The organism is Trichodesmium erythraeum IMS101 (assembly GCF_000014265.1).
GTDB classification, from domain to species: Bacteria; Cyanobacteriota; Cyanobacteriia; order Cyanobacteriales; family Microcoleaceae; genus Trichodesmium; species Trichodesmium erythraeum.
Genome location: NC_008312.1, coordinates 5,292,060 through 5,349,730 on the forward strand (window position 1 = coordinate 5,292,060; position 57,671 = coordinate 5,349,730).

Below are 57,671 nucleotides of genomic sequence, written 5' to 3' on the forward strand. Positions count from 1 at the left end.
AGTAGTCGTAGTTGTCGATATCCCCAACCCAATCTGTAATAGTTAGCTTTTGATTAAGATTACCAACCTTTTTTGCATCTTCCTCGGTATCACCAGCCCTATCGGCAATTTCTGTAGCAGAAGCTTCTAATTGATAAGGAGTATTAGTCTGACTATACCAACCGGAAGAATTTGAGATTCTGGCATAATAAGTCCCTGAGTTGAGATTAAAATTCAGAGGTTCATCTGTATCTTCACCAGAAAAATATTGGCTTTTTAATGATTGATTATTCTGGTCATAAATATCAATGTAAGCTGCCTCATCTAACCCAGACAGATTAAAGTTAACGATGCTATTTTCTTGAAGTTTAAATTGATAATAGTCGTAGTTATCTATATCTCCAACCCAATCTGTAAAAGTCTGCTCTTCATTCAGATTACCAATATCTTTTGCATTTTCCTCGGTATCACCAACCCCGTCGGCAATTTTTGTAGCAGAAGCTTCTAATTGATAAGGAGTATTTGTCTGACTATACCAACCGGAAGAATTTGAGATTCTGGCATAATAAGTTCCTGAGTTAAGATTAAAATTCAGAGGTTCATCTGTATCTTCACCAGAAAAATATTGGCTTTTTAATGATTGATTATTCTGGTCATAAATATCAATGTAAGCTGCCTCATCTAACCCAGACAGATTAAAGTTAACGATGCTATTTTCTTGAAGGTTAAATTGATAATAGTCATAGTTATCTATATCTCCAACCCAATCTGTAAAAGTCTGCTCTTCATTCAGATTACCAATATCTTTTGCATTTTCCTCGGTATCACCAACCCCGTCGGCAATTTTTGTAGCAGAAGCTTCTAATTGATAAGGAGTATTTGTCTGACTATACCAACCGGAAGAATTTGAGATTCTGGCATAATAAGTTCCTGAGTTAAGATTAAAATTCAGAGGTTCATCTGTATCTTCACCAGAAAAATATTGGCTTTTTAATGATTGATTATTCTGGTCATAAATATCAATGTAAGCTGCCTCATCTAACCCAGACAGATTAAAGTTAACGATGCTATTTTCTTGAAGGTTAAATTGATAATAGTCATAGTTATCTATATCTCCAACCCAATCTGTAAAAGTCTGCTCTTCATTCAGATTACCAATATCTTTTGCATTTTCCTCGGTATCACCAGCCCTATCGGCAATTTCTGTAGCAGAAGCTTCTAATTGATAAGGAGTATTTGTCACACTATACCAACCGGAAGAATTTGAGATTCTGGCATAATAAGTCCCTGAGTTAAGATTAAAATTCAGAGGTTCATCTGTATCTTGACCAGAAAAATATTGGCTTTTTAATGATTGATTATTCTGGTCATAAATATCAATGTAAGCTGCCTCATCTAACCCAGACAGATTAAAGTTAACGATGCTATTTTCTTGAAGGTTAAATTGATAATAGTCGTAGTTATCTATATCTCCAACCCAATCTGTAAAAATCTGCTCTTCATTCAGATTACCAATATCTTTTGCATCTTCCTCGGTATCACCAACCCCGTCGGCAATTTCCGTAGCAGAAGCTTCTAATTGATAAGGAGTATTTGTCACACTATACCAACCGGAAGAATTTGAGATTCTGGCATAATAAGTCCCTGAGTTAAGATTAAAATTCAGAGGTTCATCTGTATCTTGACCAGAAAAATATTGGCTTTTTAATGATTGATTATTCTGGTCATAAATATCAATGTAAGCTGCCTCATCTAACCCAGACAGATTAAAGTTAACGATGCTATTTTCTTGAAGGTTAAATTGATAATAGTCGTAGTTATCTATATCTCCAACCCAATCTGTAATAGTCTGTTCTTCATTCAGATTACCAATATCTTTTGGATCTTCCTCGGTATCACCAGCCCTATCGGCAATTTCTATAGCAGAAGCTTCTAATTGATAAGGAGTATTTGTCACACTATACCAACCGGAAGAATTTGAGATTCTGGCATAATAAGTCCCTGAGTTAAGATTAAAATTCAGAGGTTCATCTGTATCTTGACCAGAAAAATATTGGCTTCTTAATGATTCATTATTCTGGTCATAAATATCAATGTAAGCTGCCTCATCTAACCCAGAAAGATTAAAGTTAACGATGCTATTTTGCAGCAAATTAAATTGATAATAATCATAGCGATCGCTACTACCAACCCAATCTTCAAAAATTTGAATGGGGCCCAAATTCCCCATACTTTTGGCTGTGTCTTTAGTGTTATCCGACAAAACATGACTATAAGTCGCGATCGCATCCTCTCGAAACGGCAATCTCAAATCAACATTACCAGCATTAACCTCCAACTCCCAGTCACCACCCAAAGCCAAACTACCAGTTAACCCCGCCGTTGCCGCAATATTTGCCCCCGTCAGTCCGTGCAACCTCTCCAAAAACTCCCTACCCCCATCTCCTGCAGCCACATTACAACCATAGAGCAAAAGATTACTAACTGACCAACCTTCCAAGTCAGAAGTATAACTATTATTAATATTATCAAGACTTAATTGGCCATTACCCAAAAATAAACAGCCGGGCCTTCCATGGGAAACAATATGAACAGATGAAAGATGAAGATACTTGCCTATAACCTTAGTAATTTGCTCAACACCATCTTCTATTGAGTTGAGAATAACCACCTTGACCCCAGACAAAGCTCCATTCACTAAACTCTCATAGTCTTCTACTTGAGAATCTATAAAAACTATAGCAATCCTAAGTAGGTTGCGGCAAAATTTCATACTGAAAAAGTTTTGGGAAATTGAATATTTGACCATCCGCAAAAAACTTAAATAGCCACTTAACTACTTTAAAAGAACTGCAAAGATGATAAAAAGTAATACTGAAATTTTTGGTTTGTAACCAAATATCTTCAACAGGATTTTGCTCCGGAGCATTGGGAGCAAATCTTGTACAATTTATCAACAATTCTTCTTCTGATAAGTATTGATTAATTGTCATTAAATATTCTCGAAATTCTTGAGAGTTATGGTAAGTTGCCCCATCCCAAAATATTGCCAATTTGTTGCCCGGTCTTTGCTTCTGCAAATATTTAATAAATTCAATAGTATTTTTAGTATTTCCACTCTCATATTCTTGCACAAGAAATTCCTTGGTTTTATAGTCTAAAGCTCCATAATAAGTCTGTCTTTCTTTTTCATTTTTAATTGCAATTTCTATTCTTTCATCTGTTTTTCCCCAAGCATAACCTAATATGTCTCCCCATAGAAGATGACATTCATCAATCATAAACACTGTAAGCTTTCCAGTTTCTATTTCTGGTTGCCATTTAGCTAAAAATTCCTGTATTTCTTTTCTTTTAACTTCTACTAATTCATCATTTTTAGCAGGATTCTTTTTTTGAGTTTTTTTCCAACTTATGCCCGCTTCTTTAAACAAGTTATAGTAACTTTGATTAGACTCAAAAACCACATCATATTGCTCCTGTAAGTAGTTTTTTAAATCTGATAACCTAAGATAATCTTGTGCTCTCAACCACTCAATTGTTTTCTCTTTTTCGACCGTTTTTAAGTAACCTTGTCTCCCTTGATACTGAAGCCTTAAACTTTCTACACCATGAAATAATGCTTGGTTTTTCCATTCACTAATAAAACTGTGAGAAACATTTAATAATTCTTTGACTTCATGGTAGGATTTTCCTGACAAGGTCATTTTTACGGCCAAGGCCCTTTTAATTTCTTTAGACTCTTTTGTTTGATTAATAAAATCATTTAGTTTATCTATAATATTCATTTTTTGTCTTTTTCTTAGATCTGTTATTCTTACTATTATATCTGTTGCGACCAATATGGGATTGCTATATATCTGTAATAGGATTAACTCCCCACAGTTTTCTTGAATTGTTATTAGTAGAAAAAGAAGTCCTAAGTTCTGGTTCAGAATTAAATAGTTGTAGAGGAGCTGAAACTTTCCAAAAGCCTACTTCCTGTTCCCAGTTTCCTACTAATTTATGATTATTTATAGGATAAGCACTTTTCATTTTTCAATATTGACCCTATTTAATACAACTTGCCTTGGCAGTAAGTAAAAAAAAACTGATGACTAAAATATTATCCTTATTTTTTAATTCAGTCAACACTCAAAACTATAAGTATAGCTACCAAATTTATCCCTTATTTAGCAATAGCTGTAACTAAAAAAAATACCCTGTCAAACTAAGCAGATTTGATATAATTTTAGTATGAAAATTAGTCAGATCTTTCATGGCAAAACTTATGAGTTATACCAAATATGAAAAAGAATATTGTAAATAGTAATAAACTATAATATATATACTTTATATGTAAAATAATTTTCATTATTGAGGGGGATCAAAGCCTTAAGCAAAACAAATCTTAATACATGAACAGGGGACTCCCACTAAAGGAAAGTTAACTTCTCTGAAATAGTATTAGTCCGCTCAAATCTTAAACCTTTGAAAAATACAGTTAAAATAAAAGCATAAAGTCTATACCTCTTCCTGATCAAAAACAGAAAGGGAGAAAGATTGTATAATATAACCTTTGTAAAGTCAAGAAAATAAATTTTAGTGTCATACTCAACCCAGAACAGCCAAGAGCTGGCTCTGAAGACCTTATTTCCATTTCAATTAGATGAATTCCAGAAACAAGCGATCGCTGCCCTAAACGCTGGAAAATCAGTAGTCGTTTGTGCCCCCACAGGTTCAGGCAAAACCCTAATTGGAGAATATGCCATTTACCGGGCCTTAAGTCGTGGACAACGAGTATTCTATACCACACCTCTCAAAGCCCTATCAAACCAGAAATTGCGGGACTTCCGCAAATTATTTGGGCCAGAAAAAGTGGGCTTAGTGACAGGAGATACATCCGTCAACCGGGAAGCATCAGTTCTAGTGATGACTACAGAAATATTCCGCAATATGCTCTATGGTACTCACATTGGAGAAGTAGGCGCATCCTTAGAAAAAGTAGAAGCAGTAGTTTTAGACGAATGCCACTACATGAATGATCGCCAGCGAGGCACGGTCTGGGAAGAATCAATAATTTACTGCCCGCCAGAAATCCAACTATTAGCCCTCTCCGCTACAGTAGCTAATAGCGATCAACTCACAGACTGGATTCTCAGAGTACATGGGCCGACGGAATTAATTTACTCTGATTTTCGACCAGTCCCTCTGAAATTTAATTTCTCCAATAGTAAAGGCTTATTTTCTTTACTCAATAGTAATCAAAAAAGAATCAATCCTCAACTTAAGCCTAAAAGTAGACAACCAAAAACAGACAAAAAAGATAAAAAAGAAGAACCAGCCCTATCAACAGTATTATCTCAGCTCCAAGAGCGAGATATGTTACCAGCCATCTACTTCATATTCAGCCGTAGAGGATGCGCTCGTGCTGTAGCAGAAATAGCACAACTGAGCAATCTCACCTTAGTGAACCCAGAAGAAGCGGCTAAACTACAAAAACTAGTTCAGAAATTTCTCCAGCGCAACCCAGATCTAGGGAAATCTCAACAGTTAGAACCTCTCACTAGAGGAATAGCAGCTCACCATGCCGGAATGTTACCAGTCTGGAAAGGATTAGTTGAGGAATTATTTCAGCAAGGTTTAATCAAAGTAGTATTTGCTACCGAAACCTTGGCTGCAGGAATAAACATGCCAGCTCGTACAACTGTTATCTCCAGTCTCTCAAAACGCACAGATGATGGGCACCGACTCCTAAAACCATCAGAATTTCTGCAAATGGCAGGTAGGGCAGGACGACGAGGGATGGATATTCAAGGTTATGTTGTAACTGTACAAACTAGGTTTGAGGGGGTCAAAGAGGCAGCTTATTTGGCAACTTCAGGAGCTGACCCCCTGGTGAGCCAGTTTACTCCTAGCTATGGTATGGTGCTGAATTTACTACAAACTCATACTTTGCAGGAGGCAAAAGATTTAGTAGAACGTAGTTTTGGTCAGTATTTGTCTACCCTATCTTTATTGCCAGAGAGAAAAGAAATTGAACTCAAGGAAAAGGAGTTGAAAGCTCTAGAAAATAAACTGGGAATTTATGAAGATAATGATTGGATTAATCTTGAACAACTACTGGCTAGTTATGAAAAGTTACGGGGAAAAGTCAAAGAGGAGAAACGACTACTGAGGATTTTGCAAAGGCAGGCAGAGGAAACTCGAATTAGGGAAATGTCTTTGTCTTTGTCTTTTGCAATTTTGGGAACTGTGCTTAGTTTGAAAGGAAAGCATGTTCCTACTGCGAAAAAGTCTACTGCAGAACCTATTCCAGCCGTGTTAGTAGCAAAAGTTCCTGGTTCTGGTCAGTCTTCTTATTCCTTGTGTTTGGGTAAGGATAATCGATGGTATATAGTAGGAGCAATGGATGTAATGACTTTGCAGGCGGACTTCCCTCGGTTGGCTGCTGTGGACTACATGGAAGTCCCTGAAGAGATGGGTTCTCGTTTAGGTCAATGTCGCAAGGGAGATGAAATTTCTCTGGTTTTGGCTCAACAAATTCCAGCGGTACCGCTTCCGGTAGATCCTCCAGAAGTTTTAGCACAAATGCAGAAACTGGCAATATGTGAAGCAGAAGCTGAGGCACACCCTCTGAAGGAGTGGGGGAACCCTCGTACTCTGATCAAGGGTTGGCGACGGGTAGAAATGTTGAGGGCTGAAATAGAGGATCGCCAGAGAGAGTTGGAGGATAAGTTAGCACGTCACTGGCAAGAGTTTCTCCATCTAATTGAAATTTTGCAATATTTTGGCTGTCTCCATGGGGTCGAGCCGACTGAGGTTGGTCAAGCTTGTGCGGCAATTCGGGGTGATAATGAATTATGGCTTGGTTTGGTCTTGATGTCTGGATCTTTTGACGAACTTGACCCACACCATTTGGCTACTGCTTGTGCTGGTCTGGTGACAGAGATTACTAGACCTGATAGTTGGACTCGTTATGAGTTGTCTGTTGAGGTGAAGGAGGCAATGGCAAGTTTGCGCAATTTACGACATCAGTTATTTCAGGTGCAGCATCGGCATCAGGTGGCTTTGCCTGTCTGGTTGGAGCGGGATTTGATTGCTTTGGTTGAACAGTGGGCTTTGGGAGTGGAATGGGAGGAGCTAGTAAACAATGCAAGTCTTGATGAGGGTGATGTTGTCCGGATGTTACGTCGGACTTTGGATTTTTTGTCTCAGATTCCTCATGTGCCTTGTTTGTCGGATGCTTTACGACGGAATGCTCATCGTGCTATGCAGTTGATTGATCGTTTCCCTGTGAATGAAGTGGTTGAACCAGAATAATGATTTGACTTTTCTAGGGTTACAATATCCTAGATTTTTAGCTAATATCATTATTCTAAATATGTTTGATTTTTTATGAGGTTTCTCCTGCAAATTCTCTTTAATTCAATCTTTATACTGTTTTTCCAATTTTGCTGTTTTTGCAGACTTGAATAAAAAGTCATGTCTATGGGCAAGTTATCCCCATTAATTACATAATACCATGGCTTTGAGGGGGATGCAAGAGAAATATCTGTAGTTTTTTGGAGCTTCACAGAATGCAAAAGTAGATTAATCATCCCCAGATGAATTCTTGGTTTAGATAAAAAAAATGGGTGTTTTACCAATTTATGGTGTTTTTTTTGATGAGCGATCGCTTCATCTAAAATCAGAAGTTTTGAGTTAGCCAAAACTTAGCCGAGGAAAGCCCAGTTTAAAATTTATTCTATTTGAATAAAAAGTCATGTCTATGGGCAAGTTATCCCCATTAATTACATAATACCATGGCTTTGAGGGGGATGCAAGAGAAATATCTGTAGTTTTTTGGAGCTTCACAGAATGCAAAAGTAGATTAATCATCCCCAGATGAATTCTTGGTTTAGATAAAAAAAAATGGGTGTTTTACCAATTTATGGTGTTTTTTTTGATGAGCGATCGCTTCATCTAAAATCAGAAGTTTTGAGTTAGCCAAAACTTAGCCGAGGAAAGCCCAGTTTAAAATTTATTCTATTTGAATAAAAAGTCATGTCTATGGGCAAGTTATCCCCATTAATTACATAATACCATGGCTTTAAGGGGGATGCAAGAGAAATATCTGTAGTTTTTTTGGAGCTTCACAGAATGCAAAAGTAGATTAATCATCCCCAGATGAATTCTTGGTTTAGATAAAAAAAATGGGTGTTTTACCAATTTATGGTGTTTTTTTTGATGAGCGATCGCTTCATCTAAAATCAGAAGTTTTGAGTTAGCCAAAACTTAGCCGAGGAAAGCCCAGTTTAAAATTTATTCTATTTGAATAAAAAGTCATGTCTATGGGCAAGTTATCCCCATTAATTACATAATACCATGGCTTTGAGGCGGATGCAAGAGAAATATCTGTAGTTTTTTTGGAGCTTCACAGAATGCAAAAGTAGATTAATCATCCCCAGATGAATTCTTGGTTTAGATAAAAAAAATGGGTGTTTTACCAATTTATGGTGTTTTTTTTGATGAGCGATCGCTTCATCTAAAATCAGAAGTTTTGAGTTAGCCAAAACTTAGCCGAGGAAAGCCCTGTTTAAAATTTATTCTATTTGAATAAAAAGTCATGTTTAGGGGCAAGTTACCCCCATTAATTACACAATATCATGGTTTTGAGGGGGATGCAAGGGGAAGACCTGTAGTTTTTTTTGGAGCTTCACAGAATGAAAAGTAGATTAGATCATTTGATTAGTTTTTTAACCTGACACTTGATATCTGATACCTAATACTTTTACATAGTACATTTCTTCTATTATACTTACAATGTCATGTCAATTTTTTTGTCAACCCCTTTTTCTGTTATCAATTAACAGTAATTAGTTGACATAGAAATTTCACTTCTGACTTCTGATTATGGGAAATATCTTAATGCTAATTCCTCCTTTAAAGACTATGAATCTAATAGGCGATAGCTGACTGCTGTTTGAGCATAATTGCTCAGTAAATGCCGACAAAATTATTATAAATAATCTTTAATTTTTATTTTATAAGTTAGCTAAGTTTTATTGACATCAAGTCATTGAGATTTTACGATTTTTTTTTCTGTACCTATAGATACTAAAAAAAATGATCAAAATTATAATTATCAAATAAATTTGAAATCTCATGAAATATTTCCCCATGGCTAACTACAGAAGTTAAAAACTTGTACATAATTTTACAATATTCTACATAATTAGATATTAATTGTGAGATTATATCAACTGGGAAAACTATGTACAGAAACTAAATTTTTGTTGTGACTAATTGTGAGAGGAGTGAGAATGTTTTAATAGTAATGGCGAGTGCTATATAACCTATTCTTGAATCTGAGAAAAGGTCAGTTAAAGGAGACAACTAGAAATTACGAGAATTATTAATAGTTTTTAATATTTAGTTGTTAATTGAATTTAATATCATAGTGAGGAGTCATGAATCAACAAAAACAAAAAAAAGCTTTGTCTAAAAAAAATTTACTACTTCTACCAAGTTTGTTAGGTGCATTACTAAGTTTAATGGTACTGTTACCAAAAGCTGGTAGAGCTAGTGTTTTATTAGGGATAATTCGAGACTTCCAGAATACAGATGAATGGAATCAAGTTATTAGACGAATAGATGCTCTCGGTATTAGTTATGAACCAATTGATTTAAGACAAATAAAAACAGTAGATGAGCTATCTGGGGTAAGGGTGATCTTTTTACCAAATATTGAAGTTTTAACTGAACCTCAAGTACAAATTATTGAAGAGTGGGTGAAGGGTGGAGGAAAATTAATAGCTAGTGGTCAAATAGGTCAAAAATCTCAGTTAGGAGTAAGGCAAAAGTTGCGATCGCTACTTGGTTCTTACTGGGCTTTTCCTCTAAGTCAACCGACAATACCAGAACCCAAATATCGTTGTTTAGATCTAACTTGTACAAAATCTACAAATTGGGCACCAAAAACCAATAATGTAGGTACAGTCACAGGTGGAATATTAATTCCAGCCGGTTTAAATAGCACAACTGCAGCTACTTGGAAGGGAACTTCTGGTTCTTCAGCAGTAGTAATTACTCCTCAAGTTACTTATTTGGGTTGGCATTGGGGAAATACTGAATCTGCTGCTGTGGATAGTATTTGGTTGCAGGCTATTTTGAATCGTTATCAAGGTCAACCAGAATTTAGTGCCAGAAATAATAATATTTTTTCTTTAGAAAATAATAGACGGAGTGTATCTGATGCTAATAACTCCAACCCGGTAAAAATTCACCCAAGAAGTAACCCTTCGCCGAGTTCAAGGAAGGAAAGTGTGAGTCCAGTTAGAGTTCAACCTAAAAGGAATTCTGTAAATACTGGGGAAAATTCAAATATAAATCCAACTGCTCCTATAGCTGAAAATTCAATTGTAAATGAAGATAATATTTGGCTGAGAAGGCAGGAAAAGAAGAGCGGTACTGAAAACGAACCAGAAAATTTGATTCAAGCAAGGGAAGAATTAGGTAGCCAAAATAGTAATTTAGGATCAAAAATAACAACGGTTCCTGAAAGTGAAATTGTTGGTGGGAAAGATACTGCTGTTAGTGAGTCTGAAAATTCAACTACAGAGACTACTAATAATAGAGGTAGGAATATTTGGCAAAGGCTCCAACAAGAAAAAGAAGAACAAAATCAGGCTAGTGAAGTTGTTGGTGAGAAAGATCAAGTTATTGACTCAAGTACTAACTCTACTCTACAAAATAATAATAGGGGGAGTATTTGGAACCGGACTCAAGAAGAAACAAAAACAAGGGCATCATCTTCTCGCCGTCATCCTATAATGCGCTTACTCAGGTCTCTACCACCAATAGAAGTACCAAGTGCTCAAAGAGACCCTTCATCAGGATCAGCATCTCCTGGTTTAGATATTCGACAAGGAAATTATCCAATTAGCAGGGCGAAAGCTTATGCCATGTTAGAGGAATTAAATAATCTCCTTGGTAGATTTGAAAGCGCATTGATAGCAGCTAAATCTGCAAATGTAAAAGTTGATCTGGCAGCAGATGATGTGAGTTTGTTGGCTGCGAGTACTGGCAATGCTAGGTTTATTGCTCAAAGAAATCAAAAAATTAGGGGTGGTCAACAAGTTATTGTTAAAGTGCGTCAGGTAATTCAAAATTTTCCCCAACAGGTAAAAGCTAAACAATACGCTGCTGCGAGAAACCAATGGCTACAAGCAAGGCAAATGTTGTGGAATAACTACCCGACTGATGGTCAAAGAGCGGGAGCTGAGATTCGAGCTGTTTGGTTAGACCGGGGAACAATTGTGAGGGCGAGGTCTGAAAGAGGTTTGGCTGGGGTATTTAACCGACTTGCTGCTGCTGGTATTAATACTGTTTTCTTTGAAACCATTAATGCTGGTTATACGATTTATCCTAGTAATGTTGCTCCAAGACAAAATCCTTTGACAACTTCTTGGGATCCTCTGAAGGCGGCGGTGAAGTTAGCCCACGAAAGGAATATGGAGTTACACCCTTGGATTTGGGCGTTTGCAGTGGGGAACAAAGCTCATAACCAGGCTCTTGGTCAAGGAGATAGTTATTTGGGTCCGGTAATTTCGGCTCATCCTAGTTGGGTGATGACTGATAAAAGGGGTCGCAAAAGACATCCTTTAGATGGCAAGGTTTATATGGATCCTGCGAATCCTGAGGTGAGGCAATATTTGCTGAATATAATAGATGAAATTGCTAGTCGGTATGAGGTTGATGGGATTCACCTTGACTATATTCGCTATCCTTTTCAAAATCCTGAACGGAATTTTTCTTATGGTTATAGTACAATAGCGCGTAATCAGTTTCGGCAGTTGTATGGGATAGATCCGATGAAGATTTCGTCACGGGATCGCCAGAATTTGTGGAGGTGGACTGAGTTTAAGATTAACCAAGTTAATAGTTTTGTTGCTAATACTTCTAGTTTTCTCAAAAAGAAGTATCCAAGGTTAATTTTTTCGGTAGCGGTGTTTCCTTTTCCTCGTCATCAACGCTTTGATCAAATTCAGCAAGACTGGGAAAGTTGGGTTATGAATGAGGATATTGATTTGTTGACTCCTATGACTTACGCTTTAGATACAAATCGTTTTCAGCGAATAACTCAACCGCTGACAAATACTGGAGTGTTAGGTAGTACTTTGATAACGCCGGCGGTTAAGCTTTTGAATATTCCTGAAATTGTAGCAGTAGACCAAATTCAAGCAGCTCGAGATTTACCTACTGGGGGTTATATTATTTTTGCGGCGGAAAGAATTACTGGTGGTTTCCATGGATTTTTAACTCGTACTCAAGGTGGGGTAGAAATGGATAATACTAGAAGAGCTTCATTAAATACTTTTGGTAAAACAGCTAAAGTTGTGGAGGGTGTAATTCCTTACCGTCAACCATTTATTGCTGCTGCAGATCGTTTTCAAGCTTTGAAAAAAGAATGGAGTTTTTTGTTGGGAAATGAGCAACTTTTCCTGAGGGAGCTTCAGCTTGAGAGTTGGGGTAATGAGGTAGGGGAGTTAGCAACAGCTTTGGAAAATTTGGCTGATAGTCCTGATCATAGTAATTTTAATATTGCTAAGAGAAAGCTGAGGAAATTCCAGTTAAAATTTAGAAGTAATATGAGTGATCATGCTAGGCAAAATGCTTATCAAGTTCAGACTTGGCAAAATCGTTTGACAGCTTTGGAGATGTTGTTAAATTATGGGGAAAGGGTCAAGTTAAATGATCAGAGGTTTTAACTAGAAGGTAAGTCAGGGTGATCGTTATACTAAGGGCGATGATTTTTTTAGATGCTCCTGCTCATGGGAGCATTAGAGGTGAGTCTTATACTGATAAAGTCAGACAAACATTTATTCAATTGGTATAATTTTTCCTGTTTCTGGTTTTTTGTCTATTTGCTTTGCCGGTCTACCTTGTCTTACCCTATTATCCGTGTCAAAACCTATCTTTATGAGGCTCCCTAGTGAATTGGGAGCATCTTGTTCCTTTGAAAAATTATTCTTTCCTGACTTTTTCTGGTATTCCTACTGGAGATAAACCAGCGATCGCTTTTAAGTTTTGATACCTAATTAATTCAGTGAAATTAAAACTATTGCGCCCTTCAAGTTTAGCAACATTTTCCATTCCGTGTAATAAATGATTAGCTGCTAATGGTGCTTCATAACCCCGTCTAGTTGCTACTCGAACTGCCATTTCATCTGCTGCTAGTTCTGTTTTTGTGCTATGGTTTCTTTGCCAAATTCTCATTAAACCAATTGTGGTTAGACTACTAGCAACTAAGAGCCCAAACACGTCTGCTTCTGTTAATTGAGAAAATATTCCTACTAACCCTACTCCAAAAATACCTTGATTTATGTTAGGTTTAAACCATTGAATTTCACATAACCAACTTACAGTTCGTAACATAACTAAATCTCTTTGTGCTTTGGGTAAATTCATCCATAAATCAAAGTTTAAATATATGACCCGATTATTTTTCCAAGGTACGGGAAACGTTGTTTGAATAATTGTAGTTTGCTCTGGTTTTCCGACTATTTTTGTCATCATGCGACCAGAAGCAGGCATTAGATCTAATAAACGACTAGTTTCAAAAAGTTCAGAGTTCATATTTTAATTACCTTTAAAGTATTATATAGCTTTAAGCTTTAAGTATTGAGTTATCAGCTTAAGTTAAGCCAGGTTCAAATTATTGATTATAAGTTATACAGAATTTTAACTATATCAATGTTCTAACACTTTGTTTGTAGTGTCATACAGGATTAATCAAAAATTTGCTATAAATAATTTATTAAATTTGTTCAACAATGTCTGAAGGTAAGTTTAATTATTAACTATTAATTAGTTCTACCGCGCCCATTGTTGAAGAATATAAGTGTAAAATCTCTCTTTATCGACCGTTTCCATTGCCATAATTTTCCGCCCACCATTTTCTACTTTTATCCGGCCTTGACTGAGACCTTTTGTAATAACTACAGTTTCCCATTCTTGAAGTTGATAAAATTCTGGATGTGCTAAGTAAGAAGTTGCTAAAACATCCCAAAAATAATAGTCTTGAGAGATTGCTAATGCATAACATTGTCCGGCAAAATCAGAAATAGGATACTTTCTTTGCTTACTTAATTTGTGAGAAAATTCAGAAGTTAGGGGAACATTATTAGTAATATCTAATGAGCAAAGTACAATAGGAATTTGAGTTTGCCAAACTCTTTCAATAGCAAACGGGTCCCAATAGGCATTCCATTCAGCAGACATATCTTGACCTGGTTCCATGTCTTTACTGACATTTCCTGGTACATTTAATGCACCACCCATCCAGACAATTTCTTGAATTTTTGACTCAATTTCTGGAGCAATATCTAATGCTGTAGCAACAGTTGTTAAAGGACCTGTTACCATTAATGTTACGGGTGCTGGTGCAGATTTTAAAACTTTTACCATAAAATTTTGACCAGGTTCAGAAATTAAAATAGTATTGATATTTTCCTTCTGATTTAAAATGGGAAAATGGTCAACTGCAAAAGAATCTCTTCTAAATAAAACCGGAAAAGGATTAACTCCACGGACTGTACTTTCTGCTACTGGAATATCAGAACGTCCTATTAAATCTAAAATTTTTCGAGTGGCACTAATTGCGGGTTCAATATAACAGTCAGCTGGTGTTACAATTACTCCTAAGGGTTGAATATTTTCCATAGTCATGAGTAAAAGAGTGGAGAGAAAATCATCTACTGCACCGTCATGATCCATTAGTACAAGTTTTTTGGACATAGATATTAAAGTTTAGATTTCAATCAAAATTATATAAGATTTTAAGGAAGAAAGAAGAGGGAGGAGAAAGGAGGGAGTAAATATTTATTGCTTGTTTCTTCTACTAGTTTCTATAGACTTCTTGCCTAAAATTTTTGTGGTATGATTAATTTTTTTTGTCTAAGTTTAGGCAATAATAAGCCAGGATTTTTCATTTTTGTGTTGGGATTAAATTTAAGAGCGATCGCCAAGAATGCCAAATTATTAATTGACCATTAGTAATTATTTATATGTTAAGGTTTACTAGGTTTGGTGGTTTGATGGTTTTAGATTTGCTGGTAGAGGGTAAAGATAGTTAGTAGGTTTAGTGGTTTTAGGTTTGGTGGTAGAGAGCAAAGATAGAAAATGATTGAAGTAAAAAGTCATTGAGATTTAACGGGCCAAAATAAATGTATTTGGTAGTAAGATGTTATCAATTTGTTAATTTTAAGCCTAATACCTAACACCTGATACCTGATACCTTTTCTACTACCTACTTTTTTGAACTATTAATATATATACTTTATATGTACTTTATAACTTGGGAAAATGCTGTTAAGATAAATTATCAAGGTAAAGTATTATCAAATCCTTAGTAAATTCTCAAGTTTAATTATGTACACGGAACCAAAAGTTAACAAAAATCACGATTTTAATGATCATAATATTGTTACTATAGAAAGAGTAAACAAATTACTATTCCAATCAATTGATACTTTAGAAGAAATTCTGAAAAATCAAGAACTTCCTACACAAGAACGAGCAACAGTAGCTCTAAAAATTATAGAAATGACTGGTCTTTTGTCTCAAAAAAATAATTATTCACCAGCTACATTACTATCTGAAGCTCAACAAAAACTGAATGAACTACAGATAAATAGTTTAGGAAGAAATGGCTTTAATCAAGTACCAGAAAAAATAAAATTTAAGCCGCTTTTTTTATCTGCTGATTATGTAGAAATTAAAAATTTTTTATTGCCTGAAAATAATCAAACAGCTATTAAGGAAGCTATCAAAAGAAAAGAGCAATATGTTGAATCGTCTACAACAACTAAAGCAGATAAATATCGCCAATCTTATGTACTATTTTCACAATATTTTCCTGAATTATCAGGACTTATTCAAAGCAAAATATTAGAAATATTGCCAGAAGTATTAACTCAACTAGAGTTTCGTCCTTTTGAGATATCAGAAATTGAAGTGCAACTAACGGCACATAATGATGGATGCTATTACAAAATTCATAATGATGCGGGTAGCGAAAAAACTGCTAGTCGAGAAATTACTTATGTTTATTATTTTTATCAAGAACCTAAGGCTTTTTCTGGAGGTGAATTGAGAATTTATGATACTGAATTGAAAGGTGGTGGAGCAATAAATCATGATAATTATAAGACTATTACACCTGTTAATAATTCAATTGTTTTTTTTAATAGCCGCTGCCGACATGAAGTAATGCCTGTAATTTGTCCTTCTCAAGCATTTGAAAATAGTCGGTTTACTGTTAATGGTTGGATTAGAAGATTAGTTTCTTGAGGAGGGAAAAAAGGAGTAAATTAGGAACAAAAACAAAGGTGATAATTATAGAGATAGCTATAGCAATTTTATCTGAAGAGTGAAAGATTAAGGCTGAATTGAGGAAGAAAAACTTTTAACTTTTGACTTTTAACTTTTAACTTTTAACTTATCTTAACTTCTCTTAAGTCAAAGGTTAAGATGCAGCTAATTACGAAAAAATTATGAGAGGGTAAGTGGTAAAAATTTATGTAGTGTGGGCGTCTTGCGGTCTTAGGGGTACCTTATAACCCTAAATTATATTATATATTACAAGCAGGTATCTTTTTTAATGATCTACTTAAACTTGTCTTAAACATAAGCTGCTAGTATAGTATCGGTCTATAAGCTATCAGGACTTAGGCAAACTTCGTGATGATTACCCTATCTGTAGAAGGCCAATGCTTTATGCCCCTACTATATATATGTGTATATCTATGGTTTGATGACGGCTCTGCCTAAGTCCTGAACTAGATCAAAACTTATGCACAATTACTATATCTTATAACTTAGCATAGGCTAAGGACCGCTAACCTCTAAAGATAGTGTATATTTTTAGATGCGTGGGGACTTAACAGTAAGTCTTGTATATAGAACTAAAGAACTTAGAATATTAATGACTGATCCAAAACTCCAACTATTAAGTACTTATGAAACAGGACTCTTTGATGAGAGTGCTGCGGAAATTATCGCCCATGACCCCAACACACAAAGAGTGTTTGTTGTCAATGCTAACAGTGCTACTATTGATGTATTAGACATTAGCGACCCTAGCAACCCAACTCGTGAAAATCAAATAGATCTTTCCTCTTTCGGTGCAGGTGCTAATAGTGTTGCAGTTAATGAGAGTGGTATTGTAGCAGTAGCAGTTGAAGCTAACACTAAACAGGACCCAGGCACAGTTGTCTTCTTCAATGCTGATGGTGAGACACTTGGACAAGTTAACGTAGGTGCATTACCAGATATGCTGACGTTTACCTCCGATGGAACAAAGGTATTAGTAGCAAATGAAGGAGAACCTAATGATGACTATACTAACGACCCAGAAGGTTCTATTAGTATTATTGATATTTCTGATGGAGTCAATAGTTTAACTCAAGCAAATGTTTCTACTGCTAACTTTTCTGCTTTCATTGGTCGGGAAGAAGAATTACGTTCCCGTGGTGTGCGGATCTTCGGACCTGAAACAAATGCAGCTAAAGATTTAGAACCTGAATATATTGCTGTTTCTCCCGATGACAATACAGCTCTTGTCACTCTGCAAGAAAATAATGCTGTGGCGGTGTTAGATATTAACAATGCCACTATTGTAGATATTTTATCATTAGGAGTCAAAGACTACAGTCGCGGTCTTCCTAACCTAACACAATTTGAATTTTCCAATCTCCCAGTTTTAGGTACAACTGAAGGGAGTCAAGATATTCTCCTGGGTGGTTTATCTGGGCTATGGTTTGAAGGAGAAGACGAAGAGGGCAACTTAAAATTTGTCACCGTACCAGACCGGGGACCTAACGGCGCACCTACAGATGTAGATGATGATGGAGAAAATGAAAGACCATTTGCTCTGCCAGACTATCAAGCAAGAATTGTTCGTTTTACATTAGATGAAAATAGTCGTGATATTGAAATAACTGAACAAATTCTCCTCACCAGGGAAGACGGTACAACTCCCATTACAGGTTTACCTAATATAGCAGGAGTAGATGAAGAACCAGTAGACTTATCTGGCAATTTACTAGGTTATGACCCCTTTGGTGCAGACCTTGAAGGTATTGTGATCAACCCTGCTGACGATACTTTCTGGACTGTAGATGAATATCGCCCTGCTATTTACCACTTTAATACTGATGGTTCACTTATCAACCGTTTTGTACCTGAAGGAACAGCAGCACTAGCAGAAACGGAAGCAGAAGCAGGAACTTTTGGTACAGAAACCCTACCAAAAGAATATTCTAACCGTCGCCGGAACCGTGGCTTTGAAGCTATTGCCCTGGATACAGACGCAGGTATTCTCTATAGCTTTATTCAAACACCTCTACAAAATCCAGATCGCGAAACTTCCGACAATTCCAGTGTTATCCGAATGTTAGGTATTAACCCAAGTACTGGAGAAGCTGTAGCAGAATATGTTTATCTCTTAGAAAAGTCTGATTTAGGTAGCAGTCCCAATGTTGATAAAATTGGAGATGCTGTCTATGGTGGCAATGGTAAATTCTTTGTAGTAGAAAGAGACTCCTCTTTTGATCCTACTGCCAAAAAGTTTATTTTTGAGATTGACCTCAAAGGTGCAACTAATTTGCTTGCTGATGATGCGCCAAGTTTACCAGAGGGTGAAACTCTAGAACAACAAACTGCGGATGATTTAGCAGCAGTGGGTATTCAAGCAGTTAATAAAATTAAAGTAACTAACTTACCTTCCATTGGTTACACTGCTGGAGATAAGGTGGAAGGTTTATCATTACTACCAGATGGACGGTTAGCGGTATTGAATGATAATGACTTCGGTTTGTTAGATGAAGAAATTCCTATAGATGGTACCATTCCTATCAACTCTGCTCCAGTACCAGTAGTTCTAGGTATTGTTGATTTCTCAACACTAAGTAATCAAATTGATCCTAGCGATAAAGATGATGGTTTGAATCTAAGTAACTGGCCTGTGTTTGGGTTATTTCAACCAGATAGTATTGCCTCTTTTGAGAGTAATGGTAAGGCCTATTATTTGACGGCAAATGAAGGAGACTCAAGAGATTATGATAATTTCTCAGAAGAAGTACGGGTAGGAGATGAGGAATATGTACTCGATCCTGAAGTTTTTGAAGTTGATGCCATAAAGGATGAAGCTGCTCTAGGCCGTCTGAAAGTAACAACCACAGAAGGGGATATTGATGGTGATGGGGACTACGACCAAATCTTTGCTTATGGGGGTCGCTCCTTTAGTCTTTGGGATGCCGCTGGCAACTTAGTGTTCGATAGTGGGGATGCTTTTGAACGTATTACTGGCAAAGACTTCCCCAATAACTTCAATTCTGACAACGATGAAAATTCTCTTGATACTCGTAGCGATGATAAGGGAGCTGAACCTGAAGCTATAACTACAGGAGTTCTAGACGATAAAACCTATGCTTTTATTGGTTTAGAACGCATAGGTGGAATTATGGTGTATGATGTTAGCGAACCCACTGAACCTAGTTTTGTACAATATATCAACAACCGTGATTTCACGGCAGATGTTGAGACCAGTGCGGTAGGAGATTTAGGACCAGAAGGACTTAAGTTTATCTCTCCAGAAGATAGCCCCAATGGGGAGGCATTATTAGTAGTTGCTAATGAAGTTAGTGGCACTACTACTATTTATGAGTTTACTGCTAACCAAACTCTTCAGGGAATTCCAGGAGATGATGACCTGATAGGTGGTACGGGTAATGATAAGATTAATGGTCTAGGTGGTAATGACAGTCTCAGTGGTCTCGGTGGTAATGATACTATTAATGGTGCTGATGGCAACGATGATATAAAAGGTAACCGTGGTGATGACCGTCTTATTGGTGGAAAGGGTCGCGATCGCCTCAATGGTGGTTACGAGAATGATACTATTTTCGGTGGTCATGGAGATGATACCTTAATTGGTCGTCTGGGTAATGACCAGATGTTAGGAGGTAAGGGGGAAGATATTCTCCGTGGAGGTCAAGGTCGCGATCGACTCAATGGTGGTGCGGGTAATGATATTCTAACGGGAGACGCAAGTATTGACCGGTTTATTTTTGCTGCTAATAGTAAATTTAGCCAGGCGAACTTAGGAGTAGATGAAATTACAGACTTTAACCCTGATCTAGATTTGATTTTGCTTGACTTGAAAACTTTCACAGAAATTACCACTGCTTCTGGTGAAAATATTGGGGATGAGTTTGCTACTGTAGAAAGTAAGGGTGATGCTGCTACTAGTGACGCTATAATTGTTTATAATTCTAATAATGGTACTTTGTTCTACAATGCTAATGGCACCACAAATGGTTTTGGAGATGGTGGTCAGTTTGCCACTTTAACTGGCGCTCCTGCTCTCACAACAGATGATTTTGTGATTAGATAATATTTCTATCTTGTTAGGACTTATACCGCTACTAATTAGGTCAAAGGTATAAGTTCTACAGGATTTTTTTTTGCATTTCTGAATTATTAGATGAATCTGATTGGAACTGGAACATCCACTGATGACAGAAGTTTTTAGGCAAGATAGACTCACTTCATTACTGTAGCTTCTGTAATGCTTAGGGTTTACTACAAGCTGATGAGAATAATTAACTATGATTTTGTTTACCTTGTCTCATGCTATTTTTGCAAATATGGTGGGAATGGCATTCTAAACATTACATAGGGGAACCGGGAACCTTGCATACTCTAATATTTTATATCATATTCGGATGATTACTTCTAATAATGATTCTGGCTTGATTATAAGCGATCATCTGAACATGATATTAGGTGGTGGGATCGATATTTTCATCGTTATATGTAACAGGGGTGTTAGTAGCTGGAGTTTAGACCATGGCAAACGCATCTAATTTTTTTGACAAATGACTAAGAAGATAGTTTCTCTTTGAAACTATGCGATCGCGAAGCGCAATGGAAGTCTATCGCTTTTTAAATCACTATCAAAAAATACCCAAACTTTTAACCGTCAAAACTATCAAATAAATTTCATAATTAAGACTTAAAAAAAACTACTTAAAACTGAATATTATAGTTTCCTTAAGTATAATTTTTATAGTAATAATAAAAATTTTTAACAATGAAACTCAAGCCAAAAAAGAGTATTTATGAGTATTTTAGTGAACTAGAATACCCAAGGGTAGATAGAACTAAACGTCATAAATTAATTGATATTATTATAATTACGATTTGTGCTGTAATTTGTGATGCGAATACATGGGTGGATATAGAAGCTTATGGTGAATCTAAATATGAATGGCTAAAAAGTTTTTTAGAACTGCCTAATGGAATTCCATCTCACGATACATTTGCGCGAGTTTTTGCACGTCTAGACCCAGAAAAATTACAGCAATCCAAAAAAAATCTTAAAAACCCATTCACATGGTCAGTGCCTGGGCAACAGCAAATCGCCTAGTTTTAGGTCAAATAAAAGTAGACAATAAATCAAATGAAATTACTGCAATTCCCAAACTCCTCAAAGTTTTATCTATTTCTGGTTGTTTGGTGACTATTGATGCTATGGGATGTCAAAAAGAAATTGTTAAACAAATTACAGAAAAAAATGCTGACTATGTAATTATTTTGAAAAAAAATCAAGGTGATTTTTATCAAAGGGTGGAAAAATTACTAAATAAATTATTTAAAAATGAAAGAGAAAAAAGCCCACAAAGTGATTATTGTATATCTGATTTAACTCGTGGTCGTATCGAAGGTCGATACTATTATATGATGAGTAATATTGTGGATGAAGTCGATCCATTTGGGGAATGAAAAAATCTCAAATCAATTGGCTTCGTCGATTACTTTCGCTCTGAAAAAAATGGGGAAATAACTAGAGATACGAAGATATTACATTAGTAATTTAGATAATAATGCTGAAGTTTTAGCTGAAGCTATTCGTGGTCATTGGGGAATTGAAAACCAATTAAATTGGGTTTTGGATGTTCAATTCCAAGAAGATGATTCTAGAATCAGAAAGGATAATGCTCCAGAAAATTTCGCAATAATCAGGCAAATAGCTTTAAATTTATTGAATCAAGAAAAAACTGTAAAAACCAGAATCAAAAATAAACGAAACAGAGCTGGATGGAACAATAATTACCTTCTCAAAGTTTTATTCAGTCCATAATAAATTAGAGAATACAAACAAGGAAAAATATTCCCTAGAAGGATTTTATTTTACTGTGAAGTAGTAGATATAGTTATTTTAATTAAGAATGAAACAATTTTTCCCATGAAATCCTTTCATAGCAAGAAACGCTGATCTCAATCTCAAGTGAAACGACTATATATTATTTATTTTACTTTGATTGCTTAAACATGATTGTATACTGTTAGTTTTCACAAGAAAAGTCAAACAATAATATTTGATGCTCCTCAAAAAAAAGTGATTGCAGACTATAATGTTTGGAATAAAACTCAAACATTATTTGCTTTTGATTTCATCAATCAAAGTGATTGCAGACAGATAGAACAAATATAAATACTCCCATATCAGTTATCGTTCAAGGTCTAGCGCGATTGCATAGCGCAGAACGGAGTTTGATCGCTAACTCGAAAATAGCGCTTGTGAAGCGTGAGCTAAGATGTCTCACAGACCCCATTCTCAGAACCTAGTCTTGGTCATTTGTCAAAAAAATTAGATGCATTTGCCCTGGTCTAAACCCCAGTTAGTAGGGGTGGTAGTGCTATCGTTTTCTATTTTTCCTATATTTGTGAATTCTATTAATTCATCCCCTATTTCAACAATAGCAATTATATTATACCGATGCTACTAGATTTGATATAACTGCAGCTAGGGAATAAGTTTTTTCGCTCCTATCCTATTCCCTAATTAGATGATTAAGGAATTATTAATATTGGTGAATCTAGTTTCTATCTGCTCTGAGGTTGCAGATAAATTTTCTAAAGTGACTACAAATATATCATTCCAGAATACTGAAGTGTTACCATCAACAGTATTCAAAGTGAAGCTTTGTTCATTAGTGGTTAGTCCATTACCTAATACAAGGAAGTCTTCAGTAACATTAAAGTCAGTAATAACATCTATTCCTTGGTCAAAGTTAACCAGGAAGGTATCGCTACCAATACCTCCAGAGAAAGTATCATCACCCTCCCCTCCATACAATAAGTCATCACCTGCTTCTCCTAAAAGAGAGTCGTTTCCTTGGTCGCCACACAATACATCATTATCCTTACCTCCTAACAAAGTGTCATCACCTTCCTCTGCATACAATGTATCCTGATCTTGATTACCAAACATAAGGTCGTTTCCTGTACCACCAAATAACTTGTCTTTATGACCTTGCGTTCCCAATGTTGCTACAGGTAGAGGTTTTTCACTGTCACCATATATGGTATCATCGCCAACACAACCACATATAATATCATTACCTTGATCTCCAAACATGAGGTCATTCCCTGAACTACCATACATTAAGTCATCATCTTTACCACCTCGTGCTGTATCATCGCCTTCACCACTAATAATAACGTCATCAGCATCGTTGCCAGTGAGGTAGTCATTTCCGACACCACCATTAATGTAGTCTTCATCCTCACCAAAAATATTATTGTTGCCACCAAAAATTGTATCATCTCCGTTTTCTCCTAAAAGAGTATCGTTTCCTTGGTCGCCAAAGATGCTATCATTATCTTTACCACCATAGATGAAATCATTTCCTTTACCTGCATTCACTATATCATCTCCACGATGACCTGCTATAATATCCTTGCCGCGACCGCCATAAGCCAAATCTTTTCCTATTCCCTCTTCTGATGAACTTGAATTAGGATCTGTAACAATCTTGTCATCACCATCGTCACCAAAGAGCGTATCATTACCTTTTTCTCCGAAGATTGTATCATCACCTTTACCTCCATAGACTTCATCATTATCCTTACCGCCCATGACGGTATCATTGTCTCGGTTTCCATTTAATAAATCATCACCCCTACCACCATTGAGCAGATCTTTCCCTGTATCATCTTTGTCATTATCACCACCAGTACCTCCTATAAGTAAATCTTTACCTTGATCTCCTAGTAAGGTATCATTGCCAACATCACCTGATATTGTATCATCATCCTTACCTCCACGAACTGTATCGTCACCTTTTCCGCTCTTTATATAATCGTTTTGTTCATCACCACCAAGAAAGTCATTGCCACGATTACCCATAACTGTATCTTCACCCTTTCCACCAAACACAGTGTCACTATTATCTGAAGCGTTGATCTGATCGTCACCTGCCAAGGCATCAAAAGTTACTTGAGCTGCTTGAATCAGGTCATTACTTTCAATATCTTCGCTATCTTCTGTACCAAATGAAAGCTGTTCAAATTGGGAATTCATATCTATAAAAGGTACAACAGGTAAATCTACAAATGGTCTAGGTGGAGGTGGAGGACAAGAATGGTCATGATCTATTTGAGACTCTTCTATAGTTTCTGAATTATTTGGAGTTACTTCTGGAGTTGCCGCTGGAGTTGGCGCTGGAGTTGGAATAGAGACCACTTCTACGGAAATATTTGCTGCTTTCAAGAGATTGCCAAAAATATCATTAGCAACATAAGGAATAGATGCCTCACCTTCAAAATCGTCCACGGGGGTAAAAATAACGTTGCCTTCATCTTCTAGGGTAAATGTGCCTTGGTCTAGTAGTGTGAATGTTTTCTGTCTTTCTGAAGCTTCAGTGTCAAGGTCGATAGTGGTAGGATCGATATTTTCATCGTTATTGATGATGCTAAATGTGACGGGGGTATTAGTCGGGGTGGTAGTGCTGTCGTTTTCTAATTTTCCTATATTTGTGAATTCTATGGAAATATTTGCTTCGTTGGATACCTCTCCCAAGTTATCTTGAACAGTATATGTAATGGAAGTAGTAATACCAGTGAAAGTAATTTCAGGGGTAAAGGTTACCTTTCCGGTCTCATCTACTGTGTAGGTTCCTTCTCCTTCTACTACCTTTGTATTTTCCTGCTCTTCTGTAGATGGATCTAGGTCTATTGTAGTAGGGTCAATCTTGTCATAGTCATCAATATCGTTTTCAAGTATGTCAAAAGTGACTGGTTCTCCCTTTGTTGTACTGGCATTGTCATCAGTAGCTATGGCTGGCAGATTCTCAACTTCGACAGTTATCTGTGCTTCATTTGATTTTTGATTGTTGTCATCAGCAACAGTGTAGGAGATGGAGGAAGGTCCGGCAAAGTCTGTTTCGGGGGTGAAAGTTACCTTTCCGGTCTCATCTACTGTGTAGGTTCCTTCTCCTTCTACTACCTTTGTTTTTTCCTGCTCTTCTGTAGATGGATCTAGGTCTATTGTAGTAGGGTCAATCTTGTCATAGTCATCAATATCGTTTTCAAGTATGTCAAAAGTGACTGGTTCTCCCTTTGTTGTACTAGCATTGTCATCAGTAGCTATGGCTGGCAGATTCAGAACTTCAACAGTTATCTGTGCTTCATTTGATTTTTGATTGTTGTCATCAGCAACAGTGTAGGAGATAGAGGAAGGTCCGGCAAAGTCTGTTTCGGGGGTGAAAGTTACCTTTCCAGTCTCATCTACTGTGTAGGTTCCTTCTCCTTCTACTACCTTTGTTTTTTCTGGCTCTTCTGTAGATGGCTCTAGGTCTATTGTAGTAGGGTCAATCTTGTCATAGTCATCAAAATCGTTCTCAAGTATGTCAAAAGTGACTGGTTCTTCTTTTATTGTACCAGCATCGTCATCAATAGCTATGGGCGGCTGATTCACAACTTCAACAGTTATCTGTGCTTCATTTGATTTTTGATTGTTGTCATCAGCAACAGTGTAGGAGATGGTGGAAGTTCCGTCAAAGTCTGTTTCGGGGGTAAAAGTTACCTTTCCGGTCTCATCTACTGTGTAGGTTCCTTCTCCTTCTACTACCTTTGTTTTTTCTGGCTCTTCTGTAGATGGCTCTAGGTCTATTGTAGTAGGATCAATATTATCATCATCAATATCGTTCTCAAGTATGTCAAAAGTGACTGGTTCTCCCTTTTCTGTAATGGCATTGTCATCTACAACAAAGGGTAGCTTGATCGGAACTTCGACAGTTATGTTTGCTTCATTTGATTTTTGATTGTTGTCATCAGCAACAGTGTAGGAGATAGTGGAAGTTCCGTCAAAGTCTGTTTCAGGGGTAAAAGTCACCTTTCCGGTATCATCTACTGTGTAGGTTCCTTCACCTTCTACTACCTTTGTTTTTTCTGGCTCTTCTGTAGATGGCTCTAGGTCTATTGTAGTAGGGTCAATCTTGTCATAGTCATCAAAATCGTTCTCAAGTATGTCAAAAGTAACTGGTTCTCCCTTTGTTGTACTGTCATTGTCAGGAGTAGCTATGGGTGGCTGATTCACAACTTCGACAGTTATCTCTGCTTCATTTGATTTTTGATTGTTGTCATCAGCAACAGTGTAGGATATGGTGGAAGGTCCGGCAAAGTCTGTTTCGGGGGTAAAAGTTACCTTTCCGGTATCATCTACTGTGTAGGTTCCTTCTCCTTCTACTACCTTTGTTTTTTCTGGCTCTTCTGTAGATGGCTCTAGGTCTATTGTAGTGGGGTCAATCTTGTCATAGTCATCAAAATCGTTCTCAAGTATGTCAAAAGTAACTGGTTCTCCCTTTGTTGTACTGGCATTGTCATCAATAGCTTCGGGTGGCTGATTCACAACTTCGACAGTTATCTGTGCTGGATTTGATTTTTGATTGTTGTCATCAGCAACAGTGTAGGAGATGGAGGAAGGTCCGGAAAAGTCTGTTTCGGGGGTGAAAGTTACCTTTCCGGTATCATCTACTGTGTAGGTTCCTTCACCTTCTACTACCTTTGTATTTTCCTGCTCTTCTGTAGATGGCTCTAGGTCTATTGTAGTGGGGTCAATCTTGTCATAGTCATCAAAATCGTTCTCAAGTATGTCAAAAGTAACTGGTTCTCCCTTTGTTGTACTGTCATTGTCATCAATAGCTATGGGTGGCTGATTCACAACTTCGACAGTTATCTCTGCTTCATTTGATTTTTGATTGTTGTCATCAGCAACAGTATAGGAGATGGAGGAAGGCCCGGCAAAGTCTGTTTCAGGGGTGAAAGTTACCTTTCCGGTCTCATCTACTGTGTAGGTTCCTTCTCCTTCTACTATCTTTGTTTTTTCTGGCTCTTCTGTAGATGGCTCTAGGTCTATTGTATTGGGTTCAATCTTGCCATCGCCCTCAATATCGTTCTCAAGTATGTCAAAAGTGACTGGCTTTTCCTTTGTTGTACTGGCATTGTCATCAGTAGCGAAAGGCTTTTCAGGAATAGGAATGACATTTATATTTATATTAGCTATATTTGATGTGCTGCCATTATCGTCAGCCACAGTGTATAAAACATTTACTTTGCCCACAAATTCATCAAGAGGAGCAAAGGTGACATTACCTTCATCGTCTACGGTCAAGGTACCTTGTTCCGGTAATGTTAATGTTTTTTCTGGCTCTTCTGTAGATGGCTCTAGGTCTATTGTAGTGGGGTCAATCTTGTCATAGTCATCAAAATCGTTCTCAAGTATGTCAAAAGTAAGTGGTTCTCCCTTTGTTGTACTGTCATTGTCATCAATAGCTATGGGTGGCTGATTCACAACTTCGACAGTTATCTCTGCTTCATTTGATTTTTGATTGTTGTCATCAGCAACAGTGTAGGATATGGTGGAAGGTCCGGCAAAGTCTGTTTCGGGGGTAAAAGTCACCTTTCCGGTCTCATCTACTGTGTAGGTTCCTTCTCCTTCTACTACCTTTGTTTTTTCTGGCTCTTCTGTAGATGGCTCTAGGTCTATTGTAGTGGGGTCAATCTTGTCATAGTCATCAAAATCGTTCTCAAGTATGTCAAAAGTAAGTGGTTCTCCCTTTGTTGTACTGGCATTGTCATCAATAGCTTCGGGTCGCTGATTCACAACTTCGACAGTTATGTTTGCTTCATTTGATTTTTGATTGTTGTCATCAGCAACAGTGTAGGATATGGAGGAAGATCCGGAAAAGTCTGTTTCGGGAGTAAAAGTCACCTTTCCGGTCTCATCTACTGTGTAGGTTCCTTCACCTTCTACTACCTTTGTTTTTTCTGGCTCTTCTGTAGATGGCTCTAGGTCTATTGTAGTGGGGTCAATCTTGTCATAGTCATCAAAATCGTTCTCAAGTATGTCAAAAGTAACTGGTTCTCCCTTTGTTGTACTGTCATTGTCATCAATAGCTATGGGTGGCTGATTCACAACTTCGACAGTTATCTCTGCTTCATTTGATTTTTGATTGTTGTCATCAGCAACAGTGTAGGATATGGTGGAAGGTCCGGCAAAGTCTGTTTCGGGGGTAAAAGTCACCTTTCCGGTCTCATCTACTGTGTAGGTTCCTTCTCCTTCTACTACCTTTGTTTTTTCTGGCTCTTCTGTAGATGGCTCTAGGTCTATTGTAGTGGGGTCAATCTTGTCATAGTCATCAAAATCGTTCTCAAGTATGTCAAAAGTAAGTGGTTCTCCCTTTGTTGTACTGGCATTGTCATCAATAGCTTCGGGTCGCTGATTCACAACTTCGACAGTTATGTTTGCTTCATTTGATTTTTGATTGTTGTCATCAGCAACAGTGTAGGATATGGAGGAAGATCCGGAAAAGTCTGTTTCGGGAGTAAAAGTCACCTTTCCGGTCTCATCTACTGTGTAGGTTCCTTCACCTTCTACTACCTTTGTTTTTTCTGGCTCTTCTGTAGATGGCTCTAGGTCTATTGTAGTGGGGTCAATCTTGTCATAGTCATCAAAATCGTTCTCAAGTATGTCAAAAGTAACTGGTTCTCCCTTTGTTGTACTGTCATTGTCAGGAGTAGCTATGGGTGGCTGATTCACAACTTCGACAGTTATCTCTGCTTCATTTGATTTTTGATTGTTGTCATCAGCAACAGTGTAGGATATGGTGGAAGGTCCGGCAAAGTCTGTTTCGGGGGTAAAAGTCACCTTTCCGGTCTCATCTACTGTGTAGGTTCCTTCACCTTCTACTACCTTTGTTTTTTCCTGCTCTTCTGTAGATGGCTCTAGGTCTATTGTAGTAGGGTCAATCTTGTCATAGTCATCAATATCGTTCTCAAGTATGTCAAAAGTGACTGGTTCTCCCTTTGTTGTACTAGCATCGTCATCAATAGCTTCGGGTCGCTGATTCACAACTTCGACAGTTATCTCTGCTTCATTTGATTTTTGATTGCTATCATCAGCAACAGTATAGGAGATGGTGGAAGGTCCGGCAAAGTCTGTTTCAGGGGTGAAAGTTACCTTTCCGGTCTCATCTACTGTGTAGGTTCCTTCACCTTCTACTACCTTTGTTTTTTCTGGCTCTTCTGTAGATGGCTCTAGGTCTATTGTAGTGGGGTCAATCTTGTCATAGTCATCAAAATCGTTCTCAAGTATGTCAAAAGTAACTGGTTCTCCCTTTGTTGTACTGTCATTGTCATCAATAGCTATGGGTGGCTGATTCACAACTTCGACAGTTATCTCTGCTTCATTTGATTTTTGATTGCTATCATCAGCAACAGTATAGGAGATGGTGGAAGGTCCGGCAAAGTCTGTTTCAGGGGTGAAAGTTACCTTTCCGGTCTCATCTACTGTGTAGGTTCCTTCACCTTCTACTACCTTTGTTTTTTCTGGCTCTTCTGTAGATGGCTCTAGGTCTATTGTAGTGGGGTCAATCTTGTCATAGTCATCAAAATCGTTCTCAAGTATGTCAAAAGTAACTGGTTCTCCCTTTGTTGTACTGTCATTGTCATCAATAGCTATGGGTGGCTGATTCACAACTTCGACAGTTATCTCTGCTTCATTTGATTTTTGATTGTTGTCATCAGCAACAGTGTAGGATATGGTGGAAGGTCCGGCAAAGTCTGTTTCGGGGGTAAAAGTCACCTTTCCGGTCTCATCTACTGTGTAGGTTCCTTCTCCTTCTACTACCTTTGTTTTTTCCTGCTCTTCTGTAGATGGCTCTAGGTCTATTGTAGTAGGGTCAATCTTGTCATAGTCATCAATATCGTTTTCAAGTATGTCAAAAGTGACTGGTTCTCCCTTTGTTGTACTGGCATTTTCAGGAGTAGCTATGGGTGGCTGATTCACAACTTCGACAGTTATCTCTGCTTCATTTGATTTTTGATTGCTATCATCAGCAACAGTATAGGAGATGGTGGAAGGTCCGGCAAAGTCTGTTTCAGGGGTGAAAGTTACCTTTCCGGTCTCATCTACTGTGTAGGTTCCTTCTCCTTCTACTACCTTTGTTTTTTCTGGCTCTTCTGTAGATGGATCTAGGTCTATTGTAGTAGGGTCAATCTTGTCATAGTCATCAATATCGTTCTCAAGTATGTCAAAAGTGACTGGTTCTCCCTTTGTTGTACTAGCATTGTCATCAGTAGCTATGGGTGGCTGATTCTCAACTTCGACAGTTATCTGTGCTGGATTTGATTTTTGATTGTTGTCATCAGCAACAGTGTAGGAGATAGAGGAAGGTCCGGCAAAGTCTGTTTCAGGGGTGAAAGTTACCTTTCCGGTCTCATCTACTGTGTAGGTTCCTTCTCCTTCTACTACCTTTGTTTTTTCCTGCTCTTCTGTAGATGGCTCTAGGTCTATTGTAGTAGGGTCAATCTTGTCATAGTCATCAATATCGTTTTCAAGTATGTCAAAAGTGACTGGTTCTCCCTTTGTTGTACTGGCATTGTCATCAGTAGCTATGGCTGGCTGATTCAGAACTTCAACAGTTATCTGTACTGGCTTTGATTTTTGATTGTTGTCATCAGCAACAGTGTAGGAGATAGAGGAAGGTCCGGCAAAGTCTGTTTCGGGGGTGAAAGTTACCTTTCCGGTCTCATCTACTGTGTAGGTTCCTTCTCCTTCTACTACCTTTGTATTTTCCTGCTCTTCTGTAGATGGCTCTAGGTCTATTGTAGTAGGGTCAATCTTGTCATAGTCATCAATATCGTTTTCAAGTATGTCAAAAGTGACTGGTTCTCCCTTTGTTGTACTGGCATTGTCATCAGTAGCTATGGGTGGCAGATTCTCAACTTCGACAGTTATCTGTGCTGGATTTGATTTTTGATTGTTGTCATCAGCAACAGTGTAGGAGATAGAGGAAGGTCCGGCAAAGTCTGTTTCGGGGGTGAAAGTTACCTTTCCGGTCTCATCTACTGTGTAGGTTCCTTCTCCTTCTACTACCTTTGTTTTTTCCTGCTCTTCTGTAGATGGCTCTAGGTCTATTGTAGTAGGGTCAATCTTGTCATAGTCATCAATATCGTTTTCAAGTATGTCAAAAGTGACTGGTTCTCCCTTTGTTGTACTGGCATTGTCATCAGTAGCTATGGGTGGCTGATTCACAACTTCGACAGTTATCTGTGCTGGATTTGATTTTTGATTGTTGTCATCAGCAACAGTGTAGGAGATGGAGGAAGGTCCGGCAAAGTCTGTTTCGGGGGTGAAAGTTACCTTCCCGGTCTCATCTACTGTGTAGGTTCCTTCTCCTTCTACTACCTTTGTTTTTTCCTGCTCTTCTGTAGATGGATCTAGGTCTATTGTAGTAGGGTCAATCTTGCCATCACCCTCAATATCGTTCTCAAGTATGTCAAAAGTGACTGGTTCTTCTTTTGTTGTACTGGCATTGTCATCAGTAGCCAAAAGCTTTTTAGTACGAATGACATTTATATTTATATTAGCTCTATTTGATATGCTGCCATTATCGTCAGCTGCAGTGTATGAAATATTTACTTTGCCCACAAATTCATCAAGAGGAGCAAAGGTGACATTGCCTTCATCATCTACGGTAAAGGTACCTTGTTCCGGTAATGTTAATGTATTTTCCTGCTCTTCTGTAGATGGATCTAGGTCTATTGTAGTAGGGTCAATCTTGTCATAGTCATCAATATCGTTCTCAAGTATGTCAAAAGTGACTGGTTCTCCCTTTATTGTACTAGCATCGTCATCAGTAGCTATGGGTGGCTGATTCACAACTTCGACAGTTATCTGTGCTGGATTTGATTTTTGATTGTTGTCATCAGCAACAGTGTAGGAGATGGAGGAAGGTCCGGCAAAGTCTGTTTCGGGGGTGAAAGTTACCTTTCCGGTCTCATCTACTGTGTAGGTTCCTTCTCCTTCTACTACCTTTGTATTTTCTGGCTCTTCTGTAGATGGATCTAGGTCTATTGTAGTAGGGTCAATCTTGTCATAGTCATCAATATCGTTTTCAAGTATGTCAAAAGTGACTGGTTCTCCCTTTGTTGTACTAGCATTGTCATCAGTAGCTATGGGTGGCTGATTCACAACTTCGACAGTTATCTGTGCTGGATTTGATTTTTGATTGTTGTCATCAGCAACAGTGTAGGAGATGGAGGAAGGTCCGGCAAAGTCTGTTTCGGGGGTGAAAGTTACCCTTCCGGTCTCATCTACTGTGTAGCTTCCTTCTCCTTCTACTACCTTTGTATTTTCTGGCTCTTCTGTAGATGGATCTAGGTCTATTGTAGTAGGGTCAATCTTGTCATAGTCATCAATATCGTTCTCAAGTATGTCAAAAGTGACTGGTTCTCCCTTTGTTGTACTAGCATTGTCATCAGTAGCTATGGGTGGCTGATTCTCAACTTCGACAGTTATCTGTGCTGGATTTGATTTTTGATTGTTGTCATCAGCAACAGTGTAGGAGATAGAGGAAGGTCCGGCAAAGTCTGTTTCGGGGGTGAAAGTTACCTTTCCGGTCTCATCTACTGTGTAGGTTCCTTCTCCTTCTACTACCTTTGTATTTTCTGGCTCTTCTGTAGATGGCTCTAGGTCTATTGTAGTAGGGTCAATCTTGTCATAGTCATCAATATCGTTCTCAAGTATGTCAAAAGTGACTGGTTCTCCCTTTGTTGTACTAGCATTGTCATCAGTAGCTATAGGTGGCTGATTCACAACTTCGACAGTTATCTGTGCTTCATTTGATTTTTGATTGTTGTCATCAGCAACAGTGTAGGAGATGGAGGAAGTTCCGGCAAAGTCTGTTTCGGGGGTGAAAGAAAGATTTCCGTCATTGTCTACGTTAAATGTACCTTGACCAGCGACTGTGATGGTTTTCTGTATTCCTGATTTTTCTTGATCTAGGTCAATAGTCCCAGGGTTGATACTACCATCTATATCACTATCGTTATCAGTAATGTTAAATGTGACTGTTTGATTAACAAATATTCTGCCCGTGTCATTGTTAGCTATTGGCTCTTGGTTTGGAGATCTAGGCTCTACTTCTACACTTATATCTGTGCTGCCATCGACTGTGACTGTTCCGTCATTGACAGAGTAGGTGAAGTCTCCCGGGTCATCACTTCCGTTGTACTCGGCCGGGGCGTCGTATAGTAGTCCTTCTAGTTCTGCTGATGTTAAGGTATCACCGTTGTTAACTACTGTGCCGTCAGCTTTCGTTACTGTTCCTAATGTTGGTAGTCCGGTAACTGTTATAGTTAGGCTGTCTCCATCTTCGTCTGTAGGAGCTGCTAGTCCTAAGGATGTGTCTGTACTCTCTTCCTCTACTGTGATGCTGCTACTATCCACTACCGGAAGTTCATTGCCTAGTGGGTTAATACTTATATCTTTGCTGCCATCGACTGTGACTGTTCCGTCATTGACAGAGTAGGTGAAGTCTCCCGGGTCATCACTTCCGTTGTACTCGGCCGGGGCGTCGTATAGTAGTCCTTCTAGTTCTGCTGATGTTAAGGTATCACCGTTGTTAACTACTGTGCCGTCAGCTTTCGTTACTGTTCCTAATGTTGGTAGTCCGGTAACTGTTATAGTTAGGCTGTCTCCATCTTCGTCTGTAGGAGCTGCTAGTCCTAAGGATGTGTCTGTACTCTCTTCCTCTACTGTGATGCTGCTACTATCCACTACCGGAGGGTCGTTGACTGGGTTAATACTTATATCTGTGCTGCCATCGACTGTGACTGTTCCGTCATTGACAGAGTAGGTGAAGTCTCCCGGGTCATCACTTCCGTTGTACTCGGCCGGGGCGTCGTATAGTAGTCCTTCTAGTTCTGCTGATGTTAAGGTATCACCGTTGTTAACTACTGTGCCGTCAGCTTTCGTTACTGTTCCTAATGTTGGTAGTCCGGTAACTGTTATAGTTAGGCTGTCTCCATCTTCGTCTGTAGGAGCTGCTAGTCCTAAGGATGTGTCTGTACTCTCTTCCTCTACTGTGATGCTGCTACTATCCACTACCGGAAGTTCATTGCCTAGTGGGTTAATACTTATATCTTTGCTGCCATCGACTGTGACTGTTCCGTCATTGACAGAGTAGGTGAAGTCTCCCGGGTCATCACTTCCGTTGTACTCGGCCGGGGCGTCGTATAGTAGTCCTTCTAGTTCTGCTGATGTTAAGGTATCACCGTTGTTAACTACTGTGCCGTCAGCTTTCGTTACTGTTCCTAATGTTGGTAGTCCGGTAACTGTTATAGTTAGGCTGTCTCCATCTTCGTCTGTAGGAGCTGCTAGTCCTAAGGATGTGTCTGTACTCTCTTCCTCTACTGTGATGCTGCTACTATCCACTACCGGAGAGTCGTTGACTGGGTTAATACTTATATCTGTGCTGCCATCGACTGTGACTGTTCCGTCATTGACAGAGTAGGTAAAGTCTCCCGGGTCATCACTTCCGTTGTACTCGGCCGGGGCGTCGTATAGTAGTCCTTCTAGTTCTGCTGATGTTAAGGTATCACCGTTGTTAACTACTGTGCCGTCAGCTTTCGTTACTGTTCCTAATGTTGGTAGTCCGGTAACTGTTATAGTTAGGCTGTCTCCATCTTCGTCTGTAGGAGCTGCTAGTCCTAAGGATGTGTCTGTACTCTCTTCCTCTACTGTGATGCTGCTACTATCCACTACCGGAAGTTCATTGCCTAGTGGGTTAATACTTATATCTTTGCTGCCATCGACTGTGACTGTTCCGTCATTGACAGAGTAGGTGAAGTCTCCCGGGTCATCACTTCCGTTGTACTCGGCCGGGGCGTCGTATAGTAGTCCTTCTAGTTCTGCTGATGTTAAGGTATCACCGTTGTTAACTACTGTGCCGTCAGCTTTCGTTACTGTTCCTAATGTTGGTAGTCCGGTAACTGTTATAGTTAGGCTGTCTCCATCTTCGTCTGTAGGAGCTGCTAGTCCTAAGGATGTGTCTGTACTCTCTTCCTCTACTGTGATGCTGCTACTATCCACTACCGGAGGGTCGTTGACTGGGTTAATACTTATATCTGTGCTGCCATCGACTGTGACTGTTCCGTCATTGACAGAGTAGGTAAAGTCTCCCGGGTCATCACTTCCGTTGTACTCGGCCGGGGCGTCGTATAGTAGTCCTTCTAGTTCTGCTGATGTTAAGGTATCACCGTTGTTAACTACTGTGCCGTCAGCTTTCGTTACTGTTCCTAATGTTGGTAGTCCGGTAACTGTTATAGTTAGGCTGTCTCCATCTTCGTCTGTAGGAGCTGCTAGTCCTAAGGATGTGTCTGTACTCTCTTCCTCTACTGTGATGCTGCTACTATCCACTACCGGAAGTTCATTGCCTAGTGGGTTAATACTTATATCTTTGCTGCCATCGACTGTGACTGTTCCGTCATTGACAGAGTAGGTGAAGTCTCCCGGGTCATCACTTCCGTTGTACTCGGCCGGGGCGTCGTATAGTAGTCCTTCTAGTTCTGCTGATGTTAAGGTATCACCGTTGTTAACTACTGTGCCGTCAGCTTTCGTTACTGTTCCTAATGTTGGTAGTCCGGTAACTGTTATAGTTAGGCTGTCTCCATCTTCGTCTGTAGGAGCTGCTAGTCCTAAGGATGTGTCTGTACTCTCTTCCTCTACTGTGATGCTGCTACTATCCACTACCGGAGGGTCGTTGACTGGGTTAATACTTATATCTGTGCTGCCATCGACTGTGACTGTTCCGTCATTGACAGAGTAGGTAAAGTCTCCCGGGTCATCACTTCCGTTGTACTCGGCCGGGGCGTCGTATAGTAGTCCTTCTAGTTCTGCTGATGTTAAGGTATCACCGTTGTTAACTACTGTGCCGTCAGCTTTCGTTACTGTTCCTAATGTTGGTAGTCCGGTAACTGTTATAGTTAGGCTGTCTCCATCTTCGTCTGTAGGAGCTGCTAGTCCTAAGGATGTGTCTGTACTCTCTTCCTCTACTGTGATGCTGCTACTATCCACTACCGGAAGTTCATTGCCTAGTGGGTTAATACTTATATCTTTGCTGCCATCGACTGTGACTGTTCCGTCATTGACAGAGTAGGTGAAGTCTCCCGGGTCATCACTTCCGTTGTACTCGGCCGGGGCGTCGTATAGTAGTCCTTCTAGTTCTGCTGATGTTAAGGTATCACCGTTGTTAACTACTGTGCCGTCAGCTTTCGTTACTGTTCCTAATGTTGGTAGTCCGGTAACTGTTATAGTTAGGCTGTCTCCATCTTCGTCTGTAGGAGCTGCTAGTCCTAAGGATGTGTCTGTACTCTCTTCCTCTACTGTGATGCTGCTACTATCCACTACCGGAGGGTCGTTGACTGGGTTAATACTTATATCTGTGCTGCCATCGACTGTGACTGTTCCGTCATTGACAGAGTAGGTGAAGTCTCCCGGGTCATCACTTCCGTTGTACTCGGCCGGGGCGTCGTATAGTAGTCCTTCTAGTTCTGCTGATGTTAAGGTATCACCGTTGTTAACTACTGTGCCGTCAGCTTTCGTTACTGTTCCTAATGTTGGTAGTCCGGTAACTGTTATAGTTAGGCTGTCTCCATCTTCGTCTGTAGGAGCTGCTAGTCCTAAGGATGTGTCTGTACTCTCTTCCTCTACTGTGATGCTGCTACTATCCACTACCGGAAGTTCATTGCCTGGGTTAATACTTATTGTTGTTGTGGCTGTATTACTATCAGCATCACCATCGTTCACCACTACAGTCACTGTCCTATCGGTGGTATTAGGGTTTTCCGAGGTATTGTTATATTGTATTTGGGCTATGGCTGTCTGATACTCAGCTAATGTAGCGCTACCTGTGAGTGTTATGACTCCTGTAGTACTGTCATAAGCACCGGCTGATATTGTTCCTGGCAGTGCACCGTTGACTGATAAGCTTTCTACTGTATCTCCGTCTGGTCGACTGCTTAATGTTATTGTGGCTGACTCTATGTTGCTATCATCTACATCTGTGATACTAACATCGCTGTCTCCTATGTTTACTGCCGTTCCTTCTGTGAAAGTTGTTATGTAGTCACTGCCTGTAGCGGTACTACTATTATTCCCATCTAAGTCTAATACGGGAGCGCCATTGACTGGAGTAATATTTATTGTTGTTGTGGCTGTGTTACTATCAACATTACCATCGTTCACCACTACAGTCACGGTCCGAGCACTGGTGTCTGGGTTGTCCGAGGTGTTGTCATATTGTATTTGGGCTATGGCTGTCTGATACTCAGCTAATGTAGCGCTGCCTGTCAGTGTTATGACTCCTGTAGTACTGTCATAACTGCTCGCTGTTATTCCTGTTGGCAGTGTACCGGCGGATAAGCTTTCTACTGCATCTCCGTCTGGTCGACTGCTTAATGTTATTGTGGCTGACTCTATTATGTTGGTATCATCTACATCTGTGATACTAACATCGTTGTCTCCTATGGCTACTGCCGTTCCTTCTGTGAAAGTTGTTATGTAGTCACTGCCTGTTGTCGTACTATTATCCCCATCTAAGTCTAATACCGGAGCATCATTGACTGGAGTAATATTTATTGTTGTTGTGGCTGTGTTACTATCAACATTACCATCGTTCACCACTACGGTCACTGTCCTATCGGTGGTATTAGGGTTTTCCGAGGTGTTGTTATATTGTATTTGGGCTATGGCTGTCTGATACTCAGCTAATGTAGCGCTGCCTGTGAGTGTTATGACTCCTGTAGTACTGTTATAACTGCTCGCTGTTATTCCTGTTGGTAGTGTACCGTTGACTAATAAGCTTTCTGATGTTGCGTCTGGACTGCCTAATGTTATTGTGGCTGACTCTATGTTGGTATCATCTTCATCTGCTATACCAACCTTGTTTCCTATAGCTACTGCTCCTAGGCCTTCTGTGAAAGTTGTTGTGTAGTCATTCCCTGTGTTATCCCCATCTAAGTCTAATGTGGGAGGGTCATTGACTCTAGCAATATTTATTGTTGTTGTGGCTGTGTTACTATCAACATTACCATCGTTCACCACTACGGTCACGGTCCGAGCCGTGGTGTCTGGGTTGTCCGAGGTGTTGTCATATTGTATTTGGGCTATGGCTGTCTGATACTCAGCTAATGTAGCGCTGCCTGTGAGTGTTATGACTCCTGTAGTACTGTTATAACTGCTCGCTGTTATTCCTGTTGGTAGTGTACCGTTGACTAATAAGCTTTCTGATGTTGCGTCTGGACTGCCTAATGTTATTGTGGCTGACTCTATGTTAGTATCATCTTCATCTGCTATACCAACCTTGTTTCCTATAGCTACTGCTCCTAGGCCTTCTGTGAAAGTTGTTGTGTAGTCATTCCCTGTGTTATCCCCATCTAAGTCTAATGTGGGAGGGTCATTGACTCTAGCAATATTTATTGTTGTTGTGGCTGTGTTACTATCAACATTACCATCGTTCACCACTACGGTCACGGTCCGAGCCGTGGTGTCTGGGTTGTCCGAGGTGTTGTCATATTGTATTTGGGCTATGGCTGTCTGATACTCAGCTAATTTAGCGCTGCCTGTGAGTGTTATGACTCCTGTAGTACTGTCATAAGCACCGGCTGATATTCCTCCTGGCAGTGCACCGTTTACTGATAAGCTTTCTACTGTATTTCCGTCTGGTCGACTGCTTAATGTTATTGTGGCTGACTCTATGTTGCTATCATCTACATCTGTGATACTAACATCGCTGTCTCCTATGTTTACTGCCGTTCCTTCTGTGAAAGTTGTTATGTAGTCACTGCCTGTAGCGGTACTACTATTATTCCCATCTAAGTCTAATACGGGAGCGTCATTGACTGGAGTAATATTTATTGTTGTTGTGGCTGTGTTACTATCAACATTACCATCGTTCACCACTACGGTCACGGTCCGAGCACTGGTGTCTGGGTTGTCCGAGGTGTTGTTATATTGTATTTGGGCTATGGCTGTCTGATACTGAGATAATGTAGCGCTGCCTGTCAGTGTTATGACTCCTGTACTACTGTCATAAGCACCGGCTGATATTGTTCCTGGCAGTGCACCGTTGACTGATAAGCTTTCTACTGTATCTCCGTCTGGTCGACTGCTTAATGTTATTGTGGCTGACTCTATGTTGCTATCATCTACATCTGTGATACTAACATCGCTGTCTCCTATGTTTACTGCCGTTCCTTCTGTGAAAGTTGTTATGTAGTCACTGCCTGTAGCGGTACTACTATTATTCCCATCTAAGTCTAATACGGGAGCGTCATTGACTGGAGTAATATTTATTGTTGTTGTGGCTGTGTTACTATCAACATTACCATCGTTCACCACTACAGTCACGGTCCGAGCACTGGTGTCTGGGTTGTCCGAGGTGTTGTCATATTGTATTTGGGCTATGGCTGTCTGATACTCAGCTAATGTAGCGCTGCCTGTCAGTGTTATGACTCCTGTAGTACTGTCATAACTGCTCGCTGTTATTCCTGTTGGCAGTGCACCGTTGACTGATAAGCTTTCTACTGTATCTCCGTCTGGTCGACTGCTTAATGTTATTGTGGCTGACTCTATGTTGCTATCATCTACATCTGTGATACTAACATCGCTGTCTCCTATGTTTACTGCCGTTCCTTCTGTGAAAGTTGTTATGTAGTCACTGCCTGTAGCGGTACTACTATTATTCCCATCTAAGTCTAATACGGGAGCGTCATTGACTGGAGTAATATTTATTGTTGTTGTGGCTGTGTTACTATCAACATTACCATCGTTCACCACTACAGTCACGGTCCGAGCACTGGTGTCTGGGTTGTCCGAGGTGTTGTCATATTGTATTTGGGCTATGGCTGTCTGATACTCAGCTAATGTAGCGCTGCCTGTCAGTGTTATGACTCCTGTACTACTGTCATAACTGCTCGCTGTTATTCCTGTTGGCAGTGTACCGGCGGATAAGCTTTCTACTGTATCTCCGTCTGGTCGACTGCTTAATGTTATTGTGGCTGACTCTATGTTGCTATCATCTACATCTGTGATACTAACATCGCTGTCTCCTATGTTTACTGCCGTTCCTTCTGTGAAAGTTGTTATGTAGTCACTGCCTGTAGCGGTACTACTATTATTCCCATCTAAGTCTAATACGGGAGCGTCATTGACTGGAGTAATATTTATTGTTGTTGTGGCTGTGTTACTATCAACATTACCATCGTTCACCACTACAGTCAGGGTCCGAGCACTGGTGTCTGGGTTGTCCGAGGTGTTGTCATATTGTATTTGGGCTATGGCTGTCTGATACTCAGCTAATGTAGCGCTGCCTGTGAGTGTTATGACTCCTGTAGTACTGTCATAACTGCTCGCTGTTATTCCTGTTGGCAGTGTACCGGCGGATAAGCTTTCTACTGCATCTCCGTCTGGTCGACTGCTTAATGTTATTGTGGCTGACTCTATTATGTTGGTATCATCTACATCTGTGATACTAACATCGTTGTCTCCTATGGCTACTGCCGTTCCTTCTGTGAAAGTTGTTATGTAGTCACTGCCTGTTGTCGTACTATTATCCCCATCTAAGTCTAATACGGGAGCATCATTGACTGGAGTAATATTTATTGTTGTTGTGGCTGTACTACTATCAGCTTCACCATCGTTCACCACTACGGTCACTGTCCTATCGGTGGTATTAGGGTTTTCCGAGGTGTTGTTATATTGTATTTGGGCTATGGCTGTCTGATACTCAGCTAATGTAGCGCTGCCTGTGAGTGTTATGACTCCTGTAGTACTGTTATAACTGCTCGCTGTTATTCCTGTTGGTAGTGTACCGTTGACTAATAAGCTTTCTGATGTTGCGTCTGGACTGCCTAATGTTATTGTGGCTGACTCTATGTTGGTATCATCTTCATCTGCTATACCAACCTTGTTTCCTATAGCTACTGCTCCTAGGCCTTCTGTGAAAGTTGTTGTGTAGTCATTCCCTGTGTTATCCCCATCTAAGTCTAATGTGGGAGGGTCATTGACTCTAGCAATATTTATTGTTGTTGTGGCTGTGTTACTATCAACATTACCATCGTTCACCACTACGGTCACTGTCCTATCGGTGGTATTAGGGTTTTCCGAGGTGTTGTTATATTGTATTTGGGCTATGGCTGTCTGATACTCAGCTAATGTAGCGCTGCCTGTGAGTGTTATGACTCCTGTAGTACTGTTATAACTGCTCGCTGTTATTCCTGTTGGTAGTGTACCGTTGACTAATAAGCTTTCTGATGTTGCGTCTGGACTGCCTAATGTTATTGTGGCTGACTCTATGTTGGTATCATCTTCATCTGCTATACCAACCTTGTTTCCTATAGCTACTGCTCCTAGGCCTTCTGTGAAAGTTGTTGTGTAGTCATTCCCTGTGTTATCCCCATCTAAGTCTAATGTGGGAGGGTCATTGACTCTAGCAATATTTATTGTTGTTGTGGCTGTGTTACTATCAACATTACCATCGTTCACCACTACGGTCACGGTCCGAGCCGTGGTGTCTGGGTTGTCCGAGGTGTTGTCATATTGTATTTGGGCTATGGCTGTCTGATACTCAGCTAATGTAGCGCTGCCTGTCAGTGTTATGACTCCTGTAGTACTGTCATAACTGCTCGCTGTTATTCCTGTTGGCAGTGTACCGGCGGATAAGCTTTCTACTGCATCTCCGTCTGGTCGACTGCTTAATGTTATTGTGGCTGACTCTATTATGTTGGTATCATCTACATCTGTGATACTAACATCGTTGTCTCCTATGGCTACTGCCGTTCCTTCTGTGAAAGTTGTTATGTAGTCACTGCCTGTTGTCGTACTATTATCCCCATCTAAGTCTAATACGGGAGCATCATTGACTGGAGTAATATTTATTGTTGTTGTGGCTGTACTACTATCAGCTTCACCATCGTTCACCACTACGGTCACTGTCCTATCGGTGGTATTAGGGTTTTCCGAGGTGTTGTTATATTGTATTTGGGCTATGGCTGTCTGATAGTCAGCTTTTGTAGCGGGGCCTGTGAGTGTTATGACTCCTGTACTACTGTCATAACTGCTTGCTGTTATTCCTGCTGGCAGTGCACCGTTGACTAATAAGCTTTCTGATGTTGCGTCTGGACTGCCTAATGTTATTGTGGCTGACTCTATGTTGGTATCATCTACATCTGCTATACCAACTTTGTTTCCTATAGCTACTGCTCCTAGGCCTTCTGTGAAAGTTGTTGTGTAGTCATTCCCTGTGTTATCCCCATCTAAGTCTAATGTGGGAGGGTCATTGACTCTAGCAATATTTATTGTTGTTGTGGCTGTGTTACTATCAACATTACCATCGTTCACCACTACGGTCACGGTCCGAGCACTGGTGTCTGGGTTGTCCGAGGTGTTGTCATATTGTATTTGGGCTATGGCTGTCTGATACTCAGCTAATGTAGCGCTGCCTGTCAGTGTTATGACTCCTGTAGTACTGTCATAACTGCTCGCTGTTATTCCTGTTGGCAGTGTACCGGCGGATAAGCTTTCTACTGCATCTCCATCTGGTCGACTGCTTAATGTTATTGTGGCTGACTCTATTATGTTGGTATCATCTACATCTGTGATACTAACATCGTTGTCTCCTATGGCTACTGCCGTTCCTTCTGTGAAAGTTGTTATGTAGTCACTGCCTGTTGTCGTACTATTATCCCCATCTAAGTCTAATACGGGAGCATCATTGACTGGAGTAATATTTATTGTTGTTGTGGCTGTACTACTATCAGCTTCACCATCGTTCACCACTACAGTCACTGTCCTATCGGTGGTATTAGGGTTTTCCGAGGTGTTGTTATATTGTATTTGGGCTATGGCTGTCTGATACTCAGCTTTTGTAGCGCTGCCTGTCAGTGTTATGACTCCTGTACTACTGTCATAACTGCTTGCTGTTATTCCTGCTGGCAGTGCACCGTTGACTAATAAGCTTTCTGATGTTGCGTCTGGACTGCCTAATGTTATTGTGGCTGACTCTATGTTGGTATCATCTACATCTGCTATACCAACTTTGTTTCCTATAGCTACTGCTCCTAGGCCTTCTGTGAAAGTTGTTGTGTAGTCATTCCCTGTGTTATCCCCATCTAAGTCTAATGTGGGAGGGTCATTGACTCTAGCAATATTTATTGTTGTTGTGGCTGTGTTACTATCAACATTACCATCGTTCACCACTACGGTCACGGTCCGAGCACTGGTGTCTGGGTTGTCCGAGGTGTTGTCATATTGTATTTGGGCTATGGCTGTCTGATACTCAGCTAATGTAGCGCTGCCTGTCAGTGTTATGACTCCTGTAGTACTGTCATAACTGCTCGCTGTTATTCCTGTTGGCAGTGTACCGGCGGATAAGCTTTCTACTGCATCTCCGTCTGGTCGACTGCTTAATGTTATTGTGGCTGACTCTATTATGTTGGTATCATCTACATCTGTGATACTAACATCGTTGTCTCCTATGGCTACTGCCGTTCCTTCTGTGAAAGTTGTTATGTAGTCACTGCCTGTTGTCGTACTATTATCCCCATCTAAGTCTAATACGGGAGCATCATTGACTGGAGTAATATTTATTGTTGTTGTGGCTGTACTACTATCAGCTTCACCATCGTTCACCACTACGGTCACTGTCCTATCGGTGGTATTAGGGTTTTCCGAGGTGTTGTTATATTGTATTTGGGCTATGGCTGTCTGATAGTCAGCTTTTGTAGCGGGGCCTGTGAGTGTTATGACTCCTGTACTACTGTCATAACTGCTTGCTGTTATTCCTGCTGGCAGTGCACCGTTGACTAATAAGCTTTCTGATGTTGCGTCTGGACTGCCTAATGTTATTGTGGCTGACTCTATGTTGGTATCATCTACATCTGCTATACCAACTTTGTTTCCTATAGCTACTGCTCCTCCGCCTTCTGTGAAAGTTGTTGTGTAGTCATTCCCTGTGTTATCCCCATCTAAGTCTAATGTGGGAGGGTCATTGACTCTAGCAATATTTATTGTTGTTGTGGCTGTGTTACTATCAACATTACCATCGTTCACCACTACGGTTACGCTCCGAGCCCTGGTGTCTGGGTTGTCCGAGGTGTTGTTATATTGTATTTGGGCTATGGCTGTCTGATACTCAGCTAATGTAGCGCTGCCTGTGAGTGTTATGACTCCTGTAGTACTGTCATAAGCACCGGCTGATATTCCTCCTGGCAGTCCACCATTGACTGATAAGCTTTCTACTGTATTTCCGTCTGGTCGACTGCTTAATGTTATTGTGGCTGACTCTATGTTGCTATCATCTACATCTGTGATACTAACATCGCTGTCTCCTATGTTTACTGCCGTTCCTTCTGTGAAAGTTGTTATGTAGTCACTGCCTGTTGTCGTACTATTATCCCCATCTAAGTCTAATACTGGAGCATCATTGACTGGAGTAATATTTATTGTTGTTGTGGCTGTGTTACTATCAACATTACCATCGTTCACCACTACGGTCACGGTCCGAGCACTGGTGTCTGGGTTATCCGAGGTGTTGTTATATTGTATTTGGGCTATAGCTGTCTGATACTCAGCTAATTTAGCGCTGCCTGTGAGTGTTATGACTCCTGTACTACTGTTATAACTGCTCGCTGTTATTCCTGTTGGTAGTGTACCGTTGACTAATAAGCTTTCTACTGTATCTCCGTCTGGTCGACTGCCTAATGTTATTGTGGCTGACTCTATGTTGCTATCATCTACATCTGTGATACTAACATCGCTGTCTCCTATGTTTACTGCCGTTCCTTCTGTGAAAGTTGTTATGTAGTCACTGCCTGTTGTCGTACTATTATCCCCATCTAAGTCTAATACTGGAGCATCATTGACTGGAGTAATATTTATTGTTGTTGTGGCTGTGTTACTATCAACATTACCATCGTTCACCACTACGGTCACGGTCCGAGCACTGGTGTCTGGGTTATCCGAGGTGTTGTTATATTGTATTTGGGCTATAGCTGTCTGATACTCAGCTAATTTAGCGCTGCCTGTGAGTGTTATGACTCCTGTACTACTGTTATAACTGCTCGCTGTTATTCCTGTTGGTAGTGTACCGTTGACTAATAAGCTTTCTACTGTATCTCCGTCTGGTCGACTGCCTAATGTTATTGTGGCTGACTCTATGTTGCTATCATCTACATCTGTGATACTAACATCGCTGTCTCCTATGTTTACTGCCGTTCCTTCTGTGAAAGTTGTTATGTAGTCACTGCCTGTTGTCGTACTATTATCCCCATCTAAGTCTAATACTGGAGCATCATTGACTGGAGTAATATTTATTGTTGTTGTGGCTGTACTACTATCAGCATCACCATCGTTCACCACTACGGTCACTGTCCTATCGGTGGTATTAGGGTTTTCCGAGGTGTTGTTATATTGTATTTGGGCTATGGCTGTCTGATACTCAGCTAATGTAGCGCTGCCTGTGAGTGTTATGACTCCTGTACTACTGTCATAAGTACCTGCTGTTATTCCTGTTGGTAGTGTACCGTTGACTAATAAGCTTTCTACTGTATCTCCGTCTGGTCGACTGCTTAATGTTATTGTGGCTGACTCTATGTTGCTATCATCTACATCTGTGATACTAACATCGCTGTCTCCTATGTTTACTGCCGTTCCTTCTGTGAAAGTTGTTGTGTAGTCATTCCCTGTGTTATCCCCATCTAAGTCTAATGTGGGAGGGTCATTGACTCTAGCAATATTTATTGTTGTTGTGGCTTTGTTACTATTAGCATCACCATCGTTCACCACTACGGTTACGCTCCGAGCCCTGGTGTCTGGGTTTTCCGAGGTATTGTCATATTGTATTTGGGCTATGGCTGTCTGATAGTCAGCTAATGTAGCGCTGCCTGTGAGTGTTATGACTCCTGTACTACTGTCATAAGTACCTGCTGTTATTCCTCCTGGCAGTGTACCGCTGACTGATAAGCTTTCTACTGTATTTCCGTCTGGTCGACTGCTTAATGTTATTGTGGCTGACTCTATGTTGCTATCATCTACATCTGTGATACTAACATCGCTGTCTCCTATGTTTACTGCCGTTCCTTCTGTGAAAGTTGTTATGTAGTCACTGCCTGTTGTCGTACTATTATCCCCATCTAAGTCTAATACGGGAGCATCATTGACTCTAGCAATATTTATTGTTGTTGTGGCTGTACTACTATCAGCATCACCATCGTTCACCACTACGGTCACTGTCCTATCGGTGGTATTAGGGTTATCCGAGGTGTTGTTATATTGTATTTGGGCTATGGCTGTCTGATACTCAGCTAATGTAGCGCTGCCTGTGAGTGTTATGACTCCTGTACTACTGTTATAACTGCTCGCTGTTATTCCTGTTGGTAGTGTACCGTTGACTAATAAGCTTTCTACTGTATCTCCGTCTGGTCGACTGCCTAATGTTATTGTGGCTGACTCTATGTTGCTATCATCTACATCTGTGATACTAACATCGCTGTCTCCTATGTTTACTGCCGTTCCTTCTGTGAAAGTTGTTATGTAGTCACTGCCTGTTGTCGTACTATTATCCCCATCTAAGTCTAATACTGGAGCATCATTGACTGGAGTAATATTTATTGTTGTTGTGGCTGTGTTACTATCAACATTACCATCGTTCACCACTACGGTCACGGTCCGAGCACTGGTGTCTGGGTTATCCGAGGTGTTGTTATATTGTATTTGGGCTATAGCTGTCTGATACTCAGCTAATTTAGCGCTGCCTGTGAGTGTTATGACTCCTGTACTACTGTTATAACTGCTCGCTGTTATTCCTGTTGGTAGTGTACCGTTGACTAATAAGCTTTCTACTGTATTTCCGTCTGGTCGACTGCTTAATGTTATTGTGGCTGACTCTATGTTGCTATCATCTACATCTGTGATACTAACATCGCTGTCTCCTATGTTTACTGCCGTTCCTTCTGTGAAAGTTGTTATGTAGTCACTGCCTGTTGTCGTACTATTATCCCCATCTAAGTCTAATACTGGAGCATCATTGACTGGAGTAATATTTATTGTTGTTGTGGCTGTACTACTATCAGCATCACCATCGTTCACCACTACGGTCACTGTCCTATCGGTGGTATTAGGGTTATCCGAGGTGTTGTTATATTGTATTTGGGCTATGGCTGTCTGATACTCAGCTAATGTAGCGCTGCCTGTGAGTGTTATGACTCCTGTACTACTGTCATAAGTACCTGCTGTTATTCCTGTTGGTAGTGTACCGTTGACTAATAAGCTTTCTACTGTATCTCCGTCTGGTCGACTGCTTAATGTTATTGTGGCTGACTCTATGTTGCTATCATCTACATCTGTGATACTAACATCGCTGTCTCCTATGTTTACTGCCGTTCCTTCTGTGAAAGTTGTTGTGTAGTCATTCCCTGTGTTATCCCCATCTAAGTCTAATGTGGGAGGGTCATTGACTCTAGCAATATTTATTGTTGTTGTGGCTTTGTTACTATTAGCATCACCATCGTTCACCACTACGGTTACGCTCCGAGCCCTGGTGTCTGGGTTTTCCGAGGTATTGTCATATTGTATTTGGGCTATGGCTGTCTGATAGTCAGCTAATGTAGCGCTGCCTGTGAGTGTTATGACTCCTGTACTACTGTCATAAGTACCTGCTGTTATTCCTCCTGGCAGTGTACCGCTGACTGATAAGCTTTCTACTGTATTTCCGTCTGGTCGACTGCTTAATGTTATTGTGGCTGACTCTATGTTGCTATCATCTACATCTGTGATACTAACATCGCTGTCTCCTATGTTTACTGCCGTTCCTTCTGTGAAAGTTGTTATGTAGTCACTGCCTGTTGTCGTACTATTATCCCCATCTAAGTCTAATACGGGAGCATCATTGACTCTAGCAATATTTATTGTTGTTGTGGCTGTACTACTATCAGCATCACCATCGTTCACCACTACGGTCACTATCCTATCGGTGGTATTAGGGTTTTCCGAGGTGTTGTTATATTGTATTTGGGCTATGGCTGTCTGATACTCAGCTAATGTAGCGCTGCCTGTGAGTGTTATGACTCCTGTACTACTGTTATAACTGCTCGCTGTTATTCCTGTTGGTAGTGTACCGTTGACTAATAAGCTTTCTACTGTATCTCCGTCTGGTCGACTGCCTAATGTTATTGTGGCTGACTCTATGTTGCTATCATCTTCATCTGTGATACTAACATCGCTGTCTCCTATGTTTACTGCCGTTCCTTCTGTGAAAGTTGTTGTGTAGTTGTTCCCTGTAGCGGTACTACTATCATCGTCATCTAAGTCTAATGTGGGAGGGTCATTTACTGCAACAACACTTATTGTTGTTGTGGCTGTGTTACTATTAGCATCACCATCGTTCACCACTACGGTTACTGTCCGAGCTGTCGTGGTGTCTGGGTTGTCCGAGGTGTTGTCATATTGTATTTGGGCTATGGCTGTCTGATACTCAGCTAATGTAGCGGGGCCTGTGAGTGTTATGACTCCTGTACTACTGTTATAACTGCTCGCTGTTATTCCTGTTGGCAGTGTACTGCTGACTGATAAGCTTTCTACTGTATCTCCGTCTGGTCGACTACTTAATGTTATTGTGGCTGACTGTATGTCGCTATCATCTACATCTGTGATACTAACATCGTTGTCTGCTATGGCTACTGCTGCTCCATCTTCCGTGAAGGTTGTTATATAGTTGCTGCCTGTAAGTCTACCACTACTATCATTCTCATCTAAGTCTAATATGGGAGGGTCATTGACTGAAACAACACTTATTGTTGTTGTGGCTATATTACTATTAGCTTCACCATCATTCACCACTACGGTTACGCTCCGAGCCGTGGTGTTTGGGCTTTCCGAGGTGTTGTTGTATTGTATTTGGGCTATGGCTGTCTGATACTGAGATAATGTAGCGCTGCCTGTCAGTGTTATGACTCCTGTACTACTAGTACTGTCATAAGTATAAGTACCGGCTGTTATTCCTGATGGCAGTGTACCGTTGACTAATAAGCTTTCTAATGTTCCGTCTTGTATGTTCGTTAATGTTATTGTGGCTGAGTCTATGTTGATATCATCTGCATCTGTTATACCAACATTGTTTCCTATAGGTACTGCTCCTCCGCCTTCTGTGAAAGTTTTTGTGTAGTCATTCCCTGTGTTATCCCCATCTAAGTCTAATGTGGGAGGGTCATTTACTGGAACAACACTTATTGTTGTTGTGGCTGTGTTACTATTAGCTTCACCATCATTCACCACTACAGTCACAGTCCGAGCCCTGCTGTCTGGGTTGTCCGAGGTGTTGTTATATTGTATTTGGGCTATGGCTGTCTGATACTCAGCTAATGTAGCGGGGCCTGTGAGTGTTATGACTCCTGTACTACTGTCATAACTGCTCGCTGTTATTCCTGTTGGCAGTGTACCGGCGGATAAGCTTTCTAATGTTCCGTCTTGTATGTTCGATAATGTTATTGTGGCTGACTCTATGTTGATATCATCTGTATCTGTGATTCTAACATCGTTGTCTCCTATGGCTACTGCTACTCCGCCTTCTGTGAAATTTGTTATGTAGTCGTTGCCTGTAGCGGTACTACTATTATTCCCATCTAAGTCTAACCTCGGTTTAATTTTTACGACAATAGAGCCAGACGCTTCTAAGGCTCCTCCTGTTCCTTGGTCTGTATCGCTTGTATTCCCATCATTAATTGTGTAGTTGATAGTTATTGGATCTGAGTTAATAGCCGCGTTATTACCCTGGTTACTATAAGCAATATTTTGTAACGCTTTATCAACTAAATCTCCTGTTGCACTACCATTAAATGTTAGTACTAATGTGCCGCCACTATTGGTAGTGACTGTACCAATATTTGTCCCATCTACTGTGACATTTCCATTCTCGACTAAGTCTCCTAATATGATATTATTACCACTACTAAATGTATCGTCAGTGTTTACTCCACCATTTCTTACCAACGTTAGGATAGCTTGGTTATAATTGTCTCTTAAGTCTAATTCAGCATCAGTAATAATAGCATCACCATCTAAAATAACTGCACTACCACCTATCTCATAAGTTGGGGTATTATCTAAGTTTTCTAAAGTAGGATCGTCATTGACTGCCTGAACAGCGACTGTTGTAGTATGCTTCCGACCGCCGCTATCTGGGCCGAAAATTTCATCTGATGTGTTACCATCTGCATCTGTGAGGACAAACTGTATAGTTCTGTTTGTCGTGTTTGGGTTCTCGCTATCGTTTTTAAACTGAATAGCTATAATTGCTGCCTCAAAGTCATCTACACTAGCTGTAGTTCCTGTTGCTGTTGTAGGTGTAAGAGTCAGAGCTATATTATTGGTTCCCGCCGTATTTCCTGTACCTACACGTGCAATAGTTATATTTCCTACGGTTGCTGATGCTCCATCTGCCACGGTAGCACCACGAACTAACAGCTCGTCGCCATCATAGGCATTAGTCAAGGTAACAGTTGCTGTAGTTAACCTACTGCCAGCAGAAACAACACCACTGTTATTAGTATTAGTAGCAGTAGTAATATTATCAGGGTCGCTTATATTTATGTAATCCTTGATAATTAGACCCTTGTGCAAAACAGGGTCGTTAGGATTTTCTGGATCTGGATCCGTCTCCGTCATTGTGTTGACTATATCAAGCGCAGTACTATCACCTTCTGTAAACGTACCTGCATTATAATCTACATCAGTAACAATGTCCTTATCTGTCTCCGTGCCATTTAAGTCTATTAGTGGGATATGGAAAACCGAGCTTAGGTCACTCGTCGACATACCATCAGTGGCCTGATCAGTTTGTCCGTCTGTATTAGAAACAAGTTCTTCAGCCGCTCGGGGCGTGCTTAACGTATCCTGATCCGGACTAAAGTTAGCCAAGTTATAGGCTTGCCCATTCTTACTAACATATAACCCCCCTTCAGAACTAGTCCAAGCTGCTTCAAAACTAGTATAAACCGCACCAGTGAGGGGATTAAAACTAACAAAATCGCCCAAAAGCAGATTTGTGTTGCTATTATTACCATTAGCGTCCCTTACGAATACGTTTCCAGTCCGGGCGGGCCTAAGTGTGGTTACTTTGCTTACGTCCTGATCAACACCAGCAGCAGTGATATCTATGCGGAAAATTAGACCAGTAGTGCCGACACCAAAAAGATAGTCTTTGCTATCAGCGTTAACATAGGCTACGTCTTCCGGTATATCATTCCAGTTCGTGTCAATCCAATTAGTATCTATCTTACCTGTAGAGACGTGACTTGGATCAGTAAGTTTGATCCGGTACACAGATGAGTTGAACTCAAGCTCATCCTCTGACTTAAATAACACCCAGAAATAACCCTTGTCGTCTACATCTCCAGCAGCAGGTTTTGAGCTGTTAGTTGTAGTAATAGTAAAAGCATCGGCGCTGTTGCTACTTACACCACCACTGCTTGTGACATATTCAACAGTACCCGTTGAGTCTATTCTCACAAGTCTATGACTAGTGCCAGTAACCCTTTCCATGGCATACATGTAATTATCAGCACGGTTAAGACCAGCTGCATTTATGTCTTTGCCAGTATCACCAATTTCGATAAACTGTCTTGTTAATGGGTTCAGCTCTTTGAGTATACCTTCTTTGATTTGATATACTGCTGGTCTGTCGTCAAAAGCTGCAAGAACATAACCCCATGTTCTTTGTATCTGTTTAGTGAAAGGTACAACTACCTGCAACTCACCTCTAACAAACCCCAACTCCCAGGTAGCACCAAAAGCAATACTACCAATTAACTTCGCCGAAGCCGCAATATTCGCCCCTGTCAGCTGATGTAGTTTTTCAATAAATTCCCTACCACAATTTCCCGCAGCTACATAACATCCATAGATCAATATATTATTTACAGAGAGGGCTTCTAACTGAAGCATTATAGTATGACTACTCTGAATACTCTTGATATTGAATCTACCATTACCCAAAGATAAACAGCCCGGGGTACCATGACATACTATATGTATAGATAAGACCTGAGGCTGCTCTTCGAGAGCCCTAAAAATTTGCCCAAAACCATCGGAAGAAGGGTCAATAATAACTACTTTTATTCCTGGTAAAACTCCATTAGCTAACCTCTGGTAGCCTCCTACACTGGAGTCGATAAATACTATTTCTTCTGGATAATCTATTTCATTTGGGACATAACTAGTTTTGCTGAGTCTTTCAATATATGAGTGAGAGATATTAAAGCTAGACATTATTGGACACTCCTGATAAGCAACAATAGAGCTTTACTTAAGGTTTTTATATAAAAAGTTTAATAATAATATTAGATTAACTTAACTATTGAGAAATACTTAGTTTTCTTCTCAAGAATAATCAAGTCAGATTTTTTTTAAAGTTAATAAGTTTAATTTTCTGAGTCTTAAATAGGCAGGTTTGTTGAATGAATATTTAGTCTTCTCAGAGCTAAGTATTCTTAACTAATTTCAGATAGTTTAATTAGAGGATAAGTTACAAGGTCTCGGAGTTAGTAAATCAAAAGATGAAACCTTCAAAGTGATTCCTTTGTGATAGTGGGAAAAAACTATTAATAACTAACCAAAGTTGATAACAGGTGTTACCTGAAAAGGAAAATCATCTTCACAATGACCAACCGGAAAACCTATAAGAAAATATCAATAAAATAAATCTTAGGGTCTACTCCATCTTTTTGAAAGAGAGTCACAGAAATTATTAAATTTTGCCATGAACCTACTCCTCATCTATCTAATGCTAGGATTAAATGTTTTATTGATAAACCCCCTTTTCCAGCCTATTTAGTCCTCCGAGGATTCCATGAGTTAGGGATCCACAGTCATAATTATACTTCATATCTCGGAAAATTAAACACCAGTATTTTGATTGACTAAGAAAACCCTGAGTATCCCGAAATATCGATTAATTTTCATTATGAACCAACTCCTAATCTATCCTATACCAGAATTTAATATTTTATTTAAAGACCCTTTTTCAAAACCTCGTTAATCTTCTGAGTTTTGGGTAAGTTAGGGATAATCAGAAAAAGAATTATACCCTTCAGTGGAAAAATTTATCTCAAAAACTTGAGCTTACTAAAGAAAAACTTAGTCTCGAGAAATATAGATTAATTTTCACCATCAATAGAGTCCTAATATATCCTATGCCAGAATTTAATATTTTTTTTAAGATACCCTCCTTCAAAGTCTAGTTCATCATTTTGGTTTTAGTCGGTTAGCTAGAGTCAGTTGTTTTTTACCCATAAACTTAACCCTATCCTACAATCAAGATTCAATTTCTTAATCTAACTTACAAGTACTTTTTTAGACATCAGTATTTTTACTTAAAAAAATAAATTTTCCAAATGTATTATAACAGATAAGATTAAACAAAATTATAGTGCAAATAATCCACCCTATAGCAATTTTCCCTAAAAAAAAATAAACCCTCACTTCTACCACTTGTCAGATAAAAAATATTTAAAATTTATACTTTTTATTCCCTCCAGCATTTTTCCTATTGCTTTCCAAAACAGTCAAGCATATAGTCTAAATACTGAAAAACTCAAACAAACAAGCAATAGTATTATTGAGCCCAATATCCCTCAGTACTTTCACTGAAAGCAAAAAGCAGTAAGTTAATATAAACTATAACATAAGCAAGAATTAACCTAAGCCCAGAAAAAACCCAAGCCCAGAAAAACTTATGGAAATAACCCAAAGTATCCATGCCGCTCTATTAGTTTCAGACCTGAAAAAAGCCCAACATTTCTACGGCCAAATTCTCGGTTTATCAAAAGTAGACCGCCCCCTCAACTTTCCGGGGACCTGGTATCAAGTGGGTAACTTCCAAATACATCTAATAGTATCCTCAGAAATAATTCCCGACATAGTTAACCCAGAGAAACTAGGTAGAAACAGACACTTAGCATTTTCAATTATTGACTTAGAGAAGGCCAAAACAAAACTCTTAGCAAATAACTGCCCAATTCAAGGAAGTGCTTCCGGCCGCGCCGCCTTATTTACTCAAGACCCTGATGGTAATATTATAGAGCTAAATCAAAAATAGACAAAACCAAGGTTGAAAAGTTAAAAATAATAGCCTATTAGTCATTCCCTACTTCCCATTTATACTACTTTAATATAATGTTGTTTCTTCCCTTATGATATAGCCTGTGAAAATTATTGCATATTCATACACCGATCCTCTGCAGGGACCAGCACCAGACCAAACTATTTGGGGATGGGAAATTGACCAAATATATGAAGACCTAGGCGATCGCCAACAACTTGAAAAACTGCTACAGGACTCCGAAGCCGAACCACCTAACTATCTCCTAGTTCAGGAACTAGAGGAACTAGGAAACTCAGTAGAAGAAGTGTGTAACCGCCTGGCTCAACTAGAAAGTCTGAAAATAAAAACGATCCCCCTAAAATCAGAAATCAAAATAAACCAACCCTGGCCCAGCACATCGAACATAACGAAAGCCGAGCTACTGAAACTCCTGAACGAAATTCGCCAAAAGCAACACAGCCGAAAAATTCGTGAAGCCCATGCCCGTAACCGAGTCAAAGGAACACCTCCCCCAGGTAAAGCACCCTATGGTTACCGCCGAGGGAAAGACCGCTATACCCTTGATAAAAACACCGCCCCCATCATTAAAGAATTTTTTGAAAGCTTTCTGTTATTCGGGTCTCTCCGTGGAGCCGTCCGTCATATTGAGCAAAAATACGGAAAAAAAATCTCAGTCACCACAGGGCGACGTTGGTTAACTAACCCTGTTTATCGGGGAGACCTACAATATCAAAACGGTGAAATTATCTCCAATGCCCATGTTCCCATTATTTCCAGAGAAGAAGCCTCTCAAGTAGAACGCTTGCTCCAAAGGAACAGCAAAATGCCACCACGAACCGCAAGCACTCCCCATTCTTTAGGAGGCTTAGTTGTGTGCAAAGAATGTCAGTCTCAAATGATAACTGCCAAAGTTACCACCTTTCGCAGAAACAAAGAGTACCTTTACCTACGGCCAAAAAGTTGCCCCCGTACGCAAAAATGTAAAGCCTTAGCCTATGAAGAAATATTAGAGCAAACCATAAAAACAATTTGTCAAGAGTTACCCCTTGCTGTTGCCTCTTTTGATGCGCCACAGATAGAAGAAGCTAAAGCGAACATCAAAAATAACATTTGTGAAAAAACAGAAATGCTTTCAAGACTACCAAATTTAATAACTGAGGGAGTCTTTGACGAAGAAACAGCCAAACTCCGCGCTTACAAACTCAAAACAGAAATTTCTCAATTAGAAAACAAGCTTTATAAATTACCTCCAGTCAAGTTATTAGAAACAGCAAAAACAGTATCCATACCTCAGTTTTGGTGGGACTTATCTGAGTCAGAACGCAGATTTTACCTGCGGGAATTTATCAGTAGAATAGAAATTATTCGTCAAGGTGTAAATTGGAATTTACAAGTAATTTTTGTATTTTAGGAAGTAAGAAAAAAAGAATAGGTAATATATAGTAATCATATCTGAACCATAAAAAATCAAATCCATCTAACTCCAAACTAGATCTAGAAAAGAAATAAATTAGAGCTATTTTTTTTACGGCAGTCTAGCCACTAGAAAAGTTATTTAGGATAGCTATGAAGATACTATATAACTCCTACTTCCCAAGATTATAAACTAACAACTTATACATTATAAAATTATAGATGTTTTTTTGCATAACCCCTATTTTTTTTACCTCAATAATATTGTTATCGATATATTCAAGCAAGAACCAACCCCATATACATTAGAACTCAATTAATTATGAACCCCAATAAATGTCTTAAGAATAATCAATAAGGAAATAATTGATTTTTTTAACCTTATTAGTTAAGATTTGGGGGATTAAATATTAAAGTATCAGGTAACATTGACTTTAGTCTTTTTTTAGCTTTGAAAAACTATCCAGTTTTCTATCATTCAAGTTAAAAAAGTTATTGTTTTATTTTTGGCCAATAAGGGCAGAAAAAACAAGGGACAACTCTTAAAATTACCTCCTCTGTAAATTCTCAATTTCTCCTTACTACCCTTGCTCACAGCTCCAATCAGGAAATAAATAAATTAAGATAAGAGCATATTAATCACTTAATAATTTAAACTTACCTAAGTTTAGCCTCTTAATATATGGACTATTAGCATAGCAAATTAAAATTGATTTGTGTAAGATAACTTAAGCTTTTTTTCAGTTTAAGAATTTTTTAAAGTTTTAAGGCCATCTAGAAGAGAAAAATCAAGTCATCCCTCAGTCAGCCCCCAGAAATTTATACAGAGATTTTTTTTAATTAATTATAGAATAATTTAACTCTGATCATCAGAAACCTAGTGACTTGTAAAACTTATTCTATTTTTGCATAATATTTAGTTAGTATTTTCGGCATTCCATAGCAGAGGGCAACAAAAGATAAGCAGATCCAACTACCTCCCTGATAAATTATTCATTCTCCCCACAAAAACTCTATAAAAAGCCTCTGACTGTAGAACTTCCAGAGAAAATCTCTATCCATTCCCCTGCATCATAACAAACCAGAAAAAACAAATAATATCTACGAGCAACACCTGTGAAACCTTAATAAATTATTTAGACTAATAACATCAATATCTTAATAATATCTCAGTCATTATGGTAAATTCAGCACTAATGTAACCTAACCAATAAATGAAAGAAAATAACATTAAACTACTACTTAAAAACCAATGGTTTCACCTAATAATATTATTATTCTGGCTAACAGTTGGCATTATGATCCGGATCACAAACTTAGCCGCAAAACCAGCCTCATCCATTGAAATTGCCACATTAGGCTATAGCTTAGGGCATAGCTTTTTTGACCTACCCTTAGATCAAATTATCACCCTAAATGAACTACTCTCACCCTTAAAATTTGAATCAACCTCTACCGCCATCGACGTAGTTGATCAGTTACTAAGAGAAGATACCCATCCCCCAGTCTACTTTGTATTAAGTCATTTGTGGCTTAAGTTATTCAGCACTGACGGAGAAATAGTTTCTCTCTGGGCTGGGCGTTCCCTAAGTGTTATTTTAGGCGTAGCAGCCATTCCAGCAATTTTTAGCTTAGGTAAGCTAGCATTTTCCCCATTAGTAGGTCATATAGCAGCCGCATTAATGGCTGTTTCTCCTTATGGCATTTACCTCGCCCAAGAATGTCGCCATCATACCCTAACCATATTATGGACTATTGCTTCTATAGCTTGCTTAATTAAAATAGCACCCTATATCAAAAAACATAAAGCATTTCCAATTTGGTTAGGCTCCGCCTGGGTTGCCATCAATAGCTTAGGAGTTGCCACCCATTATATTTTTATTTTAGTGTTAGCTACAGAAGGTTTAGTTATAGGAGTTTTTTGGCTAAAAGATATAGAAAACAGACTTCAAAATTATTGGTGGCGAATTT

At 39.4% G+C, this 57,671-nt stretch carries 16 protein-coding genes and 1 pseudogene (2 of these 17 cut by a window edge); 8 read left to right on the plus strand and 9 right to left on the minus strand.

Going from position 1 to position 57,671, the window contains the following annotated elements; genetic code table 11:
- From TERY_RS16590 to TERY_RS16600, 3 genes are all read right to left on the minus strand, one after another.
- On the minus strand, positions 1 to 2,752 hold the 5' end (the start) of the coding sequence (locus TERY_RS16590; protein ID WP_044136876.1) for a DUF4347 domain-containing protein. It extends 6,905 nt beyond the left edge of the window; only the first 2,752 of its 9,657 coding nucleotides appear in the window; it begins with the start codon at positions 2,750 to 2,752; the stop codon falls past the left edge of the window.
- Positions 2,727 to 3,764 (minus strand): IS630 family transposase, encoded by a 1,038-nt coding sequence (locus TERY_RS16595; RefSeq protein WP_011610772.1) that lies wholly within the window; start codon positions 3,762 to 3,764, stop codon positions 2,727 to 2,729. Before TERY_RS16595 ends, TERY_RS16590 begins: the two co-directional genes overlap by 26 nt.
- Before the next feature lie 64 nt (positions 3,765 to 3,828).
- Positions 3,829 to 4,011 carry a hypothetical protein gene (locus tag TERY_RS16600; protein WP_044136877.1) on the minus strand — a complete coding sequence of 61 codons (183 nt, stop codon included), beginning with the start codon at positions 4,009 to 4,011 and terminating at the stop codon, positions 3,829 to 3,831.
- A 549-nt stretch (positions 4,012 to 4,560) separates the two neighbouring features.
- Here TERY_RS16600 and TERY_RS16605 point away from each other — a divergent pair.
- Positions 4,561 to 7,278 carry a DEAD/DEAH box helicase gene (locus tag TERY_RS16605; protein WP_011612895.1) on the plus strand — a complete coding sequence of 906 codons (2,718 nt, stop codon included), beginning with the start codon at positions 4,561 to 4,563 and terminating at the stop codon, positions 7,276 to 7,278.
- 50 nt (positions 7,279 to 7,328) lie between these two features.
- Here the strand turns inward: TERY_RS16605 and TERY_RS16610 are convergent, their stop codons facing one another.
- The 3 genes from TERY_RS16610 to TERY_RS33360 all read right to left on the minus strand — a co-directional run bounded on the left by TERY_RS16610 (position 7,329) and on the right by TERY_RS33360 (position 8,510).
- Positions 7,329 to 7,667, minus strand: a complete 339-nt coding sequence (locus TERY_RS16610) for a hypothetical protein (protein WP_044136878.1) — start codon at positions 7,665 to 7,667, stop codon at positions 7,329 to 7,331.
- 358 nt (positions 7,668 to 8,025) lie between these two features.
- On the minus strand, positions 8,026 to 8,229 hold the full coding sequence (locus TERY_RS35250; protein ID WP_196797090.1) for a hypothetical protein: 204 nt from the start codon (positions 8,227 to 8,229) through the stop codon (positions 8,026 to 8,028).
- A 77-nt stretch (positions 8,230 to 8,306) separates the two neighbouring features.
- Complete coding sequence (locus TERY_RS33360; RefSeq protein ID WP_155994464.1) at positions 8,307 to 8,510, minus strand: hypothetical protein; 204 nt, start codon at positions 8,508 to 8,510, stop codon at positions 8,307 to 8,309.
- Between the two features lie 897 nt (positions 8,511 to 9,407).
- Here TERY_RS33360 and TERY_RS16615 point away from each other — a divergent pair.
- Entirely contained in the window at positions 9,408 to 12,707 is a 3,300-nt protein-coding gene (locus TERY_RS16615) for a family 10 glycosylhydrolase (protein ID WP_011612896.1), read from the plus strand.
- Between the two features lie 256 nt (positions 12,708 to 12,963).
- On the opposite strand, the gene TERY_RS16620 is transcribed toward TERY_RS16615, so the two are convergent.
- Complete coding sequence (locus TERY_RS16620; RefSeq protein WP_011612897.1) at positions 12,964 to 13,575, minus strand: DUF3318 domain-containing protein; 612 nt, start codon at positions 13,573 to 13,575, stop codon at positions 12,964 to 12,966.
- A 237-nt stretch (positions 13,576 to 13,812) separates the two neighbouring features.
- Positions 13,813 to 14,736: a nucleoside hydrolase gene (locus tag TERY_RS16625; protein ID WP_011612898.1), complete on the minus strand. Its 924-nt coding sequence runs from the start codon at positions 14,734 to 14,736 to the stop codon at positions 13,813 to 13,815.
- A gap of 633 nt (positions 14,737 to 15,369) precedes the next feature.
- Here TERY_RS16625 and TERY_RS16630 point away from each other — a divergent pair.
- The 3 genes and pseudogenes from TERY_RS16630 to TERY_RS28420 all read left to right on the plus strand — a co-directional run bounded on the left by TERY_RS16630 (position 15,370) and on the right by TERY_RS28420 (position 22,144).
- Complete coding sequence (locus TERY_RS16630; RefSeq protein ID WP_011612899.1) at positions 15,370 to 16,290, plus strand: 2OG-Fe(II) oxygenase; 921 nt, start codon at positions 15,370 to 15,372, stop codon at positions 16,288 to 16,290.
- Between the two features lie 634 nt (positions 16,291 to 16,924).
- Positions 16,925 to 20,395, plus strand: a complete 3,471-nt coding sequence (locus tag TERY_RS16635; RefSeq protein WP_155994465.1) for a choice-of-anchor I family protein — start codon at positions 16,925 to 16,927, stop codon at positions 20,393 to 20,395.
- Positions 20,396 to 21,094: 699 nt separating this feature from the next.
- A pseudogene (locus tag TERY_RS28420) lies at positions 21,095 to 22,144 on the plus strand (ISAs1 family transposase).
- Positions 22,145 to 22,849: 705 nt separating this feature from the next.
- Here TERY_RS28420 and TERY_RS16650 read toward each other — a convergent pair.
- On the minus strand, positions 22,850 to 52,453 hold the full coding sequence (locus tag TERY_RS16650) for a tandem-95 repeat protein (protein WP_011612902.1): 29,604 nt from the start codon (positions 52,451 to 52,453) through the stop codon (positions 22,850 to 22,852).
- 1,465 nt (positions 52,454 to 53,918) lie between these two features.
- Here TERY_RS16650 and TERY_RS16655 point away from each other — a divergent pair.
- The 3 genes from TERY_RS16655 to TERY_RS16665 form a co-directional block, all read left to right on the plus strand.
- Entirely contained in the window at positions 53,919 to 54,281 is a 363-nt protein-coding gene (locus tag TERY_RS16655) for a VOC family protein (protein ID WP_011612903.1), read from the plus strand.
- A 106-nt stretch (positions 54,282 to 54,387) separates the two neighbouring features.
- The gene (locus TERY_RS16660; protein WP_011612904.1) at positions 54,388 to 55,698 is read left to right on the plus strand and encodes a recombinase family protein; all 1,311 of its coding nucleotides are present in this window, start codon (positions 54,388 to 54,390) and stop codon (positions 55,696 to 55,698) included.
- Between the two features lie 1,216 nt (positions 55,699 to 56,914).
- Positions 56,915 to 57,671 carry the beginning of a glycosyltransferase family 39 protein gene (locus tag TERY_RS16665; RefSeq protein WP_011612905.1) on the plus strand. Its footprint extends 1,061 nt past the window's final position, so 757 of the gene's 1,818 nt are visible here — the first part of the coding sequence; its start codon is at positions 56,915 to 56,917; the stop codon falls past the right edge of the window.

What these genes read in the sequence shown, in the direction of transcription:
- TERY_RS16600 (WP_044136877.1), bottom strand. Translation starts at nt 4,011, where the DNA reads ATGAAAAGTGCTTATCCTATAAATAATCATAAATTAGTAGGAAACTGG.
- TERY_RS16595 (WP_011610772.1), bottom strand. Translation starts at nt 3,764, where the DNA reads ATGAATATTATAGATAAACTAAATGATTTTATTAATCAAACAAAAGAG.
- TERY_RS16650 (WP_011612902.1), bottom strand. Translation starts at nt 52,453, where the DNA reads ATGTCTAGCTTTAATATCTCTCACTCATATATTGAAAGACTCAGCAAA.
- TERY_RS16655 (WP_011612903.1), top strand. Translation starts at nt 53,919, where the DNA reads ATGGAAATAACCCAAAGTATCCATGCCGCTCTATTAGTTTCAGACCTG.
- TERY_RS16620 (WP_011612897.1), bottom strand. Translation starts at nt 13,575, where the DNA reads ATGAACTCTGAACTTTTTGAAACTAGTCGTTTATTAGATCTAATGCCT.
- TERY_RS16615 (WP_011612896.1), top strand. Translation starts at nt 9,408, where the DNA reads ATGAATCAACAAAAACAAAAAAAAGCTTTGTCTAAAAAAAATTTACTA.
- TERY_RS16630 (WP_011612899.1), top strand. Translation starts at nt 15,370, where the DNA reads ATGTACACGGAACCAAAAGTTAACAAAAATCACGATTTTAATGATCAT.
- TERY_RS16635 (WP_155994465.1), top strand. Translation starts at nt 16,925, where the DNA reads ATGACTGATCCAAAACTCCAACTATTAAGTACTTATGAAACAGGACTC.
- TERY_RS16625 (WP_011612898.1), bottom strand. Translation starts at nt 14,736, where the DNA reads ATGTCCAAAAAACTTGTACTAATGGATCATGACGGTGCAGTAGATGAT.